Source organism: Corynebacterium gottingense (assembly GCF_003693265.1).
GTDB classification, from domain to species: Bacteria; Actinomycetota; Actinomycetes; order Mycobacteriales; family Mycobacteriaceae; genus Corynebacterium; species Corynebacterium gottingense.
The window spans coordinates 57,672-114,206 of sequence record NZ_RDRE01000005.1; the positions used below are offsets into that span (position 1 = coordinate 57,672).

At 68.4% G+C, this 56,535-nt stretch carries 53 protein-coding genes and 1 tRNA gene (1 of these 54 cut by a window edge); 17 read left to right on the forward strand and 37 right to left on the reverse strand.

Annotation, left to right across the window (positions count from 1 at the left end):
* Nucleotides 1–111 carry the 3' portion of a hypothetical protein gene (locus tag EAW56_RS04575; protein ID WP_147453252.1) on the forward strand. Its footprint begins 594 nt before the window's first position, so the window shows 111 of its 705 coding nt (coding positions 595–705); its start codon lies beyond the left edge, outside the window; it ends in the stop codon at nt 109–111.
* Nucleotides 112–285: 174 nt separating this feature from the next.
* Here EAW56_RS04575 and purB read toward each other — a convergent pair whose 3' ends face one another.
* Nucleotides 286–1,716 (reverse strand): adenylosuccinate lyase, encoded by a 1,431-nt coding sequence (gene purB / locus EAW56_RS04580; protein ID WP_122085332.1) that lies wholly within the window; start codon nt 1,714–1,716, stop codon nt 286–288.
* A gap of 22 nt (nt 1,717–1,738) precedes the next feature.
* Nucleotides 1,739–3,004: a phosphoribosylamine--glycine ligase gene (purD, locus tag EAW56_RS04585; RefSeq protein WP_122085334.1), complete on the reverse strand. Its 1,266-nt coding sequence runs from the start codon at nt 3,002–3,004 to the stop codon at nt 1,739–1,741.
* 31 nt (nt 3,005–3,035) lie between these two features.
* On the opposite strand from purD, the gene EAW56_RS04590 reads away from it, so the two are divergent.
* Nucleotides 3,036–3,437: an HIT family protein gene (locus EAW56_RS04590; protein WP_122085336.1), complete on the forward strand. Its 402-nt coding sequence runs from the start codon at nt 3,036–3,038 to the stop codon at nt 3,435–3,437.
* On the opposite strand, the gene EAW56_RS04595 is transcribed toward EAW56_RS04590, so the two are convergent.
* The 3 genes from EAW56_RS04595 to EAW56_RS04605 all read right to left on the reverse strand — a co-directional run bounded on the left by EAW56_RS04595 (nt 3,434) and on the right by EAW56_RS04605 (nt 5,928).
* On the reverse strand, nt 3,434–4,921 hold the full coding sequence (locus tag EAW56_RS04595) for a sensor histidine kinase (RefSeq protein WP_122085338.1): 1,488 nt from the start codon (nt 4,919–4,921) through the stop codon (nt 3,434–3,436). The genes EAW56_RS04590 and EAW56_RS04595 overlap by 4 nt on opposite strands.
* 18 nt (nt 4,922–4,939) lie before the next feature.
* Nucleotides 4,940–5,647 carry a response regulator transcription factor gene (locus EAW56_RS04600; protein ID WP_095278712.1) on the reverse strand — a complete coding sequence of 236 codons (708 nt, stop codon included), beginning with the start codon at nt 5,645–5,647 and terminating at the stop codon, nt 4,940–4,942.
* 205 nt (nt 5,648–5,852) lie between these two features.
* Nucleotides 5,853–5,928: transfer RNA gene (locus EAW56_RS04605), tRNA-Thr, on the reverse strand.
* A gap of 68 nt (nt 5,929–5,996) precedes the next feature.
* Between EAW56_RS04605 and thrE the strand changes: the two genes are divergently transcribed.
* The 5 genes from thrE to EAW56_RS04630 are packed head-to-tail and all read left to right on the forward strand — an operon-like array spanning nt 5,997 to nt 10,372.
* Entirely contained in the window at nt 5,997–7,475 is a 1,479-nt protein-coding gene (gene thrE / locus EAW56_RS04610; protein WP_341867410.1) for a threonine/serine exporter ThrE, read from the forward strand.
* A gap of 55 nt (nt 7,476–7,530) precedes the next feature.
* Nucleotides 7,531–7,908, forward strand: coding sequence for a hypothetical protein (locus tag EAW56_RS04615; RefSeq protein ID WP_095537902.1), 378 nt, complete (start codon nt 7,531–7,533; stop codon nt 7,906–7,908).
* A complete protein-coding gene (locus EAW56_RS04620; RefSeq protein ID WP_095537903.1) occupies nt 7,909–9,180 on the forward strand; it encodes an alpha,alpha-trehalose-phosphate synthase (UDP-forming) in 1,272 nt (423 codons plus the stop codon).
* Nucleotides 9,177–9,632: a hypothetical protein gene (locus EAW56_RS04625; protein WP_122085339.1), complete on the forward strand. Its 456-nt coding sequence runs from the start codon at nt 9,177–9,179 to the stop codon at nt 9,630–9,632. Before EAW56_RS04620 ends, EAW56_RS04625 begins: the two co-directional genes overlap by 4 nt.
* Nucleotides 9,629–10,372, forward strand: coding sequence for a trehalose-phosphatase (locus EAW56_RS04630; RefSeq protein WP_122085341.1), 744 nt, complete (start codon nt 9,629–9,631; stop codon nt 10,370–10,372). Before EAW56_RS04625 ends, EAW56_RS04630 begins: the two co-directional genes overlap by 4 nt.
* Here the strand turns inward: EAW56_RS04630 and EAW56_RS04635 are convergent.
* Nucleotides 10,317–11,333, reverse strand: coding sequence for a LacI family DNA-binding transcriptional regulator (locus EAW56_RS04635; protein WP_122085343.1), 1,017 nt, complete (start codon nt 11,331–11,333; stop codon nt 10,317–10,319). The genes EAW56_RS04630 and EAW56_RS04635 overlap by 56 nt on opposite strands.
* 83 nt (nt 11,334–11,416) lie before the next feature.
* Between EAW56_RS04635 and EAW56_RS04640 the strand changes: the two genes are divergently transcribed.
* The 3 genes from EAW56_RS04640 to EAW56_RS04650 are packed head-to-tail and all read left to right on the forward strand — an operon-like array spanning nt 11,417 to nt 13,753.
* Nucleotides 11,417–12,289 (forward strand): metal ABC transporter solute-binding protein, Zn/Mn family, encoded by an 873-nt coding sequence (locus EAW56_RS04640; protein ID WP_244213351.1) that lies wholly within the window; start codon nt 11,417–11,419, stop codon nt 12,287–12,289.
* The gene (locus EAW56_RS04645; protein WP_122085347.1) at nt 12,273–12,923 is read left to right on the forward strand and encodes a metal ABC transporter ATP-binding protein; all 651 of its coding nucleotides are present in this window, start codon (nt 12,273–12,275) and stop codon (nt 12,921–12,923) included. Before EAW56_RS04640 ends, EAW56_RS04645 begins: the two co-directional genes overlap by 17 nt.
* Entirely contained in the window at nt 12,923–13,753 is an 831-nt protein-coding gene (locus tag EAW56_RS04650; protein ID WP_122085349.1) for a metal ABC transporter permease, read from the forward strand. The genes EAW56_RS04645 and EAW56_RS04650 overlap by 1 nt, the downstream gene beginning before the upstream one ends.
* Before the next feature lie 14 nt (nt 13,754–13,767).
* Here the strand turns inward: EAW56_RS04650 and EAW56_RS04655 are convergent, their stop codons facing one another.
* The 6 genes from EAW56_RS04655 to EAW56_RS04680 all read right to left on the reverse strand — a co-directional run bounded on the left by EAW56_RS04655 (nt 13,768) and on the right by EAW56_RS04680 (nt 19,018).
* Nucleotides 13,768–14,700, reverse strand: a complete 933-nt coding sequence (locus EAW56_RS04655) for an Abi family protein (protein ID WP_244213352.1) — start codon at nt 14,698–14,700, stop codon at nt 13,768–13,770.
* 160 nt (nt 14,701–14,860) lie between these two features.
* Nucleotides 14,861–15,793 carry a 23S rRNA (guanosine(2251)-2'-O)-methyltransferase RlmB gene (rlmB, locus tag EAW56_RS04660; RefSeq protein WP_095536277.1) on the reverse strand — a complete coding sequence of 311 codons (933 nt, stop codon included), beginning with the start codon at nt 15,791–15,793 and terminating at the stop codon, nt 14,861–14,863.
* Between the two features lie 8 nt (nt 15,794–15,801).
* The gene (cysS, locus tag EAW56_RS04665; protein WP_095547786.1) at nt 15,802–17,196 is read right to left on the reverse strand and encodes a cysteine--tRNA ligase; all 1,395 of its coding nucleotides are present in this window, start codon (nt 17,194–17,196) and stop codon (nt 15,802–15,804) included.
* Between the two features lie 5 nt (nt 17,197–17,201).
* Nucleotides 17,202–17,687, reverse strand: a complete 486-nt coding sequence (gene ispF / locus EAW56_RS04670) for a 2-C-methyl-D-erythritol 2,4-cyclodiphosphate synthase (protein ID WP_122085351.1) — start codon at nt 17,685–17,687, stop codon at nt 17,202–17,204.
* A gap of 10 nt (nt 17,688–17,697) precedes the next feature.
* A complete protein-coding gene (ispD, locus tag EAW56_RS04675) occupies nt 17,698–18,429 on the reverse strand; it encodes a 2-C-methyl-D-erythritol 4-phosphate cytidylyltransferase (RefSeq protein ID WP_122085353.1) in 732 nt (243 codons plus the stop codon).
* A 4-nt stretch (nt 18,430–18,433) separates the two neighbouring features.
* Nucleotides 18,434–19,018 (reverse strand): CarD family transcriptional regulator, encoded by a 585-nt coding sequence (locus EAW56_RS04680; protein WP_095278725.1) that lies wholly within the window; start codon nt 19,016–19,018, stop codon nt 18,434–18,436.
* Nucleotides 19,019–19,236: 218 nt separating this feature from the next.
* Between EAW56_RS04680 and EAW56_RS04685 the strand changes: the two genes are divergently transcribed.
* Both EAW56_RS04685 and radA read left to right on the forward strand, forming a co-directional pair.
* The gene (locus EAW56_RS04685) at nt 19,237–19,779 is read left to right on the forward strand and encodes a hypothetical protein (protein WP_095536281.1); all 543 of its coding nucleotides are present in this window, start codon (nt 19,237–19,239) and stop codon (nt 19,777–19,779) included.
* Nucleotides 19,772–21,121, forward strand: a complete 1,350-nt coding sequence (gene radA, locus EAW56_RS04690) for a DNA repair protein RadA (RefSeq protein ID WP_122085355.1) — start codon at nt 19,772–19,774, stop codon at nt 21,119–21,121. The genes EAW56_RS04685 and radA overlap by 8 nt, the downstream gene beginning before the upstream one ends.
* Here radA and EAW56_RS04695 read toward each other — a convergent pair.
* Both EAW56_RS04695 and EAW56_RS04700 read right to left on the reverse strand, forming a co-directional pair.
* Entirely contained in the window at nt 21,114–21,857 is a 744-nt protein-coding gene (locus tag EAW56_RS04695) for a hypothetical protein (RefSeq protein WP_208636485.1), read from the reverse strand. The two genes, radA and EAW56_RS04695, sit on opposite strands and share 8 nt — an antisense overlap.
* Nucleotides 21,858–21,866: 9 nt before the next feature.
* On the reverse strand, nt 21,867–22,496 hold the full coding sequence (locus EAW56_RS04700; protein ID WP_095536284.1) for a carbonic anhydrase: 630 nt from the start codon (nt 22,494–22,496) through the stop codon (nt 21,867–21,869).
* Nucleotides 22,497–22,517: 21 nt separating this feature from the next.
* Between EAW56_RS04700 and EAW56_RS04705 the strand changes: the two genes are divergently transcribed.
* The 3 genes from EAW56_RS04705 to EAW56_RS04715 are packed head-to-tail and all read left to right on the forward strand — an operon-like array spanning nt 22,518 to nt 25,446.
* Entirely contained in the window at nt 22,518–23,357 is an 840-nt protein-coding gene (locus EAW56_RS04705) for an HhH-GPD family protein (RefSeq protein WP_244213353.1), read from the forward strand.
* Between the two features lie 15 nt (nt 23,358–23,372).
* Nucleotides 23,373–24,125, forward strand: a complete 753-nt coding sequence (gene zupT / locus EAW56_RS04710) for a zinc transporter ZupT (protein ID WP_095546711.1) — start codon at nt 23,373–23,375, stop codon at nt 24,123–24,125.
* 10 nt (nt 24,126–24,135) lie between these two features.
* Nucleotides 24,136–25,446: a lipase family protein gene (locus tag EAW56_RS04715; RefSeq protein WP_147453253.1), complete on the forward strand. Its 1,311-nt coding sequence runs from the start codon at nt 24,136–24,138 to the stop codon at nt 25,444–25,446.
* Nucleotides 25,447–25,452: 6 nt separating this feature from the next.
* Here EAW56_RS04715 and EAW56_RS04720 read toward each other — a convergent pair whose 3' ends face one another.
* Nucleotides 25,453–28,185, reverse strand: coding sequence for an ATP-dependent Clp protease ATP-binding subunit (locus tag EAW56_RS04720; protein ID WP_122085362.1), 2,733 nt, complete (start codon nt 28,183–28,185; stop codon nt 25,453–25,455).
* Nucleotides 28,186–28,388: 203 nt separating this feature from the next.
* Here EAW56_RS04720 and EAW56_RS04725 point away from each other — a divergent pair, with 203 nt between their 5' ends.
* The gene (locus EAW56_RS04725; RefSeq protein ID WP_122085364.1) at nt 28,389–29,417 is read left to right on the forward strand and encodes an HNH endonuclease signature motif containing protein; all 1,029 of its coding nucleotides are present in this window, start codon (nt 28,389–28,391) and stop codon (nt 29,415–29,417) included.
* Nucleotides 29,418–29,481: 64 nt separating this feature from the next.
* On the opposite strand, the gene ptsP is transcribed toward EAW56_RS04725, so the two are convergent.
* From ptsP to dacB, 20 genes are all read right to left on the reverse strand, one after another.
* A complete protein-coding gene (gene ptsP / locus EAW56_RS04730; RefSeq protein ID WP_122085366.1) occupies nt 29,482–31,167 on the reverse strand; it encodes a phosphoenolpyruvate--protein phosphotransferase in 1,686 nt (561 codons plus the stop codon).
* Between the two features lie 31 nt (nt 31,168–31,198).
* A complete protein-coding gene (locus EAW56_RS04735; RefSeq protein ID WP_122085367.1) occupies nt 31,199–32,029 on the reverse strand; it encodes a PRD domain-containing protein in 831 nt (276 codons plus the stop codon).
* A 64-nt stretch (nt 32,030–32,093) separates the two neighbouring features.
* Nucleotides 32,094–34,145, reverse strand: a complete 2,052-nt coding sequence (locus tag EAW56_RS04740; protein WP_122085368.1) for a glucose PTS transporter subunit IIA — start codon at nt 34,143–34,145, stop codon at nt 32,094–32,096.
* Between the two features lie 75 nt (nt 34,146–34,220).
* Nucleotides 34,221–35,387 (reverse strand): glycosyltransferase family 87 protein, encoded by a 1,167-nt coding sequence (locus EAW56_RS04745; protein WP_122085370.1) that lies wholly within the window; start codon nt 35,385–35,387, stop codon nt 34,221–34,223.
* The gene (lysS, locus tag EAW56_RS04750) at nt 35,388–36,929 is read right to left on the reverse strand and encodes a lysine--tRNA ligase (protein ID WP_122085372.1); all 1,542 of its coding nucleotides are present in this window, start codon (nt 36,927–36,929) and stop codon (nt 35,388–35,390) included.
* A 19-nt stretch (nt 36,930–36,948) separates the two neighbouring features.
* Nucleotides 36,949–38,370: a DHA2 family efflux MFS transporter permease subunit gene (locus EAW56_RS04755; RefSeq protein ID WP_244213354.1), complete on the reverse strand. Its 1,422-nt coding sequence runs from the start codon at nt 38,368–38,370 to the stop codon at nt 36,949–36,951.
* Nucleotides 38,371–38,492: 122 nt separating this feature from the next.
* Complete coding sequence (locus tag EAW56_RS04760; RefSeq protein ID WP_095554829.1) at nt 38,493–39,776, reverse strand: protein kinase family protein; 1,284 nt, start codon at nt 39,774–39,776, stop codon at nt 38,493–38,495.
* 20 nt (nt 39,777–39,796) lie between these two features.
* A complete protein-coding gene (locus tag EAW56_RS04765) occupies nt 39,797–40,588 on the reverse strand; it encodes a pantoate--beta-alanine ligase (protein ID WP_095546705.1) in 792 nt (263 codons plus the stop codon).
* Complete coding sequence (locus EAW56_RS04770) at nt 40,585–41,280, reverse strand: 6PGD fold domain-containing protein (protein WP_095554827.1); 696 nt, start codon at nt 41,278–41,280, stop codon at nt 40,585–40,587. Before EAW56_RS04770 ends, EAW56_RS04765 begins: the two co-directional genes overlap by 4 nt.
* Nucleotides 41,280–42,209 (reverse strand): DUF6779 domain-containing protein, encoded by a 930-nt coding sequence (locus tag EAW56_RS04780; RefSeq protein ID WP_122085376.1) that lies wholly within the window; start codon nt 42,207–42,209, stop codon nt 41,280–41,282. Before EAW56_RS04780 ends, EAW56_RS04770 begins: the two co-directional genes overlap by 1 nt.
* A 10-nt stretch (nt 42,210–42,219) precedes the next feature.
* Nucleotides 42,220–42,702 carry a DUF3180 domain-containing protein gene (locus tag EAW56_RS04785; protein ID WP_341867411.1) on the reverse strand — a complete coding sequence of 161 codons (483 nt, stop codon included), beginning with the start codon at nt 42,700–42,702 and terminating at the stop codon, nt 42,220–42,222.
* A 4-nt stretch (nt 42,703–42,706) separates the two neighbouring features.
* Nucleotides 42,707–43,180 carry a 2-amino-4-hydroxy-6-hydroxymethyldihydropteridine diphosphokinase gene (gene folK / locus EAW56_RS04790; protein WP_122085378.1) on the reverse strand — a complete coding sequence of 158 codons (474 nt, stop codon included), beginning with the start codon at nt 43,178–43,180 and terminating at the stop codon, nt 42,707–42,709.
* Between the two features lies 1 nt (nt 43,181).
* Nucleotides 43,182–43,556, reverse strand: coding sequence for a dihydroneopterin aldolase (gene folB / locus EAW56_RS04795; RefSeq protein WP_122085380.1), 375 nt, complete (start codon nt 43,554–43,556; stop codon nt 43,182–43,184).
* On the reverse strand, nt 43,535–44,407 hold the full coding sequence (folP, locus tag EAW56_RS04800; RefSeq protein WP_122085382.1) for a dihydropteroate synthase: 873 nt from the start codon (nt 44,405–44,407) through the stop codon (nt 43,535–43,537). Before folP ends, folB begins: the two co-directional genes overlap by 22 nt.
* Nucleotides 44,408–44,409: 2 nt before the next feature.
* The gene (gene folE / locus EAW56_RS04805; RefSeq protein ID WP_095275596.1) at nt 44,410–44,982 is read right to left on the reverse strand and encodes a GTP cyclohydrolase I FolE; all 573 of its coding nucleotides are present in this window, start codon (nt 44,980–44,982) and stop codon (nt 44,410–44,412) included.
* A complete protein-coding gene (ftsH, locus tag EAW56_RS04810; protein ID WP_122085384.1) occupies nt 44,972–47,428 on the reverse strand; it encodes an ATP-dependent zinc metalloprotease FtsH in 2,457 nt (818 codons plus the stop codon). The genes folE and ftsH overlap by 11 nt, the downstream gene beginning before the upstream one ends.
* Before the next feature lie 52 nt (nt 47,429–47,480).
* The gene (hpt, locus tag EAW56_RS04815) at nt 47,481–48,071 is read right to left on the reverse strand and encodes a hypoxanthine phosphoribosyltransferase (protein ID WP_122085455.1); all 591 of its coding nucleotides are present in this window, start codon (nt 48,069–48,071) and stop codon (nt 47,481–47,483) included.
* A gap of 90 nt (nt 48,072–48,161) precedes the next feature.
* Complete coding sequence (locus tag EAW56_RS04820; protein WP_122085386.1) at nt 48,162–48,410, reverse strand: hypothetical protein; 249 nt, start codon at nt 48,408–48,410, stop codon at nt 48,162–48,164.
* Between the two features lie 79 nt (nt 48,411–48,489).
* Entirely contained in the window at nt 48,490–49,401 is a 912-nt protein-coding gene (gene tilS / locus EAW56_RS04825) for a tRNA lysidine(34) synthetase TilS (protein ID WP_122085388.1), read from the reverse strand.
* Between the two features lie 2 nt (nt 49,402–49,403).
* Nucleotides 49,404–50,681, reverse strand: a complete 1,278-nt coding sequence (gene dacB / locus EAW56_RS04830; RefSeq protein ID WP_095536350.1) for a D-alanyl-D-alanine carboxypeptidase/D-alanyl-D-alanine endopeptidase — start codon at nt 50,679–50,681, stop codon at nt 49,404–49,406.
* Between the two features lie 64 nt (nt 50,682–50,745).
* On the opposite strand from dacB, the gene EAW56_RS04835 reads away from it, so the two are divergent.
* On the forward strand, nt 50,746–51,222 hold the full coding sequence (locus tag EAW56_RS04835) for an inorganic diphosphatase (RefSeq protein ID WP_122085389.1): 477 nt from the start codon (nt 50,746–50,748) through the stop codon (nt 51,220–51,222).
* A gap of 221 nt (nt 51,223–51,443) precedes the next feature.
* Here the strand turns inward: EAW56_RS04835 and EAW56_RS04840 are convergent, their stop codons facing one another.
* On the reverse strand, nt 51,444–53,642 hold the full coding sequence (locus EAW56_RS04840; protein ID WP_122085392.1) for a hypothetical protein: 2,199 nt from the start codon (nt 53,640–53,642) through the stop codon (nt 51,444–51,446).
* Between the two features lie 66 nt (nt 53,643–53,708).
* Nucleotides 53,709–56,471: a SpaA isopeptide-forming pilin-related protein gene (locus EAW56_RS04845; protein ID WP_147453254.1), complete on the reverse strand. Its 2,763-nt coding sequence runs from the start codon at nt 56,469–56,471 to the stop codon at nt 53,709–53,711.
* Between the last annotated feature and the right edge of the window lie 64 nt (nt 56,472–56,535).

The window sequence follows — 56,535 nt, forward strand, 5'->3', positions numbered from 1 at the left end:
GAAGGCCGCGCCTACACCACCGCGCTCGCGTCCTGGGAGCGCCGCGTGGACCCCGGCGTCCCCGCCACCGGCGTGCGCCTCGACGCCACCGGCGTCCGCTGGGCGGAGTAGACCCCGCCCCGGGTCGGCGGTCGGCGCTGCTCCTTCCAAACGGAGCTAGCTCCATCTACACGCGAACCACCAGCAAAACCCCAGGTCGCCGATCAACACCAACCCCAAACGGAGCTAGCTCCTTTTAGACGCAGACAGCACCGACTACGCCCGCCACCCCCCGGCCGCGGCGAGCTACAGGATCTCGCCCGGGCGGTAGTTGGCGGCGTCGGGGTACTTGTGCACGAGGGCGTCGATACGCGTGAGCACGCGGTCGACCTGCGACTCTGCCGCGCCGATAAACGCGTGCCGATCCGCGAGGGCCTCCTCAAGCTGGCCGAGGTCCAGCGGCAGGCGATCGTCGTCGGCAAGACGCTCGACCAGGTTCTGCTCGGCGCCGTTCTCGCGCATGTCCAGGGCCATGGCGACGGCGTTTTCCTTGATCACCTCGTGGGCGGTCTCGCGGCCCACCCCGGCGCGCACGGACGCCATGAGGATGCGGGTGGTGGCCAGGAACGGCAGGTAGCGGTCGAGCTCGCGGGTGATCATGGCGGGGAACGCGCCGAACTCGTCGAGGACGGTGAGGAAGGTCTCCAGCTGCCCGTCGATGGCAAAGAAGGCGTCCGGCAGCGCGACGCGGCGCACGACGGAGCAGAACACGTCGCCCTCGTTCCACTGCTGCCCAGCCAGGTCAGCGGCCATGGTGAGGTAGCCGCGCAGGATGACCTGGAAGCCGCCCACGCGCTCGCAGGAGCGCGCGTTCATCTTGTGCGGCATGGCGGAGGAGCCGACCTGGCCCTCCTTGAAGCCCTCGGTCACCGTCTCGTTGCCCGCCATGAGGCGGATCGTGGTGGCCAGCGAGGACGGGCCGGCGCCGAGCTGGACCAGCGCGGAGATCGCCTCGAAGTCCAGGGAGCGCGGGTAGACCTGGCCGACGGAGTCGAAGACCGTGTCAAAGCCCAGGTGGCCGGCCACCTTGGATTCCAGCTCGGCGAGCTTCGCCTCGTCTCCGCCCATGAGGTCGAGCATGTCCTGCGCCGTCCCCATCGGGCCCTTGATGCCGCGCAGCGGGTAGCCGTCAAGCAACGACTCGATGCGGTCGACCGCGACCAGGATCTCGTCGGCTGCGGACGCGAAGCGCTTGCCCAGCGTGGTCGCCTGCGCGGCCACGTTGTGGGAGCGGCCTGCCATCACCAGCGACTTGTACTCGGATGCCCGGTTGCCCACGGCCTTGAGCAGGGCGACGGACTTGCCGCGGACCAGTTCGAGCGCGCGCACGATCTGCAGCTGCTCGACGTTCTCGGTCAGGTCGCGGCTGGTCATGCCCTTGTGGATGTGCTCGTAACCGGCGAGCGCGTTGAACTCCTCGATGCGCGCCTTCACGTCGTGGCGCGTGACGCGCTCCCGCTCCGCGATGGAGCTCAGGTCGACGCGGTCGATGACGGACTCGTAGGCGTCGATAGCCTCTTGCGGGATCTCCACGCCGAGCTCACGCTGGGCGCGCATGACGGCGATCCACAGCTGCCGCTCGAGGATGATCTTGTGCTCGGCGCTCCACAGCCTCGCCATCTCCGGCGAGGCGTAGCGGTTGGACAGGACGTTGGGGTTTGCAGGCTTCTCAGTCACGCGCCAATTATCGCACAGGGGGCTAGTGCTTATCGACGCTCACCTCACCCGCCACCGCACGCCGCCCAATATCCTTCCTGTAGAAGGACCCGCGCATCTCGATCCCCCCGATGACGCGGTAGGCGTCCGCGATCGCGTCCTCCAGGCTCGCGCCGTGGCCGAGCACGTTGAGCACGCGCCCGCCCGCGGACACGTAGCCCTCATCCGTGCGCGCAGTGCCCGCGTGCAGCACCTTGTCCGGGTTGTCCAGCTCCGGCCCCGTGATCGCGTCGCCCTTGGCGGGGCTGGCCGGGTAGTTCTCGGCGGCGAGCACGACCGTGGCGGCGTAGCCGTCCTTCCACTGCAGCGGCGGCAGGTCCGCGAGCGTGCCGGTGGCCACGGCGTACAGCGGCTCGGCGAGCGGGGTCTCCAGCATGGACAGCACGGCCTGGGTCTCCGGGTCGCCGAAGCGGGCGTTGAACTCCACCACGGCCGGGCCCTCCGGCCCCCACGCAGCACCCACGTAGAGCAGGCCCTGGTAGGGGGTGCCGCGGTTGACCATCTCGCGCGCGACCGGCGCCGCGACCTCGTCCACGATGCGCTGCACGCCGTCCTCCGGCAGCCACGGCAGCGGGGTGTAGGCGCCCATGCCGCCGGTGTTCGGGCCCTCGTCGTTGTCGTAGGCGCGCTTGTGGTCCTGCGCGGGCAGCAGCGGGACCACGGTTTCGCCGTCGACGAGGCAGAACAGGGAAACCTCGGGGCCTTCGAGGAAGGACTCGAACAGGACCGGGTTGCCCGCCTCGAGCACCGCCTGCGCGTGGGCCGCGGCCTCGGCGCGGTCCGTGGTGACCACGACGCCCTTGCCGCCGGCCAAGCCGTCGTCCTTGACCACGTAGTTCGGGCCGAACTGCTCCAGAGCCTTTTCGACGCCCGCCGCGCCCTCCTCCGGCGCAACGCGCAGCGCGCGGGCCGTGCGCACGCCAGCGGCGGCCATGACGTCCTTGGCAAACGCCTTCGAGCCCTCCAACTGGGCCGCGGCCTTGGTGGGGCCGAAGACGGGGATGCCCTCCTCGCGCAGGGCGTCGGCGGCACCGGTGACCAGCGGGGCCTCCGGGCCGATCACCACGAGCTCCGCCTGCTCGTCGCGGGCGAGGGTGACGATGGCTTGGGGCGACGTGGCGTCGATAGGCAATTGCTTGGCCAGCGTCGACATACCCGCGTTGCCGGGTGCGACGACGAGCTCGTTGCCGGACAGACCTTTGAGCAGGGCGTGTTCGCGGCCGCCCGAACCGATAACAAGGATGCGCATGGCCTCAAACTTACAGGTACGGTTTGAGTGTATGAGCACAGTCTTTACAAAGATCATTGACGGCGAGATCCCCGGACGCTTCGTGTACAAGGACGAGGACGTCGCCGCCTTCCTCACCATCGAGCCGATCGCGTACGGCCACACCCTGGTCGTGCCGGTCAAAGAGGTGGACAAGTGGACCGACCTCGAGCCCAAACTGTGGGCCAAGATGAATGCGGTGGCGCAGCGCATCGGCGCCGCCATTGTCAGCGAGTTCGAGTGCGAGCGCGCCGGCTACCTCATCGCCGGGTTCGAGGTGCCGCACGCGCACATCCACGTCTTCCCCGCCAACGACATGTCGGGCTACAACCTGTCCACCGTCATGCGCGCCGACGAGACCGACCCGGCCAAGATGGACCAGGCAGCGGAGACGCTCCGCGCGGCGCTGAACTAGTCCTTTTCCGGCGTCTTGGCGTCCTTGGCTGGCTGCGCAGCCTTTGTCGCCTTCGTTGCCTTTGTCGCTGTCGCGCCATTGACCTCGCGCAGCAGCGGCAGCGAGATCTTGAACGTCGCGCCCTTGCCCGGCGCGGTGTCGACGGTGATGGTGCCCTCGTGCTGCTCGATGAGCGACTTGGTGATTGCCAGGCCCAGGCCGGAGCCGCCGCCGCCCGCGCGGTGGCGCGACGCGTCCGCGCGGTAGAAGCGGTCGAAGATGCGCGCCGCGTCCTCCTCCGCCATGCCGCGGCCGTTGTCCGCGACCTCGATGACGATGCGGTCCAGGTTCTCGCGCAGCGTGATGGTCACATCCACGTCGGAGCCGCCGTGCTTGAACGCGTTGTTGATCAGGTTCATGAGCACCTGGTGGAGGCGATCCGGGTCGCCGTTGACCATCGGCGGCCGGACGCACTGGTTGTCCACCTCGATGGAGCGCTCCGGGTAGGCGGCCCGGGCCGAGGTCGTCGCGGAATCCACGACCTTCTGCATGTCCACGGTTTTACGGTCCAGGCGGGTGCCCTCCGCGCGGGTGAGCGCGAGCAGGTCCTCCACCAGCAGCTGCATGCGGCCGGATTCTTCCTCGATCTTGTCAATGACCATGTCCGCGTCGGGGGCCATGCCCTTGCGGTAGAGCTCGGCGTAGCCGCGCAGGCTGGTCAGCGGAGTGCGCAGCTCGTGGGAGGCGTCGCCGACGAACCGTCGCATCTGTTCCTCTTTCGCCTGCGCCTCGTCCACCGATTCCTGCAGCTGGCTCACCATCGTGTTGACAGCGTAGGACAGCTTGCCCACCTCGGTGTCGCGCGACCAGGCGGGGACGCGGCGGTCCACATCGCCGTCCGCGATCGCCAGCGCCGTGTCTTCCACTTCGCGCAGCGGCGTCAGCGACCTTCTCACCAGCGTCTTCGCTGCGATGGCGATCGCCAGGATCGCAATCGCGCCAAGGCTCGTCTCGACCACCGCGAGCCAGCGCAGAATTCGGTTTTCTGACTCCAGCCGCTTCGCCACCAGCGTGATGGTGCCGTCATCGCTTTTCGACGCCACCGCCCTCCACTGCGTCAGCGACGCCGAACTATCCACGTTCTTCGACCCGATGGTGCGCGCCTGGTCCAGGACCGTCAGCTGCTCCCAGTCGGGCGGATTGCCCCGCGGGGTGTAGCGCGAGAACGGGTACGGGTAGCCGGGGAACCAGGTCGCCTGGGCAAACTCGCTGGGCACGCCGATCGACGGGATCCAGGTGCCCTGTCCCGCCCAGCTGTCCAGGCCCTCCTGCAGCTGGTCGTCCACGCGCTGCATGAGGATGCCGCGCATAAGGAAGAAGACCGTGGCAAAACTCAGCACGATGCCCAGGGTGGCCACCACGACCACCAGGGACACCAGCTGCTTTTGCAACGGCCGCGAGGCCTGGTTGTACGACCAGGCCGCGAGCGTCTGCTTCGCCTTCATGGACCGCTACGCCGCAGGTTACTGGCGCGGGGTGCGCAGCACGTAGCCGACGCCGCGCACGGTCTGGATCAGCGGCACGTCGCCGGTGTCAATCTTGCGGCGCAGGTAGGAGATGTAGGACTCGACGACGTTGCCGTCGCCGCCGAAGTCGTAGTGCCACACGTTGTCCAGGATCTTCGCCTTGGACAGCACGACCTCCGCGTTGAGCATGAGGTAGCGCAGCAGGTTGAACTCGGTCGGGGAGAGATCGATGATCTCGCCGGCCTTGGTCACCTCGTGGGTTTCGTCATTCAGCGTCAGGTCCGCGTAACGGATGGTGGTGTCGTGGTCGGCGTCATCGGTCACGTTGCCGCGGCGCAGGATGACGCGCAGACGGGTGATGACTTCCTCCAGGGAGAACGGCTTGGTCACGTAGTCGTCCGCGCCGATGGTCAGGCCGTGGATGCGGTCCTCCACCGCGTCCTTGGCGGTAAGGAAGAGCACCGGGCCGTCCAGGCCGTCCTGGCGCAGCTTGCCCAGCAGCTCGAAGCCGTCCATCCCCGGCATCATGACGTCCAAAATGTAGGCGTCCGGGCGGTACTCGCGCGCCATGGTCAGCGCCTCCTGCCCGGAGTTTGCGCTTTCTACCTCGAATCCCTGGAACTTCAGGGAGACGGTCAGCAGCTCGACGATATTGGGCTCGTCATCAACGACGAGCACCTTGATGCCCTTCGGGTTCTCAGCCATGAAATGCACTCCTTTGCATGAGTAATTAACCAGATAGCATTTAACTCCCCTCCACTGTACGTTTGCTGTACGTCGTCTTGGGGCTGTCGAGCAAAAGTGGGGGTATATCCAGAGAGCGAAGGTTTAGCCAAATCAAGGCCTTTAAACGCTGGCCGCACAGCGCGCGCAAGGACGGCCGCCCCTCCCCCCCTCGGCGGCAAAAAATTGGAGCTGGAGACGAGACTTGAACTCGCAACCTACGCATTACAAGTGCGTTGCGCTACCGATTGCGCCACTCCAGCAATGCCCATGAATCTTACACATCGACCGGTGAGTGCGCGAAACACGTCGGCGCGATAGTGTTTCGCGTGTGGCATCACTAGAGCAGTATTGGCAGCGGCTGCGTGGCTCGCGCGACCACGTGGCCACGATTGACGAGTCCCGCACCTCCCCGCCCCCGTCCGTCCTCGCGCCCGTCGATCTGACGGACCCCGCGCAGGTGGCCGCGGTCATGAACATCGCCGCGCGGATCGGCGAGATCCTCATCGCCAACGGCACGACGTCCTCGGACGCGATCGCCCAAATCCGCACGGTCACCTCGTCGTACGGCCTTCATTACTGCCATGTGGACATCACGGTGAACACCATCACCATGAACGCCAACGTGGGCGTCCAGCGCCGCACGCCGGTCAACGTGTTCCGCGTGGTCACGATGATGAGCGAGAACTACCACAAGCTGCAGGAAGCCGACCGCCTTATCCGCTCGATCCGCGCGGGTGCCACCCGGCCGGAGATGGCGGAGAAGATCCTCGACGACATCGACAACGAGCCCATCCCCTACCGCAACACCCGCAACCTGGCCGGCTGGGCGGTCATGGGCGCGTCCGTGTCCATCCTGCTCGGCGGCGATCTCCTCATGGCGCTCGTCGGCGGGCTCACCGCCTTCCTCATCATGGGCTTTAACAAGGTCCTGTCGCACAACTCGCTGCCGTACTTCTACCACTGCGTCATTGGTGGCTTTATCGCCACCATCCCGGCCGCCATCTTCTACGACTTCTCCACCTCGATCGGCCACACGATCGTGCCCAGCCAGGTCATCGCCACCGGCATCATCGTGCTCTTGGCCGGCCTGACGCTGGTGCAGTCGCTTTTCGACGGCATCACGGGCTCCCCCGTCACCGCGGCCTCCCGCTTCTTCCAGACCATGTTGTCGTCCGGCGGCATCGTCGCGGGCGTGGCCATCGGCCTGTACGTGGCGGAGCTGTTAGGAGTGCCCCTGCCGCCGCTGGAAACCATGTTAGGTAAGCCGTCGTTAAGCAGCGCCGGCTGGCGCATCATCGGCGGGGCGCTGGCCGCCGCCTCGTTTGCCGTGACCTGCTTTGCGGAGCGCCTGGCCATCATTGTTTCTGGGCTCACTGCCGCCGCGGGCTCCGCGATGTACTACATCTTCCTCATCCCCTTCGGCACCGATAAGTTCATCGCCACCGCGGCCTGCTCCATCGTGGTTGGCCTGGCCGGCGGTCTCATCTCCCGCCGCTACTTGGTCAACCCCGTGATCACCGCGGTGGCGGGCGTGACGCCGTTCCTCCCCGGCTCAGGCATCTACCGCGGCCTCTACGCGGTGCTCAACGAGCAGATTGTGGTGGGGATGAGCAACATCTTCAACGCCATCGCCGTGTGCATGGCGCTGGCCGGCGGCGTGATCTTCGGCGAGTGGGTGGCGCGCCGCATCCGCGCGCCGCAGCTGTACATCCCGTACCGGGCGTTCAAGCGGGCGGGGCGCGTGACGTTCCAGCAGATTCGGCGCGCGGAGCAAGCCGCCCTCCGCCCGAGGCGCCGGAAGCACTAGCTTTGGCGTAGAATCGCCGTTTGAGATTTGCGTTTCGTACAAGGAGGAACCTGTAGTGCCACCGAAGATCACCGACTCCCGCCCCTCTCCCGAGGCCATCAATGAGATGGAGGAGCAGACCGCTTCCGGCGCCCGGCGAATCGTGGCAACGTACGCCGAAGATTTCTTCGACGGAGTAACCCTGATGTCCATGCTCGGCGTGGAACCGAAGGGCTTCAACTACAAGAAATACGCCGAGGAGGTCCTGGGCGACCCGGAGGACGAGGAAGACTCCAAGTCCGCCAAGAAGGCGACGAAGAAGAAGTCGTCCAAGAAGGCCTCGAAGAAGAAAGCCTCGAAGAAGAAGGCGTCGAAGAAGAAGGCCACCAAGAAAAAGGCGACCAAGAAGAAGGCGTCGAAGAAGAAGTCCACAAAGAAAGCAAAGAAGTCCTAGGTGAACGACTTCGTCGTAGTAGCCAACCGCCTGCCCGTGGACCGGGTGGGCGACTCCTGGCAGGCCTCCCCGGGCGGCCTGGTCGCCGCGCTCGCGCCGGTGCTGCGCGCTCGCTCGGGCTGCTGGGTCGGCTGGCCCGGCGAGACGGACACCCACCTCGAGCCGTTCCACGCCGACGGCATCGACCTGGTCCCCGTGGCGCTGGACGCGCAGGACTACACCGACTTCTACGAGGGGTTTTCCAACTCCACCCTGTGGCCGCTCTACCACGACCTCATCGTTGCGCCGCAGTACAACGAGCAGTGGTGGGACCGCTACGTAGCGGTCAACGAGCGCTTTGCGGCCGCGGTCTCCGCTGTCGCCGCCGAGGGCGCCACCGTGTGGGTGCAGGACTACCAGCTGCAGCTCGTCCCCGGCCTGCTCAAGCGGGAGCGCCCGGACCTGCGCATCGGGTTCTTCCTCCACATCCCGTTCCCCTCCCCCGATCTGTTCCGCCAGCTGCCGTGGCGCGAGCCCATCCTGCGCTCGCTGTCGGCCTGCGACCTCATCGGCTTCCAGCGGGCCGCCGACGAGTCGAACTTCCGGGGGCTCCTTGAGCTTATCGACGCCACCGCGGTGCGCACCGGGACGTTCCCGATCAGTATTGATGCGTCGATAGTCGCCCCCGGCGACCCCGCGCCCGTCCGCGAGCTGGTGGGAAACCCGACGCTGCTCATGCTCGGCGTGGACCGGATGGACTACACCAAGGGGATCCTGCAGCGGCTCCTGGCGTTCGAGCAATTCCTGGAGCGCGGCGGCGAGGCAACCCTGATCCAGCTGGCCACGCCGTCGCGCGAGCGCATCGACCACTACCGGCGCACCCGCCGCGAGGTGGAGGAGGCCGTGGGCCGCATCAACGGGCGCTTCGGCCGCATCGGCCGGCCGGTGATCCACTACGTGCACCACGGCGTGCCCAAAGACCAGCTCGGCGCGTACTACGCCGCCGCCGACATGATGCTGGTCACCCCGTTCAAGGACGGGATGAACCTGGTGGCCAAGGAGTACGTGGCCTGCCACCCGGACGGCAGCGGCGCGCTCGTTCTGTCCGAGTTCGCCGGCGCCGCCGTGGAGCTCCACCAGGCGTACCTGTGCAACCCGTTCGACGTGTCCTCCATCGTCCGCGCGATGGAGGACGCCGCCCAGCCCGACCCGCAGCGGATGCGCGCGATGCACGACTGGGTGACTACCCACGACGTCGCCGCCTGGGCCGCATCCTTCCTGGAGGCACTATGAACCGCTTACTCGCACTCGGTCTGACCGCCGCGCTCGCCCTCCCGCTGGCGGCGTGCGGCGGCGAGCAGACCTGGCAGGTCGTCGCCGTGCACACCGATCCCGCGGAGCCCGGGGCGCTGCTTGCCGACGCCGCGGGGCTGGCCAACTTCACCATCACCGATTCCTCCCTCACCGGCACCACGGCGTGCGCGGACCTGGACGCGGCCATCACCACGGAGGACGACGCGGAGGACGACGCGTTCACCGTGGACAGCGTCGAGGTGGGCGACGCCGCCGACTGCGACGGCGGGGCGCGCCACGTCCACGAGCAGCTGACCAGCATTATCGTGCCCGGCGCGCGCTTCCGCGTGGATCACCTCACCGATTCCGAGATGGTGTTCACAGCGACGAGTGACGGCCCCGAGGGCGAGAGAGTGGTGGACCCGCCGAGCATCCGGCTGATGGCACTGTGAGAGCCGCCATCGAGCGGGCGGCGCTCGCGGAGTCGCTGCTGGTCTGCCTGGATTTCGACGGCACGCTCGCCGAGTTCAACGCGGACCCCTACGCGGTGGCCCCGCACCCGGCCGCGGTGGACGCCCTCCGCACCCTCGCCGCGCTGCCGCGCACGCAGGTTGCCATCCTCTCCGGCCGGCACCTCAACGGCCTGCGCCGGGTGCTGCCGGAGATTGCGGGCAACGTCGTCCTCGCCGGGTCCCATGGCGCGGAGCCCGGCCCGGAACTTTCCAGCGACGACGCCGCCTACCTCGACCGCATCGGGGCGGCGCTCGAGCGCATCGCCACCGCCCCCGCGTACGTGGAGGTCAAGCCGTACCAGCGCGTGCTGCACGTCGCGCCGATCGCGGGCACCCCTGACGCGGAGCGTATGCTCGCCGCCGCGCGCTCCCTGGACACGGGCGGGCGCCCCGTGACGCCGGGGCACAACGTGGTCGAGTTCTCCGCGGTGGAGATCACCAAGGGCACCTGGCTTTCCCAGCACAAGCGCGAGTTTGCCGCGACGCTCTTTGCCGGCGACGACACCACGGACGAGACCGCGCTGCGCGTCCTGGATCCCCGCCGCGACGTGGGCATTAAGGTCGGCGATCAACCGAGCGTGGCCGCGCACCGGGTCGCCGACGTGCCCGCGATGGCGCAAGTGCTCAGCGAGCTGGCTCGCGCACGGTCCGCCCGGGCAGGTACTGCGTCGGCAGAATGATGCGCTCCTGGCGCTGCGGCCGCCCGTTCATTGCGGCGCGCAGCAGCATCGCCGCCGTCTCCCCCTTGCGCTGCGTGGGCTGCGCGACGGTGGACAGGCCGTCCACGCCGATGCCGTCGAAGCCGGTCACGGACAGCTCCTCCGGCACGCGCCGCCGCCCGCGGCAGTACTCGAGCACCCCGAGCGCCATCGAGTCGGTGGTGCACAGGATCGCGGTGAGGTCCGGGTGGGCCTCGAGGAGCTCGCGCGCGCCGTCGGCGGCAGAATCCACGTCGTTGAGGTCGCGCGCGACCAACGGCACGTCCGCGATCCCCGCCGCCGCGAACACGTCCAGCGCCCCGCGCACCCGGGCGCGCTGCACGTGCAGGTCTGCCGCCTCCAGCTCCCCCGGCGTCACCGGCCCGTTCTTCGGCGCGCTGAACAGACGCTTGGTCAGGATCCCCACGCGCGTGTGCCCGGCGCGCACCAGGTCCTCGGCGGCCGGGGCGATCGCGGCGGCGTCGTCGATGCCCACATACGGCACGCCGGGGACGTCGACGGGCTGATCGCAGATGATGAGGGGGAGGTCGCGCGAGTGGGCGTCGATAAGCATCTGCGCCTGGGCCGGAACCGAGTAGATGATGTAGCCGTCCACGATGGCATCGTGCACGCTCACGCCGGTCGGGATGAGGGTGAGCGAGTAATCGCTCCGCTTAGCGACGCCCGCGAGGAAGTCCACCGACGCCCGGTCCTCAAAGGCGAACGAGAGCTGCTCGGTGAGCACGACCCCGATTGTGGCGGTGCGGCTGGTGCGCAGCGAGCGCGCGTGCGGGTTGGGGCCGGCGTATCCCTTCGCCTTGGCGTGGGCGAGGATGCGGCGGCGCAGCGCGGGCGAGAGCTGGTCGGGGTGGTTGTACGCGTTGGACACGGTGGTGCGCGAGACGCCGAGGTCGGCGGCGATGGAGGCGAGCGTCGCTGGCATACCGATATGCTACCTGCACCTTTTGCGCAATCTCAGGCCGCATTTCTTTGAAAAGCTTTTTCATTACTGGTTGGATGGCTGCCATGATGAAACGACTCGCCGCAACCGCGTTTGCGCTCACACTCACCCTCACCGCCTGCGGCACGCAGGGCTCCGAAAGCTCCGGGGACGCCACCACGGGCGCCTCCGACGAAGGCGCCGACGCAGCCGCCATGGTGGCCACCACCCAGGTGTGGGCCGACGTGGCCTCCGCCGTAACTGGTGACGAGGTGCCGGCGATCATCGACAACCCGTCGACCGACCCCCACGACTACGAGCCGACCGCCGCCGACCTGGCGGAGATCGCGCAGGCCAAGACCGTCGTGGCTAACGGCGGCGCCTACGACGCGGCCCTTTACAACGCCGCGAAGGGCAACCTCATCACCGCGCTCGAGCCGACCGAGGCGCACGACCACGATCACGAGCATGAGCACGGCGAGGAAGGCCACGACCACGCGCACGGCGAGGAGAACGAGCACATCTGGTACTCCACCGAGGCCATCCGCGACGTGGCGGAGCAGATCGGCGGCAACCCGATCGACGACAAGCTGTCCGGCATCGACGAGTCGCTCGCCGCGCTGCCCGAGGCGCACGTGATCCAGACCCACCCGATCGCCGACGCCATCGTGGAGGAGTCCGCGCTGGTCGACGCCACCCCCGAGTCCTACCGCCACGCCACGCTCAACCACTCCGAGCCGTCCGCGGCCGCCGTGGCCGAGGCGCTCGAGGCGATCAAGGACGCTGACATCCTGATCAACAACTCCCAGTCCCCCAAAGCCGTCTCCGAGCGCCTCGTCGCAGCGGCGAAGGAGGCCGGCGTGCCGGTCGTGGACATCACCGAGACCCCGCAGGACGGCAAGAACTTCTTCGACTACTTCCAGGAAGTCCTTGACCAGCTCAATGCTGCAGCTGCGTAGCGCCACCGTCGCGCCGCTGTGGCGCGACATCACGTGTGACCTCGCCGCCGGCGAATTCCTCGCCATCCTCGGCCCGAACGGCTCGGGCAAGTCGACGCTCCTGCGCGCCGCGCTCGGCACGCAGCGTCTCGACGCCGGCTCGATCACACTCGGCGGTCGCGTGGGCTACATCCCGCAGCAGCAGATGTTCCCCGCTCACCTCCCGGCGCGCGTGCGCGACCTCGTCTCGCTCGCCGGAGGCAACCCCGAGCAGTTGCTCGCCCACGTCGGGGCTTCTTCGCTTATCGACGCCCACGTCGGCCGCCTCTCCGGCGGCCAGCAACAACTCGTCCGCCAGGCCCAGGCCTTCGCGCAGGACCCCGAGATCATCCTCGCCGACGAGCCCTTCCTGTCCCTGGACGTGGCGCGCCAGCGCCAGACCCTCGCCCGCTTCCAGGAATCGGGCGCCGCGGTCGCCATGGTCACCCACTCCATCGACCCGGTCATCGACGTCGTCGACAAGGTCCTCTACATTGGCCCCAACGGCCACGTTGTGGGCACCGCCGACGAGGTCCTCCAATCCGACGTCCTCTCCGAGCTCTACGGCGCGCCCGTCCAAGTCGTCCGCGCCGGAGGAAAGACAGTGATCATCTGATGTGGGACACCACCATGTACCTGCTCTCGCAGGACTTCGTCATCACCGCCCTGGTGGCGTGCGCCTTCCTCGGCGTGCTCTCCGGGGTGCTCGCGCCCTTGATCGTGATGCGGCAGATGTCGTTTGCTGTGCACGCCACCTCCGAGCTCGCGCTCATGGGCGCCGCCGCGGCCCTGGTCCTCGGCCTCAACCTGTCGCTCGGGGCCGTGCTCGGCTCCATCGCCGCCGCCATCGCGCTCGCGCTGCTCGGCTTCAAGGGCGGCAACGACTCCGCCGTCGGCGTGGTCATGAGCTTTGGCATGGGCATCTCCGTGCTGTGCATCTACCTCTACCCAGGTAACTCCAGCATCGCGATGTCCCTGCTCACCGGCCAGGTGGTTGGGGTGGCGCAGACGAGCGTCTGGGCACTGGCCGTCACCACCGTCATCGTGGTGGCTGCGGTGGTGGCGCTGTGGCGCCCGCTGCTGTTCTCCTCGATCGACCCGGTCATGGCCGCCGCGACCGGCGTACGCGTGCGCACCATGGCCACCGTCTTTGCCATCCTGGTCGGGCTGGCTGCGGCGAACAGCGTGCAGATCGTCGGCGTCCTGCTCGTCATGGCGCTGCTCATCACGCCCGGCGCGAGCGCCGTCGCGGTCACCGCGAACCCGAAGCTGGCGGTCCTGCTCTCGGTCGTGTTCGCCGAGGTGTCCGCCGTCGGCGGCTTCATCCTCTCGCTCGCGCCAGGCCTGCCGGTCAGCGTGCTCGTCGCGTTCGTGTCCTTTGGCATTTACGTGGTCTGCCGAGGGATCGGAGCGGTGCAGGCGCGGCGGATTCAGGTTCGCAATTAGCACTTGTCGCGCTTTTACAAATCTGCGCAGTCCCATCCTTCGGGTATCCCGAGGCTGAATCGCTTGACCATGGGGTTATCCAGGAAGGAGTCCTCGAGAAGTGTTGCTACCTTGTCCGGCCACGTAGTCCCTGGACATACTGTTCGCAGGACATGAGACATCATCACTAAAGCACCAAAGATACGTTCGCTCTGTCCCGGCGGCAGTGCCGCGAATGCAGCATCAGTCCGGACGGCTGTAGTGGACGCTGGCGTAAAGGATTTGTTCCATAGCCGTCCGTGATGGGCGCATGTGTTCCTTATGACAGTCAGCTGCTCTAACCAGCTTGCCCAAGGATGACGCCGCAACACACTTCTCTGCTGATTGCGGCTCAGTTGATCATACTGGATTGCGATTCCCATTCGTTCTGCGATTTTGAACTGCTCCTCGGATTTGAGCCCACTGAACAGTTGTGACACGTCTCGAAAGTCCATCGACTCCGCCACAACCCATAAAGGAAACTTTTTCCCGTATTTCTCGGAATAGTGCTTGAGCGGTTCACTTCGGCCATACTCGCGGTTCACTCGCCTGTAGATGGTGGATAGCCACGCAACATGATGAAACGACGGGCGAAATCTATCAGCGTCGAGATAAGCGCGAGGATCGTTGAGGGGTTCGAGACATATTGTGTCTGTAACAAGAGCCCTCACCGCGATTTCGATGCGTTCCATCCCGTCGTGAACGAGCGTTCTCAATTTTCGATCAGCCTCATAGAGGTGCACTGCGTCGGAAAACTTGGTACCTGGCAAGAAATTGTCAGTGCGCGATTGCCCATCACCAGCAATTTCGCGAGCAGGGTACCAATACGCGCTCAACCGGTAGTATCCAACGAACTGCAACCACTGACTTGCAAGTTCCTCGTCCACCAACATGTTTCTGGCTTTGAGGATGGCAATTTGCTGCTCCACTGTGGCAGCCGGCTTCAATGATCTGGCGCTCAACGCTCCCCCAATACGTTGATAAAGATCCAGCCCACACTTAAGAATAACTCTTAAGGCGGGCTGAACGATTGGGCATAATGCTAGTGTTCTTACGGCCTCACGTCAACTGGAGGTTAAAGTGCGCCCCCTACTTCGCCGCGCGGCGCTGGCGGGCAAACTCGCTGAGCACTACCGACGCCGCGACCGAGGCGTTGAGCGATTCCACCCAGTCCGCGGTGGGGATGGACATGATCACGTCGCAGTTCTCGCGCACCAGGCGGGAGATCCCCTTGCCCTCGGAACCGACGACGATGACCACCGGGTCGCAGGCGCCGTCGAAGGTGTCCAGCGTGTGCTCGCCGCCGGCGTCCAGGCCGACGACCATGTAGCCGTTGTCCTTGAACTCCTTGATGGTGCGGGTGAGGTTGGTCGCCTTCGCCACCGGCAGGCGCGCCGCGGTGCCGGCGGAGGTGCGCCAGGCCACGCCCGTGACCTGGGCGGAGCGGCGCTCCGGGATGATCACGCCGTCGCCGCCGAACGCCGCCACGGAGCGGATCACCGCGCCAAGGTTGCGCGGGTCCGTGATGTTGTCCAGCACCACGAACATGCCGTTGCCCTGCACCTGGCCCATCAGGTCGAAGACGTCGGCGTACTTGTACGGCTGGATCTTCAGGCCGATGCCCTGGTGCATACCGTTGCCGGTCATCTCGTCCAGGGTGCGCTTCGGCACCTCGGCGACCGGGATCCCGCGCGACTGCGACAGTGCCACCGCCTCGCTCAGCCGGTTGTCGTGGCCAGTGCCCTGCGCCACGTAGAGCGCCTCGGCCGGCACCTTGGCGTGCAGGCACTCGATGACCGGGTTGCGCCCCACCACCATGTCCGCCACCTCGCGCTCGTGGCGCCCCTGGTTGCGGCGCTGCTGCGCCTGCTTGCGCTTGTGGGCCGCGTGGTAGACGCGGTCCTCCGCCTTCGGCGTCGCGCCCTTGCCGCGCAGGCCGCGGCGGCGCTGGCCGCCCGAGCCCTTCGTGGCGCCCTTCTTGCTCGTCTTCTGCTTATCCGGACGCTGGTACGGCTTTGCCATCTCGTCTCCTACTCCTTGATCTGCCAGGTGGGGCCGTCGGCGGTGTCGGTGACCTCGATGCCCGCGGCGGCGAGGCGGTCGCGCACCTCGTCTGCAACCGCCCAGTTCTTCGCGGCGCGCGCCTCCGTCCGACGCTGAAGCTCCGCCTGCACAAGCGTGTCCAGGGCCTCGAGCGTCCGGTCGGTGTCGCCGCCTGCGTTTCCGCCAGCATTGTCCCACGCCACCGGGTCAACGCCCAACACGGCGGCCATCGCGCGCACCTGCGCCGCCAGCGCGGACGCCTGCTCGGCGTCGCCGGACGCGAGCGCGCTGTTGCCAGCCCGGACCGTGTTGTGGATTTCGGCGAGTGCTTTGGGGACGGAGAAATCGTCGTTAAGCGCCTGCTCGAACGCGGCGGTCCAGGCCGACGGCTCGGGCGAGCCCGCGCGGTGCACGAAGTCCTCGATGCGGCGGTACCCGGCGGCCGCCTCCTGCAGGGCCTCTGGCGAGTACTCGAGCACGCTGCGGTAGTGCGCGCTGCCGAGGTAGTAGCGCAGCTCGACCGGGCGGACCGACTCGAGCATGTTGTCGATGGAGAGCACGTTGCCCAGCGACTTCGACATCTTCTCGCCGGCCATGGTCACCCAGTGGTTGTGCATCCAGAACTGTGCGAAGCCGTCGCCCGCGGCGTGGGACTGCGCCTGCTCGTTCTCGTGGTGCGGGAACTGCAGGTCAAGCCCGCCACCGTGGATGTCAAACTCGGCGCCCAGGTACCAGGTGGACATCGCCGAGCACTCCAGGTGCCAGCCCGGGCGGCCGTCGCCCCACGGGGTCGGCCAGCTCGGCTCGCCCGGCTTCGCCGCTTTCCACAGCGCGAAATCGAGCGGGCCGCGCTTACCGGCGCCCGTCTCGCTGCGCGCCATGTCCTCCGGCCGGTTTCCGGACAGCGAGCCGTAATCGGAGCCGTCGGCGGCGACCCAGGCGTCCACGTCGAAGTACACGGACCCGTCGGAGGCGTAGGCGAAGCCGCGGTCAATGAGCCGCTGCATGTACTCCACCATCTGCGTCACGTGGCCCGTGGCGCGCGGCTCCACCGACGGCGGCAAAACGCAAAGCGTGTTGTAGGCGCGGGTGAACTCGCGCTCGTAGGTGGACACCCACTCCCACCAGGGGCGGCCGTGTTCGGCGGCCTTGTTCAGGATCTTGTCATCAATATCGGTGACGTTGCGCGCGAACGCCACGTCCATGCCCTTCGCCGCAAACCAGCGCCGCACGATGTCAAAGGCCACACCGGAGCGCAAGTGCCCGATATGCGGCGCGGACTGCGGAGTCGCGCCACACAGGTAGATCGAGACGTGCCCTTCGCGGAGGGGCGTGAAGTCTTGCAGCGTGCGGGTTTTGGTATCGAAGATGCGTTGAGTCACGCCAGCTAGCTTAGTTCAACCAGCGCCGTCGCAATCGCCGCCCTCCCCTGGCCCGCGCCGGTAAAGCCCATGCGGTCTGTCGTCGTCGCCGACACGGATACGGGCGCGCCGAGCGCCTCACTCAGCACCCGCTCCGCCTGCTCGCGCACCGGGCCCATCTTCGGGCTCTGCCCGATGAGCTGGGCAGAAGCATTCACGACGCTCACCCCTTCCCGCCCCAGCAACTCGCGCAACTCCGTGAGCAGCTCGGTGCCCTTCACGCCGTCGTACTCCGGGCACCCCACGCCCACGAAGGAACCCAAGTCCCCCAGGCCCGCGGCCGAGAGCACCGCGTCCACGATCGCGTGCGCGACCACGTCGCCGTCGGAGTGCCCCTCGCAGCCGTCGACCCCCTCGTGCAGGATTCCCGCGATCCAGCACGGCTTGCCCTCCTGGATCTGGTGGGCGTCGAACGCGTTGCCCACGCGCAGCTTGGTCATCTGGTGTGTCATGCTCGCCACCTTACCGGGGCGACGGCGAGTCGCCCGGAATCTCAAAGACGGTGGGCTCGGCCTCGTCGGTGATGCTCGTGGCCAGGCGCAGATCGATCGGGGTGGTGATCTTGAACGCCATCGGGTCGCCCTGCACGGTGACGACGTCCACGCCGAACCATTCCATCAGCGAGGCGTCGTCAGTAGCCACGAAGGACTGGGTACCACCGAAGTAGGCCTCGTTGGCCGCGCGGAGTGCGCGCAGGTCGAAGCCCTGCGGTGTCTGGACCGCCCGCAGACGCGAGCGGTCCGGGGTGGCGACCACGGCGCCGGCGGCGTCGACCTCCTTGATCGTGTCCGCGACCGGGAGGACCGGAACGACCGCGTCCGCGCCGTCCAGCACGCGGCGCGCCACGCGCGCGATCATCCCCGGCGGGGTGAGGGCGCGGGCGGCGTCGTGGACGAGCACGCAGGCGTCGTCAAGCGGAATGGCCCGCAGCGCCGCGAAGATGGAGTCGGCGCGCTCTGCGCCGCCGTGGACAAAGCGCACCTCGTGGCCGCGCAGCGCGCGCCTGGCCACGTCCTCCATCGACGGGCTGACCACGACGTAGATCGCGTCGACGATCTCGGCGGTCTCCAGCGCGGTGACGGAGCGCTCGATCAGGCTGCGGCCGCGCAGCGGCACGTACGCTTTCGGCACCGCCGCCCCCAGGCGCGTGCCCTGACCCGCGGCCGCGACGACCGCGACGACCCGGCGCGACACGGCGCTACTTCTCGTCGTCGAAGGACAGGTCCCCGTAATCCAGGTCGTCCTCCTCGGCATCCTCCGGCTCCGGGGCGAAGGAGATGCCGGCCTTGACCTGCTCGTCGATGATCTTCTGGATGCCCTGCTCCAGCTCCGCGACCTTCTTCTCATCCACCGGCTCAGCCAGCGCGAGCTCGCCGACCAGGATGTGGCGCGCCTTGCCCAGCATGCGCTTTTCGCCCGCGGACAAGCCCTTGCCCTGGTCACGGCGCCAAAGATCGCGCACGACCTCCGCCACCTTATTAATGTCGCCCGAGGCGAGGCGCTCCTGGTTCGCCTTGTAGCGGCGGGACCAGTTGCCGGCCTCCTCCACGTCCTCCTCGCGCAGGACGGAGAAGACCTTCTGCAGGCCTTCCTCGTTGACCACATCGCGCACACCGACCAGCTCGGTGTTCTTCACAGGCACGCGGACCTCCAGGTCGGATTGGAGGATTTGCAGCACGAGGTAATCCAGCTTCTCCCCGCCGATCTCGCGCTGTTCAATATCGGCGATCTTCGCCGCGCCGTGGTGCGGGTAGACCACAACTTCTCCGACCTTGAATTCCATGGCAGCTCCTTCAGACATCGTTGACCAACCCTACCACCGTAGCTTTCGGGTGCCTTGCTTCGCGGAGGGGGCGGGGAGCGTAGTCAAGCAAGCGCCCGTGAAAGGATCCGAAAGTTTACCCCCGGATGCCCCAGCTCCCCTGGGGCAGCCCGGGAAACTGGGAAAACTAGGACAGCTGGGACTAAGGTAAGGCGGAGAAATCTACGCGCACTATTACGATGGAGGACACCCACGTGAAGTCCCTGAAGCCGGTTGCCGCTCTGGTGGCCGCGTCCGCATTGGCACTGTCCGGCTGCTCCGCCGGTCAGATCACCCAGACCTCCGACCAGGTCGCCGCCGTCGACGGCGCTACCGCCTTCACCGACAACCGGGAGGTTTCCGTCCAGGACGCCACCGTCATCCTGCAGGAAAACGGCCAGGCCGCGGTGAAGTTCACCGCCACCAACCAGGACACCGCGATGAAGGACCACACACTGCGGTCCGTGAAGGTCAACGGCACGCCGGCGAACGTCCAGGGCGCGGAGCCGATCGGGTACAACTGCGTGCTCGTCGCTGACGCCGCCGAGAGCCTGGCCAACGTGCCGCAGTCCGAGGACGCGTGCATCCAGTACGTGCCCACCACCGTGGCCAACGACGACTTCGCGTACGGCGGCACCGTGCCGGTCGAGTTCGACTTTGACAGCGGCTCCGTGACCGTGGACGCGACCGTGTCCGCGCCGCTGCTGGAGTCCGGCCAGGTGGAGCGCGAGGCAGATCGCTAAAAAACCGCGCAGCATCCACACCTGCACCGAGTGTGGATACACTGCACCGAAGTGGCTCGGGCGCTGCCCCGAGTGCGGGTCGTGGGGGACCCTGCAGGAACAAACACCCGTCGCCACCAGCTCCGCGCTGACGCCCACGTCTTCAGCGGAGCCCATCACGCTTATCGACGCCACGTCGACCCACACCATCGCCTCCGGCATCACCGAGCTCGACCGGGTGCTGGGCAGCGGCGTCGTTCCCGGCTCCGTGGTCCTCATGGCCGGCGAGCCGGGCGTGGGCAAGTCCACGCTCCTGCTGGAGGTCGCGTCGCGCTGGGCCGCCCAGGGGCGCAACACGCTGTACGTCACCGCCGAGGAATCGGCCGGCCAGGTGCGGGGGCGCGCCGAGCGCACCGGGGCCCTGCACGACAGCCTCTACCTGGCGGCGGAATCCAACCTAGACGTGGTGTTCGGGCACGTCGAGCAGGTGAAGCCGTCGCTGCTCATCGTCGACTCCGTGCAAACCATGCAGGCCAGCGGCGTCGAAGGCGTCGCGGGCGGGGTGGCGCAATCGCGCGCGGTGACGGCCGCGCTGACCAGCCTGGCAAAGCGGACCAACCTGCCCGTCCTGCTGGTGGGGCACGTGACTAAGGACGGCAACGTCGCCGGCCCGCGCGTGCTGGAGCACCTGGTGGACGTGGTACTGAACTTTGAGGGCGACCGGCACTCCACGCTGCGCATGCTGCGCGGCATCAAGAACCGGTTCGGGGCAACCGATGAGGTCGGCTGCTTCGAGCAGACCGCCGACGGCATCCGGGAGGTGCCAGACCCGTCCGGCTTGTTCCTCTCGCACCGGGGGAAGACGCCAGACGGGTCCGCGGTGACGGTGGCGATGGACGGCGTGCGCCCCATGCTCGCCGAGGTCCAAGCGCTGACCGTCGACCCCGTGAATAAGAACCCGCGGCGCGTCGTTACCGGCCTGGACTTCAACCGGGTGCCCATGGTGCTCGCGGTCCTGCAGGCGCGCTGCGGCCAGCGCACCAACGACAAGGACGCCTACGTGGCCACCGTCGGCGGGGTGCGCATCACCGAGACCGCCACCGACCTGGCCGTGGCACTGGCCACCTGGTCGAGCCTGCACGAGACTCCCCTGCCGCCGAAGATGGTGGTGATCGGCGAGGTCGGGCTCGCCGGCGAGCTGCGCCGCGTCCCCAGCCTGCAGCGGCGCCTGCAGGAGGCGGCGCGGCTGGGCTACGAGCGTGCTATCGTGCCCGCCGGCGGCGACGCGGACGCGCCCGGCATGGACATCACGCGGGTGTCCACACTCGGCGCGGCGATCGCCGCCGTCTCCCCCGCTAAGTGATGTTAAACGGCGCCGGGTCGGAGGCGTTGTCGCCGATCACGGCGTGCAGGAAGTAGGACCCGGCCGGCACCGGCTGGCGGTTCTCGCACGCCTCCGGCGCGGACCCGGTGGCGGACCAGCGCGCCTCGAACCCGCGGGTCGCGCCCGGAGCGAACGTCTGCATCCCGCCGACGACGGGCTCGTAGCAGTCCGTGTCCGCCCAGACGCGCTCGTTGGTGCCCATCGCGTACACCTCGAAGCGCAGCTTCGCCTCGTCGAGGTTGATGTTGCAGTCCACGTCGGTGGGGTTGCGCACCTCCATGTACAGCACCGGCTCCGTACCCGCCGGGTAGGACGGCTGGTTCGTCGTCGCCGTAATCTGGAGGTCCTTCAGCGAGCACTCGCCCGGGTTCGCGGGCGCGGCAGCGACGCTCGGCTCGGAAGACGCTGTCTCGCTGGCAAAGCTGGCAGCGCTCGTGCCGGATTCTTCACCGGCGACGGTCTCGGTCGGCTCCGCCTTCGGCTTCTCCTCGCTGGGGCTCGGGCTGGCGGTCGCCTCGACCGAGCTGCTCGCCGTGTCGGCACCATCGCCGCCGGAGCGCGCCACCGCGGACAGGCCCCACACGATCAGCCCGACGAGGACCAGGAGCGCCACGAGGACGACCACGCGGCGTCGCATGTAGATCTCGGGCGGAAGCGGACGCTTCGGCGGGCGCTGGGCTGGTCGGCGCTGGTCGGTGGGGCGCTGGTAAGTCATGCCTTTACCTTAGCCACCGAAGTTCTCGTACACGGTCTCGACGCGGCCGTCCTCCAGGCGGTAGCGCGCGCCGACCAGGCCCACGGTGCCGTCGTCAATGCCCTTGCGCAGCGACGGGATCCGGTCGAGGAGGTGCGTTGCGGTGACGCGCGCGTGGGTGCGCTCGATTTCCGACGAATCCACGGGGCCGTCCGCCTGCGCCGTCAGCACGGAGGGAGCGATCTTTTCCACGAACACGCGGGTCAGGCCCGTGGGCAGCTTCGCACTGTTCACGCCCTGGATCGCGGCGCCGACCGCGCCGCAACGCTCGTGCGACAGGAACAGGACCAGCGAGACGCCGAGGTCCTGCACCGCGAAGTCGACGGAGCCGGCGACGGAGGAGTCGATGCAGCCGCCTGCGTTGCGGATGACAAAGACGTCGCCGAAGCCGGCGTCGAGCAGCAGCTCGACCGGCACGCGCGAGTCGGAGCAGGCGATGACGGCCGCGACCGGGTTCTGGCCCGCGGTGAGCGACTGGCGGCGGGCCGTGTCGCGGTTCGGCGCCAGCGTCTCGTCGGTGGCGAAGCGCTCGTTGCCCTCCTTGAGCGCGGCCCAGACGTCGGTCGGAGTGGATGGGGTGGCTGTCGTTTGTTCAGTCATGTGCCTATTCTGTCACTCATCGTGGATGAATCGAAGCAATATGAACATTTAATCGCCTGGTACGAGGCCAACGCGCGCGACCTGCCGTGGCGCGCCCCCGACACCACCGCCTGGGGCGTGCTGCTTTCCGAGGTCATGAGCCACCAAACCCAGGTCGACCGCGTCGCCCCGATTTGGCAGGAGTGGATCGCGCGCTGGCCCACCCCGGACGCCTTCGCGCAGGCGGGGGCGGACGAGGTGCTGCGCGCCTGGGGCAACCTGGGGTACCCGCGGCGGGCGCTGCGGTTGCTGGAGTGCGCGCGGGTGATCGTCGATAAGCATGGCGGCGACGTGCCGGCGGACGTGGACGCGCTGCTCGCGCTGCCCGGCATCGGCGACTACACCGCGGGCGCCGTGGCCAACTTCGCGTACGGGCGCGACGTGCCGGTGGTGGACACCAACGTGCGGCGCGTGCACGCGCGGGCGGTGCGCGGCGAGGCGACCGCGAAGCCGTCGAAGCGCGAGCTCACCGAGATCCCGCACGGGCCGCGGCTGTCGGTCGCGCTCATGGAGCTCGGGGCGCTCGTGTGCACCGCCCGCGACCCGCGCTGCGGCGAATGCCCGGTCGTCGACTGCGCGTGGCTCGCCGCCGGGAAGCCGCCGGCCGCGGAGAAGCCGCGCTCGCAGAAGTTCGCGGGCACCGACCGGCAGGTGCGCGGCAAAATCATGCGCCTGCTGCGCGAATCGACCGAGCCCGTGGAGCAGTCGCTTATCGACGCCACGTGGCACCACCCCGCACAAACCCACCGCGCCCTCTTCTCGCTGCTCGACGACGGGCTCGCGGTGCAGGACGAGGACGGTCGCTTCCGCCTGCCGCGGTAGCGCTATATTCGAGCCATGTTCGCAACCGCCTTCGCCATCTCGATGCTCGCCGGCCTGTCCACGGGCCTCGGCGGCGTCATCGTCGCGCTGAAAGGAAACATCGGCGACCGCTTCCTCGCAGGCTCGCTTGGGTTCTCTGCGGGCGTCATGGTCTACATCTCGCTCGTGGAGCTGCTGCCGGAGGCGATGGACTCGCTGCGCAGCGGCTGGACCGCGATCGCGGCGTTCTTCGCGGGCGTGGCCCTCATCGCCGTCATCGACCGGCTCGTGCCCGACGACATCAACCCGCACGAGCCGGAGACGTCGGGCGCGACCGGCGCGCTGCGCCGCGCGGGCGTGCTTACCGCCATCGCCATCGCGCTGCACAACTTCCCCGAGGGCTTCGCCACCTTCATGGCCGCCTACACCGACCCCGTTCTCGCCGTCCCGATCGCCATCGCCATCGCGCTGCACAACATCCCGGAGGGCGTCGCCGTTGCCGTGCCCCTGTCGCGCGGCACCGGCAATCGGTGGCGCGCCGCCGGCTGGGCCACCCTGTCCGGCCTGGCGGAGCCGCTCGGCGCGCTCGTCGGCTTCGCTCTCATCGCCCCGTTCATGGGCCCGCAGACGATGGGGCTGTCGTACGCCGCCGTGGCGGGGATCATGGTGTTTATTAGCATCGACAAGCTGATGCCCAGCGCGATCCAGACCGGCCACCACCACACGTCCGTCTACTGGATGATGGGCGGAATGGGGTTAATGGCTGCCAGCCTGCTCATGTTGGCCTAGCATCAGCCTGGTGAAGACCACTACATTCATCGTTCCGGCCGCGGCGGTGGCGCTGGTGTGCGCGGGGAGTCCGGTGGCGGGGGCGTCGATAAGCGAACCGCCCGGAACACTCCTGAGCACCGCCGACGTGCCGGCCAGCGACGGCCAGCGCATCCGCTACACCACCCAGAACGAGGCCGGCGAGACCGTCGAAGTCTCCGGCGCGCTCTACGACACGCCCAACGCGCGCGGCCTCATCGCCGTCGCCCCCGGCACGCGCGGCATGGCGGACCACTGCGCGCCGTCGGCGGGCGAGGCGATGCTCTCGTCCATCAAGGACGGCTCGATCGGCATCAACTACGAGGCGCCGATCGTGGGCACGCTCATCGACGCCGGCTACCGCGTCGTGGTCACCGACTACATCGGCCTCGGCACCCCCGGCACCCACACGTACCTCAACCGGATCGAGCAGGGCCACGCGCTTATCGACGCCGCCCGCGCCACCGCCCACGACGACGAAGCCATCGCGTTTTGGGGCTACTCCCAGGGCGGGGGCGCCTCCGCCGCGGCCGCCGAGCTTGTCGCCGACTACGCGCCCGAGCTCGACGTGCGCGCCACCTTCGCCGGCGCACCGCCCGCCGACCCGTTGGCCGTGATGGAGCAGGGCAGCACCGGGATGCTCGAAACCGTCGTGGGCTACTCCACGATCAGCTACGCGTCGACCTACCCCGACTTCCGCGAGGCGCTCGAGGAGCACCTCACCGACGAGGGCCGCCGCTGGTTCGCCGCGCTGGAGAAGTCCTGCATCACCGACCCGCCGATCCCCCACGGCGACCTGTTCGTAGGCGGCGAGACCCTCACCGAGCTCGTGCTCACCGACGACCGCTTCATCCGCACCCTCAACCACAACAAACTCGGCACCGTCCCCGTCAGCGCGCCGATCATGGTGATGACCAACCCGGATGACGACCTCGTGCCCGAGCAGCAAGCCACGCAGCTGGCGCGCGACTACGAGGCGCTCGGCTCCGACGTGGAGTACCGCCTCCTGTCGGTCCCCGGCACGAAGACGGCACCGCTGTCCTCCGGCAGCTCGCTCGCACCTTTCGACGACGCCGACGCCCTCACCCGCTTGAGCTCCTACCCCATCTCCAACATGCCGGTCGCGGGCCACGCCGCCCCGATCGTGCTCAACGCCGGCGACGCCCTGGCGTGGCTCGCCGACTACATGCCGCCGAAAAAAATCGACGCCACCCGCGTTGCGGTGACGTCGATTTTGGCGGTGCTCGCGGTCCTTGCGGGCGTCGGCTCCGTGCTGGCGCCGAGCCTGCGCGGACTGGCTTAGACCGGCTTAGACCGGCTCGGGGCCGCGGCCGTCGGAGCTGCCGTCGGTTCCTTCGGTGCCGTCAGTGCCGTCAGTGCCGTCAGTGCCGTGCTCGCCCGACTCATCGGGGAAGCGCGACGCCTCAGACTCCGGCTGCTCGCGGGACGGGTCGATCTCGCGGACCTCATCGGCGGGCTCGCCCTCGGCAGTCTCGGCGCCGTCGAAGGTCTCCGCCGGCAGCGGGCGCGGGCGCGGCGTGAAGGTGAAATTCGCGTTCTTCTCGTCCCCCTCGACATCGCCGTCGACGTCGACGGTGATGATCTCGCCGGCGCCGATCTCGCCGAACAGGATCTTCTCGGACAGCACGTCCTCGACCTCGCGCTGAATGGTGCGGCGCAGCGGACGGGCGCCCAGGACGGGGTCGAAACCGCGCTTGGCCAGGAGGTTCTTCGCGGCGTCGGTAAGCTCGATGCCCATATCTTGCGCCGCGAGGTTGAGGTCGACGCGGCTGATGAGCAGGTCGACCATCTGCACGATCTCCTCCTGCGACAGCTGGCGGAAGACCACGATCTCGTCGATGCGGTTGAGGAACTCGGGGCGGAAGTGCTTCTTCAGCTCGTCGTTGACCTTGTGCTTCATGCGGTCGTACTGCGCGTCGGCGTCGGTGGCGGTGTTGCCGGTGAAGCCGAGGCCGACCGGCTTCGAAATGTCGCCGGTACCAAGGTTGGATGTGAAGATGAGCACGGTGTTCTTGAAGTCCACGACGCGGCCCTGGCCGTCGGTGACGTGGCCCTCCTCGAGCACCTGCAGGAGCGTGTTGTAGATCTCCTTGTGTGCCTTCTCGATCTCGTCGAACAGCACGACGCTAAACGGCTTGCGACGCACCTTCTCCGTGAGCTGGCCGCCCTCCTCGTAACCGACGTATCCCGGAGGCGCACCGAACAGGCGCGAGGCGGTGAAGCGGTCGTGGAACTCGCCCATATCCACCTGGATCAGCGAGTCGTCGTCGCCGAAGAGGAACTCGGCCAGCGCCTTCGACAGCTCAGTCTTACCCACACCGGACGGGCCGGCGAAGATGAACGAACCGGACGGGCGCTTCGGGTCCTTCAGGCCCGCGCGGGTGCGGCGGATGGAGCGCGAGACGGCCTTGACCGCCTCGTCCTGGCCGATGATGCGCTTGTGCAGCTCGGCCTCCATGTGCAGCAGGCGCGAGGACTCAGACTCGGTGAGCTTGAACACGGGGATGCCGGTCCAGTGCGCGAGCACGTCCGCGATCTGGTCCTCGCCCACCTCGGCGATGTCCTCGAGGTCGTCGGAGCGCCACTTCTTTTCCTTCTCCGCGCGCTCCTCGCCCAGCTTGCGCTCGGTGTCGCGCAGGCCGGCAGCCTTCTCAAAGTCCTGGGCGTCGATCGCCGCTTCCTTCTGCTTGCGGACCTCCGCGATGCGGTCGTCCACCTCGCGCAGCTCCTCGGGCGCGGTCATGCGCTTGATGCGCATGCGTGCGCCGGCCTCGTCAAGCAGGTCGACGGCCTTATCCGGCAGGAAGCGGTCGTTGATGTAGCGATCCGACAGGTTCGCGGCGGCCTTGAGCGCGTCGTCGGTGTAGGACACGCGGTGGTGCGCCTCGTAGCGGTCGCGCAGGCCCTTGAGGATCTTCACGGTGTCCTCGAGGCTCGGCTCGTCCACCTGCACGGGCTGGAAACGACGCTCGAGCGCCGCGTCCTTCTCAATGTGCTTGCGGTATTCGTCGAGCGTGGTCGCGCCGATGGTCTGCAGCTCGCCACGGGCCAGCTTCGGCTTGAGCAGCGACGCCGCATCGATCGCGCCCTCGGCGGCACCGGCGCCGACGAGCGTGTGGATCTCGTCGATGAACAGGATGATGTCGCCGCGCTGGTTGATCTCCTTGAGCACCTTCTTCAGGCGCTCCTCGAAGTCACCGCGGTAGCGCGAACCCGCCACCAGCGAGCCGAGGTCGAGCGAGTAGACCTGCTTGTCCTTCAGCGTCTCCGGGACCTTGCCGTTAGCAATGTCCAGCGCCAGACCCTCCACCACGGCCGTCTTACCCACGCCGGGCTCGCCGATGAGCACCGGGTTGTTCTTGGTGCGGCGGGAGAGCACCTGCATGATGCGCTCGATCTCCTTGTCGCGGCCAACGACCGGGTCCAGCTTGCCTTCCTTGGCGGCCGCGGTGAGGTTGCGGCCGAACTGGTCCAGCACCAGCGAGTTGGAGCGCTCGCCCTGCTGGTTGCCGCCGCGCGGGCCGGGGCCGGATGCGACCGGGCCGGGGCCCGCCTGCGGCACCTCGGGGTTCTGGTTGTCGCCCTCGTAGCCGGAGAGCAGCTGGATGACGGTTTGGCGCACCGTCGGCAAGTCTGCCCCAAGCTTGGTCAAGACCTGCGCGGCGACGCCATCGCCCTCGCGGATCAAGCCGAGCAGCAGGAACTCGGTGCCGATGTACTTGTGGCCCATCTGGAGGCCCTCGCGCAGCGACAGCTCGAGTACCTTCTTGGCGCGCGGCGTAAACGGGATGTGCCCGGAGACGGGCTGCGAGCCATGGCCGATAATCTCGATGACCTCGCGGCGCACGTCGTCGAGATTGATGCCCATTTGCTCGAGCGCCTTCGCGGCGACGCCCTCGCCTTCCTTAATCAGGCCGAGCAGGATGTGCTCCGTGCCCATGTAATTGTGGTTGAGCTCGCGCGCTTCTTCCTGCGCCAGCACGATCACGCGCCGTGCTCGGTCCGTAAACCTCTCGAACATGGTGTGCCCCTTCTTGTCGTGAGTTTTCACCTACTCTAACGCGCCACAGCCCCAATCCATCCCGTGTTCGCCACTGGCGAACACGCAAACCCCCAACCCTATTTAGACGCACCAAACCGGCCCGCGGTTCCCTCCCGGGCCGAAAATGGGTGAATCCTCACAACCCATTGTTTCCCCAGCTCAGGGCCGGTAACGTGGCTGCCATGAACGCACTGGCAGACCTCGTATCCATCGACCGCCGCGGCATGCAACTTGTCGCGGCGGCCGCTGGCATGACCCTCGAGGACCTCACCGGACTCGGCCTGCCACGCGACCGCGCCCGCCAACTCCACACCGCCGCAACCGTACTGTGCGGCACAACCAGCCACACCGCCTACCAACGCCGCGCCCACACCGGCGCCGCAACCAACCAGCACCGCCTGGACACCCTCGCCTACATCGCCCGCAGCGCCCGCACCATCACCGACACCACCGCCCGCTGGACCTACATCGACACCCTGTGCAACACCCCCGGCGATTTAACCCACATCACCCGCGTTGCCAACGAACTGAAAGCCGAACTCCAGCCCGCACCCCCGCGCCCCGAAAAAGTTCGCGTGACCCACCACGGCGACGGCATGGCCACCCTGCGCATCACCGGGCCCGCCCTGGCCATCCAAGGCGTCTACGACGCGGCAAACAACAACATCACCGGCTGGCTGGCAAACGACTGCCCCAAAGCGGACTACCTCGTACGCGTTACCGCCAACCTGGACCTCGGCGACTACCAGCGCATCATCGCCGGCACGGGTGACGACGTTGAGGTCCACTTCGCCAACGGGGTGATCACCACCGGGGAAGAATTCGTGCGCATGCAACTCGATGAGCTTGGCAGCATCATCCTCATCGGCACAATGGACGGGCCAGTCAACGCCTACAACGCGCGTTTTGCCTCGGCGAAACACCGCGAGATCATGCTTGCCGACGCCACCACGTGCACCTGGAAAGACTGCACCGTACCAGCCACACGCTGCCAGGCGCACCACATGAGCGAACACCGCCACGGCGGCGATACCACGCCCGCGAACCTTGGTTGGTTGTGCCAGTACCACAACTCGCAGGCCGCGACCGGCGCCCGGGGCCACACCGAACGGCGGGACGGACAGATCTATTACGTCTCGCCATACGGAAACGCCACCCCCACCGGCACCGACCACACCGCCCGCGCGCCCAGCCGCAAACCGCCGGACTGACCCCCCAACGCAAAAGCCCGCGCGCCAGCAACTCTGGCGCGCGGGCAAGCATGCCCGGAAGGCGTTACAGCAGGTCGCGGAGCACCGGATCCGCGATCTTCAGCACGTTCTCGCGCGCTTCCTTCGCGGTCGGGGCGTCGACAGCGTAGTTGGCCATCTGGCGGCAGGTGTCCATGTCGTGCAGGCGCAGCGCGGCGCGCACCGCGTTCACCTTCGTCGGGGCCATGGACAGCGAGGTGATGCCCAGGCCGACAAGCACGAGCGCCATCAGCGGGTCGCCGCCGGCCTCGCCGCACACGCCGACCGTCTTGCCGGTGGCGTAGCCGCCCATGCCGGTCGCCTTGATCATGTTCAGCACCGGCGGCTGCCACGGACTGAGCAGCTCCGCAAGCTCACCCTGCATGCGGTCGGCGGCCATCGTGTACTGGGACAGGTCGTTGGTGCCGATGGAGGCGAAGTCTGCAATGCTCAGCACGTGCCCGGCGCGGATCGCCGCCGCCGGGGTCTCCACCATGATGCCCACCTTGGGCAGCCCGTAACCGCGGGCCTTGTCGCAGAACCACTGGGTCTCCTCCACCGTGGCGACCATCGGCGCCATGACCCACAGCTCGGCCTCCGGCACATTGGCGTGGGCATTGGCCAGCGCCTGCAGCTGGTCGTTGAGCAGGTCCTCGCGGACCATGGACAGGCGCAGCCCGCGGCGGCCCAGCGCCGGGTTCTCTTCCTCGCCGAGGTCGGCAAAGCTCAGCGGCTTGTCCGCGCCCGCGTCCAGGGTGCGCACGACCACGCGGCGCTTGCCAAAGGCACGCAGCACCCGGGTGTAGGTCTCGGTCTGCTCGTCCACGGTCGGCGCTGAGTCGCGGTCCAGGAACAGGAACTCGGTGCGGAACAGGCCGGAGCCTTCCAGGTCGAACTTGGAGGCCTTCTCCGCGTCCTCCGCGGTACCGATGTTGGCCAGCAGCTTCACCTTGTAGCCGTCGCGGGTCGCGCCCTCGCCGGACGAGCCGGCCAGCGCCTCCGCGCGGCGGCGGGAGCGCTCCTCCAGCTCGTTCACGTCGGAGTCGGAGGGGGCGACGATGACTTCGCCGACGCCGCCGTCGATGGCGAGCGGGGTGGCGTCGTCAATCGCCCCAAGGATGCCCTTGACCTGCACGGTCGCCGGGATGCCCAGCTGCGCGGCCAGGATCGCGGTGTGCGAGGTCGCGCCGCCACCCTCGGTGACGATGCCCAGCACGCGCTCCGGGTCGAGCGTCGCAGTCTCGGCGGGCGCGAGGTCGTGGGCGACGAGGATCGACGGCTCGGCGAAGTCCGGCACGCCCGGCTCCGGCAGGCCGCGCACGCGCGCGGTGGCACGGTCGCGGATGTCGTACAGGTCGGTCACGCGCTCCGCCATGTAGCCGCCGAGCTTGCGCAGCTTCCCGGCATAGACCTCGACGGCGTCGTGGATCGCGTGCGTAACGCCGGTGCCCTTCTTCAGCTCCTTCTCGATGCCGCGGATCAGCCCACGGTCCGTCGCCAGCGTCGCGGTCGCCTCCAGCACCTGCTTCGACGTCGCGGAGTTCGCATGCTCGGCGCGCTGCTTCAGGGACTCCGCCACCTCCTGCAGCGCCGCCTTGACGCGCTCGCTGTCGCCCTCGACGGCGGCCGGCTCGTTGTCGTCCACGCCGACGGCGGGCCTCACAACTGCAAGCGGGCCGGATGCGGTGCCGGCGGACACTCCGATTCCGTAGAGAACAGTGCGGTTGGTCATGGTCATTCCTTTCGCTAGTCCGCCCCCGACACTACTCGTCCGCCTGCGCCTCCTGCAGCCTGGCGACGTGAAGCCCCAGGTACGCGACTTCGTCGTCAGTCAGCTCGCGCCCGAACCGCAGCTCAACCACCTGCGCGACCTTCCGCGCTACCTCCATCTCGGCGGGGTACGCGCGCAGCAGCTCGCGCGTCAGCGGCGAATTCCCGTGGTCCAGCTGCGCCCCGCGCTCCAGCCGCACGAAGAGGTACCTCGCATGCGTGATGAAGCGGGCAGTGCTTATCGACGCCACGTCCACCCCCTCACCCCATTCAGCCCCAATCACGTCCAGCATCTGCTGGATCACGCCCGTCATGCGGTACGTGTGCGCCAAGTCGCCGGTGTTGAACCCCGCGTTGACCAGGTGGAGGGTGAGCGCCGTCGCCTCCTCGGGCGGGAGCGGCGCGTCGAGCCGCCGGTTGATTGCGGCGAGCAGCCGCTCCCCCTGCGCCGCCTCCTCAGGGTAGAGGTGCGTGACCTCAGCGCGCAGCGGGTACTCCACGGTGGTGCCCGCCTCCGCGCGCTCGGCGGCGCCGCCGATGTGGTCCGCGATGGCGGTCACCAGGGTCAGCCGTGGATTCACACCGATCTCTTCGAGGGCGGCCGCGGCATCGTCGACCGCCCGGGCCGGTAGCCCTGCGATCATTTCGCCTGCGTCGTTGGGGTCGCGGCCGTCGATAGGCACGAAGATGCGCTGTACCTTGGCCTCGTCGAGCGCGTCGCCCTGCTTGATCTTGAAGCCCACGCCACGGCCGGTGACCACGACCGGCTCGTCGCCGCGGCGGGCGAGCACGACGTTGTTGTTAAACACGCGCAGGACTTGCATGCCCTAAGCGTAACGCGCCCGCCGCGGGATCTTCCGCTGCGGGCGCGCTGTGGCTGAGTGGGCCTTACTTGGTCACGCCGAGGACGGGCTGCCCCTCGGCGACGGTGTTGGCGGCCAGGTCATCAACACCGGTGAGCGTCTTGGAGTTGACCACCGTGGTGATCACGGTCGGGTCGACGCCGGCGGCCTTGATGGACGCGAAGTCCACCTCCGCCAGCGGCTCGCCGGCCTTGATCTGCTGCTTCTTCTCAGCGACCGGGGTGAAGCCCTCGCCGCCGAGCTTGACGGTGTCGATGCCAATGTGCACCAGGATCTCCACGCCGTCGGCGGTCTTGATGCCGTAGGCGTGGCCCGTCTTGGCCACGGAAATGACCTTGCCGGACACCGGGGCGGCGACGGTGACCTTGTCGGCCTGCGGCTCGATGCCGACTGCGTGGCCGAGCGCGCCGGAGGCGAAGGCGGCGTCGCCGAGCTTGTCCATCGGGACGACCGCGCCGGCGATCGGCGCGAGCACCTCCTTGGTCGCCACGGCGGGCTCAGCGGACTCAGCGGCAGCAGCGGGTGCTGCGGCGGTTGCGGGAGCCGGGTCGACGGCGTCGGCGGCTTCGGTCTCCACGCCGTCACGTGCAGCGGCGGCGCGGGCGAGCGCCTCCGCCTTCTCCTCCGGGGTGCGGTAGTCGGTGATGAGGATGACGAAGAAAGCCGTAAAGAACGCGACGGCAATCGCGACGAGGTAGACCCACATCGGGTCGAACACGAACACGGTCGGGATGGAGGTGAACACGAACGCGTTGGTCTTCACGCCGCCGAACGGGGTGCCCAGGATGGCGATGGTCAGGCCACCGGCGAAGCAGCCGACGAGCATACGCGGGTAGATCTTCTTGAAGCGCAGGTGGATGCCGTAGAGCGACGGCTCGGAGATGCCGCCGAGCAGGCCAGCGGCCAGGGCGGAGCCGGCGGTCTGGCGCATGAGGGGGTCGCGGTCGCGAAGCGAGATAGCCAGCACCGCGGCGGTGGCGCCGAAGCAGGCGAAGTTCCACGCACCCATCGGACCCTGGATGAAGTCGTAGCCGAGGGTGTCAATGTTCACCAGCATCAGGGCGTTGAGCGGCCAGTGCAGGCCGAGCGGCACGAGGAACGGGTACAGCATCGGGATGAGCAGCGCGAAGACGAACGGGGCGTTGCCGTTCATCCAGGCCAGGCCGGTGCCAATCCAGGCGCCGAGCAGGTAGCCGAAGGGGCCGATGAGGAAGGCGGTGACCGGGATCATCACCAGCAGGGTGAGGAACGGCACGAAGACCATGTGCACCGCGGACGGGATGATCTTCTGGAAACCCTTGTACAGCACCGCGGCGACCGCGGCCATGATGAGCGGCACGAAGACGTTGCCTTCGTAGCCGTTGTGAATCATCGGTAGGCCGAAGACGTCGATCACATCGGTCGGCTCGCCGAACAGTTCGACCACGCGCGCTTCGGGGTGCTCGGCAAGCGTCATGTAGTTCGGGGTGAACAGCGCCAGCATGATCGCGGCGGGCACCCACGGGTCAATGTTGAGCTTCTTGCCGGCGTTGTAGGCCACCGCCACGGGCAGGAAGTAGAAGACCGAGCTCCACATCGCGTCGACGAACTGCCAGCCCGGCGTCTTCACCTCCGCGCGGAAGTCCACGAGGTGGAACGCGTCGAGCACCGCCGCAAACGCGATGATCAGCGACGCACCAAGCAACACGCCCAGAATCGGACGGAACGAGTCCGACAGGTACTCAAAGAACGTATCCAGCCACGGCAGCCGGCCCTTGGCCTTGTCGCGCTGCTGCTTCTTCAGGTCGTCGTTGGACACGGCGCCGCGCCCCGCCATCTCCGGCAGGTTATTGATGTCGTTGTACACATTCGCCACGTCACCGCCGATGATGACCTGGTAGCGGCTCCCGCCCTGCGGCACAGCACCCATCACCTTGGGGTTGGCTTCGAGGCGTTCCTTGTCGGCCTTGGTGGCGTCGACAAGCTCGAGGCGCAACCGCGTCGCGCAGTGCGTCATGCTCACAATGTTGTCCGGCCCGCCGATACCGGCGAGGATGTCGGCAGCCTGCTCCTGGCGGCCGACCTTCGTGGATGCCATCGGTATGCTCCTTTTCGCTTCAGGCAAACAAAAAGACCTGGGACGCCAAAACGCCCCAGGTCTTGCCCCGCGAACTCACGCGGGTAACAACCCTGTTGTTGGCCTCAATCTTAGGCCCGCCGCGACCGCAATAGCAAAGGGCAAGGCACTCCATCCGAGGGTAGAGAGCAAACTGGGCACCCCGGGCAGCGCGATCACGCCCAACGTGCACACGAGCGCCACGCCGGCCGCCCAGCTGCGCACCGGCGAGCGCAGGTCCACCGCCGTCATGGCCAGCGGGATCAGCCACACCGCGTAGTAGCCCTGCAGCAGGCCGCCGACCAGGAACACGCCGCAGAACAGCACGCCGATCGTGCAAAACGCCCACACCACGCCAAGCTCGCGCCGCTGCGGGAACAGCACCGCCACCGCGCCGAACACGCCGATGAGCACGACGATGCTCACCGCGACCGTGCCCGCGCCGCTAAGCCCGAGCGCGCCGATCGCGCCGTTGTCGTACTGCCGCGTCTCCGCCAGGTAGGGCACAAGCCGCTCGGTGTACCAGCCCGGCTCCGCGGTGGTGGCCCAGCCGATGCCAAACAGCGCCGCGTAGACCGCGCCCGCGCCGACGAGCACCCACCACTGCCCCAGCAGGAACGGCACGGCGATGAGCACGATGAACTGCGGTTTGATCGTCACCGCGTACGCGAGCAGGAGCGTTGCGACGATCCGTGAGCCCGGATAGTCGCGCAGGCACGCGTGCACGAACGCCACCATGACCAGCAGCAGGAACCCGTTGATATTTGTGAGGTAGATCGTGGATTCCACCGGCTCCGGCACGTTGAACGCGATGCCGATCGCCGCGAGCGTGAGCGGGCGCGCCATGTCCGGCGCGACCATCTTGGCGGTCCACCAGAGGGCAATGCTTATCGACGCCACACTCGCCCCCACCATCGCCCACCGGGCCACATCGAACGAGCCGAACACCGCCAGCGGCGCCAGGACAACGTTCGCCCCCGGCCCGTACAGGTAGTGGGGGTCGGACGTGGAGTAGTCCTCGTTGTAGACCGGGACGCCGTGCGTGTAGCGCTGGACGGCGTCCCAGATGGGGACGAAGTCGAGGCCGTCGCGAAGCAGCGGCAGGATGATCGCGGCGCGCAGCAGGCCGATGATCGCGGCGGACCAGAGCAGCCACGCCGGCACGCGCCGCGGCAGCAGCGCCGTGTGCGCGCCGTGCGCGGGAACGCCCGCGCCTGCGGCCACCTACGCCTCCGGCTTGACCATCGGGAACAGCACGGTCTCGCGGATGCCCAGGCCGGTCAGGGCCATGAGCAGGCGGTCCACGCCCATGCCGCAGCCGGCTGTCGGCGGCATGCCTTGCTCCATGGCGGCGAGGAAGTCCTCATCAAGCACCATGGCCTCGTCGTCTCCGTTGGCGGCCAGGCGGGCCTGGTCCTCGAAGCGAGCGCGCTGGATCACAGGGTCGACAAGCTCGGAGTAGCCAGTGGCCAGCTCGAAGCCGCGCACGTAGAGGTCCCACTTCTCGGTCACGCCGGGCTTGTCGCGGTGGTCGCGCGTCAGCGGCGAGGTCTCGACCGGAAAGTTGGTCACAAACGTCGGTTCGTAGAGCTGGTCGCCGCACAGCTCCTCCCAGATCTCCTCGACCAGCTTGCCGTGGCCCCAGCCGGCACCGTCCGGCACCTTGAGGCCGATGGTGTCGGCGATAGCGGTGAGCTCCTCCACGCTCGACTCGATGGTCACCTCGGGCTGGCCCGGGAACTTGCGGGCGAGGGCCTCGTTCAGGCTCGGGTACATCTCCAGGACTTTCCACTCGCCGGAGAAGTCGTACTCGGTGCCGTCGGCAAGCGTGACCTGCTCGGAGCCGAAGACCTCGCGGGCGCAGAACTGCACCAGGCCCTTCATCATTTCGGCGCCGTCGTGGTAGGTGCCCCACGCCTGGTAGGTCTCCAGCATGGTGAACTCCGGCGAGTGCGACTTGTCCACGCCCTCGTTGCGGAAGTTCCGGTTGATCTCAAAGACGCGGTCGATGCCGCCGACGACCGCGCGCTTGAGGTACAACTCTGGCGCGATGCGCAAGTACAGGTCGATGTCCAGCGCGTTCGAGTGGGTCACAAACGGGCGGGCAGCGGCGCCGCCGTGCAGCGTCTGCAGCATCGGCGTCTCAATCTCCACGAAGTCCTCGCCCGTGAGGTACTTGCGCACCGCGGCGATGGTGCGGATGCGCGTCATCGCGTTCGTGCGGGCGTCCTCGCGCATAATCAGGTCGGTGTAGCGCTGGCGGACGCGCTGCTCCTCGTTCATGTCCGCAAACGCGACGGGCAGCGGACGCAGCGCCTTCGACGCCATCTGCCAGGACTGCGCCTGGACGGAGAGCTCGCCGCGTCGAGAAGCGATGACCCGGCCCTTCACGGACACGATGTCGCCGAGATCAGTGTCCGACTTCCACGCGGCCAGCGCGTCCTCGCCGACCTCCGCGAGCGAGAGCATGACCTGCAGCTGCGTGCCGTTGCCCTCCTGCAGGGTGGCGAAGCAGAGCTTGCCCGTGTTGCGCTGGAACATGATGCGGCCCGCGACGGCCACCACGTCCTGGGTCTCCTGCCCCGGCTCCAGCTTGGTCGCGCCGTCGCCCTCCCCCTCGGGCACGGCCTGGTACTTCGCCCGCAGGTCCTGCAGGGAGGTGGTCCGCTCGACGCTGACTGGGTAGGCGTCCTGGCCGGCGTCGAGAAGCTTCTGCCTCTTGTCCCGGCGGATCTGCTGCTGCTCTGAAAGTTCTGGCGTATTCACGTTCAGCCATCGTAGTCGGTCAGCGAGGCTCACTCGACTCCACGGTCACGGTACCGCGCCGCCCGCCCACAAGACTCACCGCGGCCAGGGCGATTATCGACGCCACCACCCCCGCCACGAACGCCGACGCAGACCCCTCCGCCTGCGTCGCGCCCGCCGCCACGCGCAGCGACATCACGCCGATGAGCACCGCGGTGCCGGCCGCGCCGCCGAGCTGCTGCAGCGTGTTGAGGATCGCGGAGCCGTGCGAGTACAGCGCGTTCGGCAGGGCGGACAGCGACGCGGTGACCAGCGGCGTCATCACCATCGCCATCGCCACGTTCACCGCGATCAGCGAGACCACGATCACCCACGCCGGAGTGTCCTCACCGAGCAGCAGCCACAGCGCGGCCTGCGAGGCCCCCATGAGGATCGCGCCGGGGACGGCCAGCGGGCGGGTCCCCACGGCGTCGTAGATCCGCCCCGCGATCGGCGAGGCGATCCCCTGCGCCACGCCGCCCGGCAGCAGGAGCAGGCCGGTGAGCAGCGTGGACAGCCCGAGCGCGCCCTGCATGTAGATGGGCAGCAAGTTCACGGTGCCCAGGAACGCGCCGAAGATGAAGACGACGGCGATGATGGAGCAGGTGAAGTCGCGGTAGCGGAACGCCCCGAAGTCCAGCAGCGCGCGGTGGCGGGCGGCGAGGCGACGCTGGCGGCGCACGAACACGACGGTGAACACGATGCCCACCACCAGCGCGATCGCCGGAGCGACGGATTCGCCGGTGAGGAGCTGCGTGAACGTCGATAAGCCGTAGACCAGGCCGCCGAACGCCAGCACCGACAGCCCGACCGAGGGCAGGTCGAGCGGCGTCGAGCGGGTCTCGCCGACATTGCGCATGAAGAAGAACGCGCAGACGACGAGCAGCACGGGCACCGGCACCATCACCCAGAAGATGTGGTGCCACGTGTACGCGTTCAGCACCGCGCCGGCCAGCGCCGGGCCGAGCGCCGGGGCGACCGAGATCACCACGGCATTGAGCCCCATCACCGTGCCGCGGCGCTGCGGCGAAATCACGTTGAGCGTGACCGTGAACAGCAGCGGGATCATCACCGCCGTGCCCGCGGCCTGGACGAAGCGGGCGAGGATCAGGACGACGAAGGCAGGCGAGAGCGCCGCGAGCACGCTGCCGCCGATGAACAGGCCCATCGCGGCGAAGTACAGGGTGCGGGTGGAAAGCCGCTCGATGAGGAAGCCGGTGGTGGGGATCACCACGGCCATCGTGAGCATGAAGCCGGTGAGCAGCCACTGCGCCACGTCCGCGCTGACCGCGAACTCCTGCATGATCGCCGGCAGGGCCACCGAGACCGTCGTCTCGTTGAAGATCATCATCATCGCCGAGAACACGAGGATGCCAAGCAGGACCGCCGGGTTGGGTGTGGCGGAAGCGGTACGGGCGGTCACGCGCGGAGTCACCTTTCTGTTGGGAAAAAAGAAGGAGCACGCGGGCAGCTCGCTGATCCGCGCTCCCCTGTGCTCCAGGCAATGCTGAGCCCGCCTACTGTATGCCACGGCGGGCGGTGGCGCTACTCGCACATCGGCAGCGCGAGTCGCTTCTCCTCGGCCTCGTGGCCGTTGATGACCACCATGAACTGCTCCTTGTTCTCCGGCACCATCACGAAGGCCGGCGGGTAGGCGTCCGGGACCTCGTAGGAATCGATCATGCACTCGCCGCTGCCCAGGATGACGGCCTCGTCGCGGCCCGGCACGACCTCGTCGCGCGCGTCCTGCGACACGTACTTGGACACGGACACGCCCAGGTCCTGGTTGGCGCAGCGGATCTTGCCCTCCTGGCCCTGCTCCGGGGTGGCGGACTCGCACTGCAGGTCCTCCCAGCCCTTCTGGCCCGAGCTGCCGGACACCAGCTGCGGGTACGCCTCGGCGATCTCCGCGTCGGCGCCCTCCCACTGCGCGCCGCGGCTGTTGTCCCACCACCACCAGAACGCGCCGAGCGCGATGAGCAGGAGCACGAGCACCGCGATGATCCAGGGCCACGGGTTCATCTTGCTCTTCACCACGGCCGGGCGCTTGTACTCGCCGGTGGGGCCGTAGGCGTACGGCTCCGGGGGCTTGCGGTAGCCGTCCTGCGGGCGCGGCGCCACGGAGGTCAGCGGGCCCTGGTCCTCGACCGCGGAGGCGGCGCCGCCCGCCAGGGCGAGGAGGTAGCCGGCGCAGGAGCCGGACTCGCGGGCCAGCTCGGCGTCCACGGGGGTGCCGGTGAGCTCGGCGACGAGGTCGCGGAAATCGGCGCGGTTACGCTCGGCGGACCCGGTGGCGTCACTAAGCGAGGGCGCGGGGCCCACGAGCGCCATCTTCACGGGCGTGGACGACCAGGCGGGCTGGACCAGCAGGTGGTCCGGTGTAATCGAGCGGGCGACAAAGTCGGCGTGGCCCTCGCGGTTGTAGGCGTCGATGGCCTCGGCGACCGGCTGGAGCAGGTCGCGGGCCTCAGTCTTGGTGAAGGCGGAGCCGACGGCCTGCTTCTCGCCCAGCAGCTGGCGTAGGGGTGTGCCGGTCGGGGCCTCGCGCAGCACGAACAGGTGCCCGCCGTCGGTCAAACCGGCGCCGCGCGGCTGGAACACGCCCGGGTGCGACGCCTCCGCGAGCGCGGTGTTGAGCGCGCCGACCACATCGGCTGCGTCGGGCCCCGGCGTGGCGGCAAACAGCTCGACCTCCACGGCCTGGCCGCTCTCGTTGGACGCGGTGTACAGGGTGGAATCGGCGGTGCGGCCCGTTTCCAGGACCTGCTCCTGGTCGAAGGTGAAGCCGAAGCGCTGGTTCAGCAGTGCAGCGATGTTGGACACAGACATGTCCAAGAGTGTAGCGCCCGCTATGCCTCGATGTTTTTAAACCCGACGCCCAGCGGCACGCCGACGTTATCAATCAGGTGCACGCCGCCCAGATCGACGGCGGCGAGGAGGCGGGCGTCGCCGGTCGGTGGGGCGGGGCGCATGGCAAGGTCGCGCAGCTCAAGGTAGGCGGGCTCGACCCCGGCGGCGGCGAGCACCCCGCGGGCGGTCTCCAGGACCGCGTCCGCTCCGCGCTCCGCCGCGTGCGCGCCCGCCGTCAACGCCGCGGCCAGCGCGAGCGCCGCGTCGCGGTGCTCCTCCGGCACGTCGCCGTTGCGCAGGCTCACCGCCAGCCCGTCCGGCATACGCACCGTGGGCACACTGTGGATCTTCACCTCCATGCGCAGCGCCGTGACCGCCAACTGCGTCGCCACGAGCAGCTCGAAGTCCTTCTCCCCCAGCACCAGGTCCGTGGCGTGGGTGGCGTTGAGCGTGGCGAGCAGCCGCGCCACGTCGCGCCCGACCGCCTCGGCGTCTTCCAGGTGCGCCATCCCGGTGTCCACGCTGGCGGCGCAGCCCAGTTCTCCGTGGAAGACCACGTCAACCTTTTCCTCGGCGAAGACCTCGGGGACCTCGTCGCCCGAGAAGGTGACAAACACGTACGAGCCCAGCAGCGACTTCGCCGCCCGGATCAGCTCGATGTGCCCGGCGTGCACCGCGCGGCCGAGCGGCACGACCACGATCGACTTGCCCACCTTCCGGAACGCGCGCCCGTAGGTGGCCAGCAGCGCCTCGTCGCGCACGACGGTCGCTGCTCCCGGTGTAAACGTCATTGGTTTCTCCCTTCGTATTTGTCCATTGCCCACACTTGCATGGCGGCGTCGCGGGCCTGTTCCGCACCCCTGCGCTGCATGTCCACGAACGCGCGGCGCACGCCTGGATCATCGATCGCGCCCAGCAGCAGGTCCGCCGTGGCCGGGTCGAGGCCCGGCCCCTCGCCCGCGGGCTCGTCCCCGAGCGCCGGGAGGTTGGGAATGGCGGAGGTGAGGAGTTGGTGGGCGTCGATAAGCAAGGTGCGCTGCGCGGCGCGGAGTTCCTGCGCGGCGGCGATGCGCGGGCGCGCCGAATCTGCGATGGGTACGGCGGTGCCGCCGGATTCCGCGACGAGCATGGAGACGACGCCTTCGCCGAGCTCGTCGGCCGCGGACGTGAGCCACGTGCGGTCGTGGAGGCGGTAGGCGCACATGACGATCGCGTGCGCCGTTTCCACGTCATCGAGCAGCTGCGCGTCGCCGAGCAGCGCCGTGTGCAGGAACATTTGGCGCGGCCGCGCGTACGGGGCGAGGCGGGCGGCGATGCTGCGGACTTCGGCGGGGCTGGCGACGTCGATGAGCACGAGGTCCACGTGCGCGATGAGCCCGGGGTCCGCGAGGTCGAGCGGGCGGACGGTGTGCCCGGCGCGCTCGAGGTCGTCGGCGAGCCCGCACGCGTTGCCGATCGCGTCGGCCAAGAGTGTCGGCGCCACTAGCGCTTGTTGCGTTCCAGCAGCTCAGAAACGGACAGCGAGCCCTCGCGGCCGGCATCGCGGCGGCGTCGGCCTCCGCGGCGCTCATCGCTTTCACGCTTCTCGACGCCCTGCTCATGCCGCCCGACGTACTCCTCCGGCTCCGGCTGCGGTTGGGGTTGAGGCTTGGGCTCCGGCTCCGGCTTGGGTGCGGCGGTTTCGGTCTTGGTCCGCTCGCTGATCAGCGCCGACAGCGGGTTCTGCTGCTCGCGCTGCGGCTGCTGCCCGATGTTGCCGCGCACAGCGTCGCTGCTCGGCGCGCCGCTGGGGCGACCGCGGCGGTGGGAGCCGTTCGCGCGCTCCGGCGCCGGGGTGCGCACCACGGAGATCTTCGCGGTGTCAAAGCTCGACGGCCCCTTGGTCTCGTGCTTGTGGGGCTCGGACTTGGGCGCCTCAACGGGCTCAGCCGGCTCGCTCGGCGCAGTCGGCACAGCCGCTGCCTCCGCTTCCGCCGGGCGCTCGAGTTCCTGGATGCGCCGCGCCGCCGCACGCACCGCGGCCGGCTCGTACTCGAAGACCTGCCCGCTCATCTCCTCCAGCTGGGAGCGCAGCGCCTTGATCTCCGCTTGCAGCTCGCGGAGCAGCTCGGCGTCCACCGGGCTCGCACCCGCGCCGCTCGCGGCCGCCGGCTGGCGCTCCAGGCGCGCCAGCTCCTCCTTGTGGTTCGCCTCGCTCTGCTTGAGCGCGCGGGTCGCTTCGTCGCGGTCGCGGCGCATGCGGAAGATCACAATCAGCCCGGCCGCGGCGGCCCACAGTGCGAGGATGAGCGAGATTTTCAGCGCGTTTGCCGAGTTGGTAAACAGCATCACCACCGTGCCCACGATCGCGAGCGCGAACGGCACGATGACCCAGAGGTTTCCGCGGTCACTAGAAGAGGGTTGGGCAGTCATGATTAGTACCTTAGCTAACGCCCTCGCCCGACGAGGGTGGCGACACCTCGCACGCCTTCTCCAGCAGCACCCCCGCCACCGCGAGCAGCAGGCCGCCGACCACGCCGCCGATGAGCCCCGGCAGGTCCTCCCCCGCCGCGGCGAGCGTGCCCAGCCGCGGCACCACGTACACCAGCGGCCCGAGGTACGCCCCGCCGCACACCGCGCCGGCCCACGCGCACGCCTTGCCAAACAGCATAAAATTCGCGGCCATCATCGGGTTGAGTTGCGAGCGGTCCAGCCCGACCCGCCCGTCGGAGCGCCGCCGCTTCACCACCACCACGAGCACCGCGCACACCAGCGCCAGCACCCAGAGGCTCGACGGCACAGCAGCGCCTATCGACGCCACCGCCCCGTACCACCGGCGCATCAGAATCAATGTGGCCGCCGCGCAGAACCCCGTCGTCCCGATCAGCGCCGCGTAGGACGTGCGGCGCATGCCCTCGCTGCTCATCCTCTTAGCCCTCCAGTCTGCGCACGCCGTCGCGCTCCGCCGGGTCCAGGCGGGCGAGCAGGTCGGCGACGCGCTCGCCGCCCAGGGTAGCGTCCGGGTCGATCTCCAGCCAGGGCGCGAGGACGAACGCGCGCAGGTGCGCCCGCGGGTGCGGCACCGTCAGCTCCGGGTCGTTGGAGGTGTAGCCGGCGATGTCCACGATGTCCACGTCCAGGGTGCGCGGCCCCCAGCGCTCGACGCGGACGCGGTTGGCGGCCTCCTCGAGCGCCTGGCATTCGCGGAGGAGTTGGGTGGGGGTGAGGGGGGCGTCGATAAGCATGCTCTGGTTGAGAAAGCCCGGCTGGTCCGTCTTGCCCCAGGGGGCGGTGGCGTAGAGGGAGCTGGCGGCGACGAGCGAGTCGGCGAAGTGGCGCACGACCGAGGCGAGGTGCGCGCGCGAGTCCTCCATGTTGGAGCCTGCGGAAATGACGGCGCGCATGCTACCTCCTGTGCTTGCGGTTGCGGCGGCAGACGACGGCGACGTCGTCGAAGACGAGCGGGATCGGCGCGTGCGGCTTGTGCACGGTGACCTCGATGGCGTGCAGGGCGTCAAAGCGGTCCATGGCGGTGTCGGCGATCTCGGTGGCGACGGTCTCGATGAGCTGGCGCGGGGTGCCCGCGGCGACGTCGTAGGCGAGCTGCGCGAGCTCCGCGTAGTTGACGGTCTTGGTTAGGTCATCGCCCGCCGCGGCCTCGGCGAAGTCCACCCAGCAGGTGATGTCCACGGTGAAAGCCTGGCCAAACTCGGTCTCGTGCGGGAGCACGCCGTGGTGCGCGAAGCACTGCAGGCCCTTCAGTTCGATGCGGTCGGCCATGAGTGCGCACCTCCCTCGCGCCACTTGGCGGCCACGTCGACGGCGTCGCGCGAGACCGCGACCTCGTGCACGCGCACGCACCACGCGCCGTAGTGCGCGGACAGCGCGGTGACGGCGGCGGTGGCGGGGTCGGCGTCGACGGGGCCGTGCTCCAGGCCGCGCTCCTTGCGCACCCCGGTGAGGAAGCGCTTGCGGCTCGCGCCGACCAGGATGGGAAACTCGCCGGCGATGAATTCCGGCAGCGCATTGAGCAGCGCCCAGTTGTCCGCGGCCGTCTTGGCAAAGCCAAGGCCGGGGTCGAGCGTGATCTGGTCATGCGCCACGCCGGCGGCCAGCGCGTTGTCCACCAGCTCGCCCAGCACCTGGTGGACGTCGCGCACCACGTCCCCGCCGTGGTCGGCGGCGCCGGAGGCGTTGACGAAGGCGTCGGCGCGCCAGTGCATCAGGCACACCGGCAGCTGGGTCTGGGCCATGACGCGGTACATGTCGGCGTCGGCGAGGCCGCCGGAGACGTCGTTGATGAGGTCCACGCCGGCGTCGGCAGCCGCGAGCGCCGTCGACGCGCGCATCGTGTCCACCGAGGTGCGGATCCCGTCCGCGTGCAGCGCCGCGATGACGGGGCGGACGCGCTCGGCCTCCACCTCCGCAGGCACGCGGGTGGCGCCGGGTCGGGTGGATTCGGCGCCGACGTCGATAATGTCCGCTCCGAGCCGCACGAGTTCGTGTGCGTGGGCGATCGCGTCGTCGGCGGCAAGCCAGCGGCCGCCGTCGGAGAACGAGTCCTCGGTGACGTTAACAATGCCCATCACCGTCGTGCGGCCGGGCGCAGTGAGATCGGCCACGCTGACCATGGCTAGCTCCTTATCAGGCTCATGACCTCGGCGCGCGAGGCCGCGTTGGACTGGAAGCCGCCGCGCACCGCGGAGGTGGTGGTCACGGCGCCGGGCTTGCGGATCCCCCGCATGGCCATGCACAGGTGCTCGCATTCGACCACCACGATGACTGCGGAAGCACCAAGCTTATCGACGATCGCGTCAGCCACCTGCCCCGTCAACCGCTCCTGCACCTGCGGCCGCTTGGCGTACATGTCCGTGAGGCGGGCGAGCTTGGACAGGCCCGTGACCTTGCCGTCCTTGCCCGGGATGTAGCCCACGTGCGCCTTGCCGTAGAAGGGCACGAGGTGGTGCTCGCAAGTGGAGTAGATCGGGATGTCGCGCACGAGGACCAGCTCCTGGTGGTTCTCCGCGAACGTCTTCTCCAGGACCTCGGTGGGGTCGGTGTGGAGGCCGGCGAAGACCTCCTCGTAGGCGCGGGCGACGCGCGCTGGCGTCTCCTTGAGGCCCTCGCGGTCCGGGTCTTCGCCCACGGCGATGAGCAGTTCGCGCACCGCGGCTTCGGCGCGCTGCTGGTCAAACTTATTGGTCATTGTTGGGTCGGTCCTCTGGGTCGGTGCGGTGGTTGTCGCTGTTGCTGTCGCGGTCCTCTTTCCGGTGCCGCGGCAGCTGGCGGGTCGTGTCCTCGGACGCGGGGCGGTAGGCGGTGCTGCCGCCGCGGCCGTCCGCATCATCGTTGTAGTACGACTCGTCGGGGCGCTCGTTGTCGGGGAGGCGGAAGCCGATCTCGGCGGTCTCGTTGTCCGGCTGCTCCGGCTGGTCCGGGGTCGGCGCGTAGTTGCGCATCCCCGGGTGCTGGCCCTGCTGGCCCTGCTGGCCATCCCCCGGGTAGGTCCAGCCCGGAGGCGGCGTCGGGCCGCCGTAGTTCGGGCGGCTGCCGCCGGTCGGCGGGGTCCACTGCGACGATCCGTTGCCGTCCTTACCCGGCTTGCCCGGGTGCCAGTGGTTGCCGCCCTGCTGGCCCTGCTGACGCTGCTGGCGCTCCCGCTGACGGCGCTCACGCGTCGCCTTCGACGCCTCCAGGATGGAGAAGCGCTTCGGCGGCTCCTCGCCGCGCTCCTTCGCCAGCTCCACCGGCGTCTTGACCGGCTCGCGGCCGATCTGCTGGTGGAAGCGGGCGTCGTGGGCGGGCAGCTCGGGGCGTACCGGCTCGATGTCAGTAAACAGCTGCTCTAGGTCCGGGCGGCGCAGAGTCTCCTTCTCCAAGAGTGCGGAGGCTAGCGCGTCCAGCTGGTCGCGGTACTTTTCGAGGGTGCGGTAGGCCACCTGGTGGGCTTCGTCGAGAAGCGCCTGCATTTCCTCGTCGATCTTGGCGGCGACGGCCGGCGAATACTCCAGCGAGCCTCCGCCGCCCTTGCCGGAGAACGGATCGCCCTGCTCCTGGCCGTACTTCACGGCGCCGAGCGAGGAGGTCATGCCGTACTCCGTGACCATCGCGCGGGCGATCTTCGTGGCCTGCTCGATGTCGTTGGACGCACCGGTGGTGGGCGCGCCGAAGACGAGCTCCTCGGCGGAGCGGCCGCCCATGGCGAAGACCATGCGGGCGAACAGCTCGTTGCGGTTGTACATGCCCTTGTCGTCCTCGTCCGCGGTCATGGCGAAGCCGCCCGTGCGGCCGCGGGCCAGGATGGTGACCTTGTAGACGCGCTCGATGTCTTTGAGCGCCCACGCGGACAGGGTGTGGCCGCCCTCGTGGTAGGCGGTGACCTTCTTCTCCTGCTCGGAGATGATCTTGGTGGAGCGGCGCGGGCCGCCGATCACGCGGTCCGTCGCCTCCTCGAGCGCGTCGGTGGTGATGACGTTGCCGCCGACGCGGGCGGTGAGCAGGGCGGCCTCGTTGAGCACGTTGGCCAGGTCCGCGCCGGACATGCCGGCGGTGCGCTTGGCCAGCGCGTCGAGGGAGACGTCCTTGGCCAACGGCTTGCCCTTGGCGTGGACCTTGAGGATCTGGGCGCGGCCGGCCAGGTCCGGGTTGGTCACCGGGATCTGGCGGTCGAAGCGGCCCGGGCGCAACAGGGCGGGGTCCAAGATGTCGGGGCGGTTGGTCGCCGCGATGAGGATGACGCCCTCGCGGTCGCCGAAGCCGTCCATCTCCACCAGCAGCTGGTTGAGGGTCTGCTCGCGCTCGTCGTGGCCGCCGCCCATGCCGGAGCCGCGCTGGCGGCCGACGGCGTCGATCTCGTCGACGAAGATGATGCAGGGGCTGTTCTCCCGGGCCTGCTTGAACAGGTCGCGCACGCGGGAAGCGCCCACGCCAACGAACATTTCCACGAAGTCGGAGCCGGAGATGGAGTAGAACGGCACGCCGGCCTCGCCAGCCACGGCGCGGGCCAGCAGGGTTTTACCGGTGCCGGGAGGGCCGTAGAGGAGCACGCCGCGCGGGATCTTCGCGCCCAGCTTTTCGTAGACGCCCGGGTCCATGAGGAAGTCGACGACCTCCTGCAGCTCATCGACGGCCTCGTCGGCGCCCGCGACGTCCGCGAAGGTGTTGGTCGGGTTGTCCTTGGTCAGCTGCTTCGCCTTCGAGCCGCCGATGCCGAACATGCCGCCGCCGGACTGCATGCGGTACATCATGTAGGAGATCAGGCCGAAGACCAGGATCATCGGCAGCATGAAGCCCAGCATGGACAGGAGGAAGGACTCCTGCGTCACGTTCGTCTTGTACTTGTCGGCCCCGGACTCGCGCACGGCGTCGAAAATCTCCTGCGTGGTGCGCGCCGGGTACTGGGCGGAGATGGCCTCGACGCCCTCGTGCTCGTCCACCGTGATCGGCTCGCGCAGCTCTATGCGGACGCGCTGCTCGCGGTCGTCGATCTGCACCTCCTGCGCGTTGGAGTTGTGCAGCTGCTCGACGGCAACGGACGTGTCGACCGTTTGGTAATTGCGCGTGTCGTCTCCAAACAGCGTGAGGACGTACAGCGCGATGAGCGCGATGGCGGCGAAAATGCCCCACCGCAACACGTTTTTATTTTTAGTCATACAGTTTTTTGGGTCTTACTTGTCGTCGCAGTTAGTTGTCGCCAGGCGGGGCCTACTGGCCCTCGGAGTACACGCGCGGGTGCAGCGTGCCCACGTACGGGAGGTCGCGGTAGCGCTCCGCGTAGTCGAGCCCGTAGCCGATGACGAACTCGTTGGGGATGTCAAAGCCGACGTCGAGCAGGTCGATCTTGGCGGTCTGCACCTCGGGCTTGCGCAGCAGCGTGATGACCTCGAGGCTCTTCGGGCCGCGGCCGCTCAGGTTCTTCAGCAGCCAGGACAGGGTCAGGCCGGAATCGATGATGTCCTCCACCACGAGCACGTCGCGGTCGGCGATCTCCTTGTCCAGGTCCTTGAGAATGCGCACCACGCCAGAGCTGGTGGTGGAGTTGCCGTAGGAGGAGACGGCCATGAACTCCATCTCGGCCGGGATGGAAAGCTTGCGGGCAAAGTCGGTGAGGAAGAAGACCGCGCCCTTGAGCACGCACACCAGGATGAGGTCCTGCTCGGCGTCCTTGTACTTCTTCGAGACCATGTCCGCCAGCTCCTGGATGCGGGCCTGCAGGTCGTCCTCAGTCAGCAGGATGGCCTCAACGTCGTCGCCGTAGCGGTTCGCGGGGACGTTGAAATCCTTCTTGGTGTACAGCTCGGTCATGGTTGGGCCCTTCCATCTCCTGTTGGCTTACAACTCCTTCATACTGCCACCTCTTCCCCGCCTGCGACAACAACGGGAGGACTACTTGCAGCGGTCTTCCGGCGGTCGGGTACCCAGCCCGTATTGCAGGAACGGCGCGAGCAGCGCACCGATCAGCGCGGCGACCGGGTTGGCAAAGAAGAGAGCGGGGTCTGAGGAGAGGGTGGACGAGCCAGTGAACATGCCGCAGGAGGAGCCCGGGATCGCGGGGTGTTCTGCCGCGGGAGCTGCGGAAGCGGCGAGAGCGATCGCGGTCATTCCGGCGACCAGGGAAGTGCGGAGGGGACGCATGGTGAGCTGCCTTTTAGTCGGGGGAAGCGAATTTACGAACACGAGTCGTGTTGAGTATCGCGCAACCCCTCAAGCGGCGTTACTCGCGCCGCTCGAGGGTGAGTTCGCCGCCCACCCGGCGCACGCGCACTCCCCCGGCCATGTCCACGCCGACCTGACCGTTCCAATGCGTGATGAGCCGCTCGATGGCGGCGAGTTGCCCGCGGTTGGGGCGCACGTCTGCGCTGACAAGCCACGCGTGGATCCGGGAGCGGCGCACGGCGCTGGGCAGGGCGGCGAGTTCGTCGCAGGAGGTGGTCGCGGGGGCGTCGAGAAGCGATTGCGCGGCCGCGATCCGGTCGGCGGTCTGCGCCAGCGGCGGCACGGCGTCGCCACCAAGGAGCTCGGTGAGCGCGGGGATGATGCGCGTGCGCAGCGCTACTCGGCGAAACGCAGGGTCCCCATTCATCGGATCCTCCCACGGGGTCACGCCGAGCTCGGCGCACGCGCCGACCGTATCCGCGCGGCGGATGGGCAGGAAGGGGCGCACGAGGCGCCCGGCGCGCGGTGCCATGCCGGACGGGTTGCCGCGTAGCGCGCCGAGCAACAGCGTTTCGGCCTGGTCGTCGGCGGTGTGTGCCACCCACACCTCGCCACCGCGGGCGAAGAGCGCGGCGTAGCGGGCCTCGCGCGCCGCGGCCTCCAGGTTCCCGCCGCGCGGCACCGCCACCTCCACGACCTCGGCCGGGACGCCGAAGCCTCGCGCCTGCTCGGCGGCACGCTTTGCGACGCCCCCGCTGCCCTCCTGCAGCCCGTGGTCCACCACCACGGCACGCGCCGGGATGCCTTCAGCGGCCGCGGCGGCGACGAGCGCGAGCGAATCGGGCCCGCCGGACAGGCCGATGACCACGGGCGCTGCGGCAGCGTCTGCGGCAAAGTCTGCGGCGCGGACGGCGCGCCGACAGGCCAGGAAGTGGGGCGAGGTGCGGGGCCAGAACGGCTGCGCGGCCATGGCTAGAAGTTGCGGAGGACGGAGGCGAGCTGGTCCATCCCCTGGCGCGCTTCCAGGATGGACGAGTCGTTGGAGATGAACGCGAAGGTGTAGACGTTGCCGTTCACGCTGGTGACGGTGCCCGCGAGCGCGGAAGTCTCATCGAGCGTGCCGGTCTTCGCGCGCACCCAGCCGCGGCCGGCCAGGTCGCCGTAGCGGGAGGCGAGGGTGCCCTCGCCCGCGGCGACGGGCAAGGTGCCCAGTAGGTCGCGGATCGGTGCTTCGGTGGCTGAGGAGAGTAGGACGCCATCAAGCAGCGCGGGCGGGATGCGGTTCGCGTCCGAAAGCCCGCAGTTGTCCAGGAGGGTGGTGCCGCTGACGTCGAAGCCCTGCTCCGCGAGCGTGTCCAGGGCAGCCTGCGGCGCGTCGGTCGTGCCCCGCGCCAGCGCGAGCTCGCGCCCGATCGCCTCGGCGTAAACATTGTCGGAGTTGCGCATCATCACCCGCATCCGCTCGAGCAGGGTCGGCGACTCCACCGACGCCACGACCTCCGCGTCCGCGGGCGCCGGGCCATCGGCGACGGCGACGTTCGCCGCCCCCAGCCGGTTCGCCAGCGCCTGCGCCACGTCCAGGGCCGGGGTGTGGGTGCGCGGGACGTCGCCCTCCGTCGCCCCGCCGAGCCGGCCGCCGGAGAGCATCGCGGGCTGCATCGGCGCCACGAAGCCGGCGTCCACGTTCTCCGGGTCCCAGCTTTCGGGGTATTCCTCCATGCCGTCCCAGGAGGACGTGTCGATGGTGACGGTGTCGACGGCGCCTCCGACGTTGCTGACCTGGGCGGCGAGCGCATCCAGGGCTTCGTCGTCGAGCCAGACGTCGCCACCGGCCAGGATGGTCACCTCGCCCGGGTTCGCGCCGCGCACCACCGCGGTGGACAGCGTATCCTCCGGGCCCAGCTGGTAGAGCGCGGCCGCGGCGGTGAGGACCTTGGTCACGGACGCCGGCCGCAGCGGCTCGTCCGCGTGCTGGTCAAAGACGACCTCGCCGGTGGCGGCGTTGGAGATCCGGGCGTGGAAGGTCCCAAGGTCCGGGTTTGCGGCGGGGGACGAGAGGGCGTCGATAAGCAACTGCTCATCAACCGGCGCACCCTCCGCGGGCGTGAGGAGACCGGGCGGGGCTTGCAGCGCGTAGGCCGGCGCGTGCTCAAGCGATGCGAGATCGCGCTGTGCCGCGACGCCGAACCCCGCGACGGTGCCGACAGCTCCGAGCGCGAGCGCGCCCACTACCCAAGTCCATACTTTCACGGGCACTAACCCTAGCCCACGTATGATGGTGAGCCGAACCATCACTCGAAGCAAAGGAGCAACAATGGCTACCGAGATCATCATCGAAATCCCGAAGGGCTCGCGCAACAAGTACGAGGTCGACCACGAGACCGGCCGCGTCCACCTCGACCGTTACCTGTTCACCCCGATGGCGTACCCCGCCGATTACGGCTACATCGAGCACACGCTTGCCGACGATGGCGACCCCCTCGACGCACTCGTCATCACCCCGGAGCCCGTGTTCCCCGGCGTTGTTGTCGCCGCGCGCCCGATCGGCGTGTTCAAGATGACCGACGAGGCCGGCGGCGACGACAAGCTGCTCTGCGTCATCGACGACGTCCGCTACGAGGGTTACCAGGACATTTCCGACGTCTCCGACTTCCTCAAGAACGAAATCGAGCACTTCTTCGTGCACTACAAGGACCTGGAGCCGAACAAGGAAGTCACCGGCTCCGGCTGGGGCGACAAGGCTGAGGCGGAGAAGATCCTGCAGGCAGCCGTCGAGGCGTACAAGAAGTAGCGCGTTTTGCTTTGCTGGCCCGGGCTTGCCGTTTCTTGGCGGCCCGGGCCTTTGCTGTTTTTGCGGGGGCGGGTGGCTCCGTTCGCGCGGTGAGGCGACAGGATGGTAACCAGAGGATGGGAACGTCAGGATGGTGATCAACCGAGTAACAGCCGCGAGTTTGCGAGACGTTACTCGACTAATCACCATCCTCTGGTTACCATCCTGGTTTTTCGACGCGCTTAGAAATTCGGCGCCGGAACCCCCGGAATCAGGCCGCCGGCCCACGCCCACCCGGCGCCGAGGATGCCGATGAGCCCCAGCACCAGCGGGATCACGATCGCGGCAATGGTCCCACCGCTCGACCCCTCACGCTCGCTCGACGCACTGCCGGACGCATCTTGGGCGTCGGCCGGCTCCGTCGGCGTGGTGGTCACCGTCGGCTGCGTCGTCGCGGTGCTGCCCTCGGTCGGCTCGGGGGTGGCGCTGGTCGGGGTTGCGACGCTGATGGTTTCGCTGGTCGTGCTGGTCGGACTGGTCGTGCTGGTCGGGCGCTCCGGGAGCGCCGGCCACGGCCAGCGAGTTTCCGTCGGCGCGGACTCCGCCACGTCGACCGGGCCAACGGTAGGCGCCGTTTCCTTCGCAGTCGCAGGCGCCTGAGTGCTTGTCGACGCCCACACATCCGTCACCTCCGCCGTGGACTCCCGCGGAGTCGACGCCACCGGCTTCGCAACAGTGGTCGTTGAGACTCGCTCAGTGGTTGCCTTGGGCGTTGCCACTGTCGTCATCGGGGCAGGCGTGGTCGCCTTGCTCGTCGTAGTCTCGGCGGTCGACGTCGTGGACTGCGGCTTCGAGGCCACAGGCTTCGCGGTAGTGGTCGTCGGCGCAACCGTCGTGGACGCCTCCGCCGATGTCGTCGGCGTCTCCTGCGTCGTCATTGCAGGCTTAGTGAACGTCTTCGGCGTATCCGCAGTCGTCTTCGGAGCGGGCTTCGCGGTAGTAGTCGCCTTGCTCGTCGGAGACTCGGCGGCCGACGTCGTCGACTGCGGCTTCGAGGCCACAGGCTTCGCAGTAGTAGTCGTCGGCGCAACCGCCGTGGACGCCTCCGCCGATGTCATCGACGTCTCCTGCGTCGTCATTGCAGGCCTAGTGAACGTCTTCGGCGTATCCGCAGTTGTCTTCGGAGCAGGCTTCGCGGTAGTAGTCGCCTTGCTCGTCGGAGACTCGGCGGCCGACGTCGTCGACTGCGGCTTCGAGGCCACAGGTTTAGCCGTAGTAGTCGTCGGGGCGGCCGGGGTAGATTCCTCCGCAGGCTTCGGCTGCTCAGAAGTAGCTTCAGACGTTGGCTCGCTGCTCGCCTTCAGCTCCGCCTCCAGCGCATCGCGATTGTCGGCAGCCTCAAAGAACGCGGCGAGGTACCGGTCGGCGTGCTGCTCCAGCTCTGCGGCGCGTGCAGCATCGCCTGCGTCCTCCGCTGCCTTGGCGTCTGCAAGTGCCTGCTGGTACTTCTCCGAGTAGTCTTCGACGGCCTGCTCAGCGTCTGCCATGGTGGCGGGCTTGGGAACGTAGATAGGCGGCAGCTCCGTTGGTGTCCGCTCCGTCGTGGTGGCAACCGGCGACGGCACTGAGGTCTCCGTGGTCTCCGGCGCGGCAGTTTCCGACGGCTCGGGCGCCACGGTTGGTTCCGGTTCCTCCGTGGTCTCCGGCGCGGAGGTCTCCGGCACGAAGGTCTCCGAGGGTTCCGGCTCGACGGAAGGCTCGGGCTCCGCCGAAGTCTCCTCCGCCGGCTCCGGCGCCTCGCTCGTCATCGGCTGCCCGCCCAGCTCGCGCAGCTGCGGGTGCGTCTGCAGCAGGATCTGCACGTCGAGCTTCTGCGGCAGCAGGGCGAGCTCGCCTCTGTTTGTGCCGTTCTTCATCAGCGCCCCGCTGCAGGAGTGCGCGAGCCCCATGGCGTGGCCCATCTCGTGGGCGATCGTCATCACCATGCTGGCGTGGTGGACGTTTGCCGGGTTGGCGTACAGCGACTCATTCAGCGTGACGCGGGGGTTGTTCCCAGGCGTGCCTTGCTGGCGGCCCGCGGTAATCCCAGGCAAGGACCCGAGCTCCAGCGTCACGGCTTCGGGGTCCCGGTGGTCCACGTACTCCACACGCAGCAGACCGCCGGTGGCTTTGATCCACGCGTCCATGGCCTCCTTCAGGTGCTCGCCGTAGGCGGTGGTGTTGTAGACCTTGAGCGTGTTGCCGTGGATGTTGCTTTGGTTCGAGCCGAAGAAGTAACGCTCCACGTCCGGGAGCTCCTTCCCCTGGTTCGCCAGCGCAGTATCAGTCTTGCACTGCGCGTCGAGCGGATCGACCTCTCCGCTGTACGCGTGCGCGGAGGGGGCGTTGACAATCAACAAGGAGGCGCCGAGCGCGGCGGCGAGATACTTTCGGGAAGACACGTGGGGACGACCTTTTTAAGAGATGACTAACGGCGTTCTTAGAAAGAGTACAGTTTCGCCCACCAATTAGCCAGTTCGCCGTCCGCGCCGCCACAGCCCGCAGAAACCAGCGCTGAGCATTATCGACGCCACGCCCACCCACACCATGAGCCCCGCACCACCAGTCTTTGGCAGGTTCCCTTGGCGCACGTTGGCGAGGGAGACACTCACGGTATTGGCGGCGCCGATGAGCTGCACGTTCTCCCCTGACGCGCCCGTCCACAGCCCCACCATCGGCGATTCCTGAGAAAACGCGCCGTCGGGGCCGCGGAACTCAATCACGTCCGTCTCCCCCTCGCGCACGACGCGCAGCACAATCGGCTCGGCGAGCAGTGAGTACCCGGCGGGCGCCTTCGTCTCCACAAGCTGGTACTCCCGGCCGCGCTCGAGGGCGGCTCCGGTGGTGAGGAAGCCGTCGGGGGTTGGGGTGAGGGGAATGGGGGACGACGGGGCGTCGATAAGCGGACGAAGCTCAAGGCCGGCCTCCAGGGCCACGGTGCGATCCTGGTGATCCACCTTGCGCACGCGCAGCTGCATGGGGCACGGCGCGGTGGCGACGTTGTCGGCCGGGGTGAGCTCACCGCCCGTATTGCGCGCGGTGACGGTGTTGGGGGTGCAGGTGGCGGTGGCGCGGGCGAACGCGAGGACGCGCGCCGTCTCGCCTGGGCGGAGCGCGCCGACGGTGATAGTGAGCGTGCCGTCAGCGGTGCCGCTTTTCGACGTCAACGGGTCACCGGCAGCGCGCTTGCCGTCGATGAGCGCCGCGGGCAGGGCGCTGGCCGTGGCTGGGTCGAACCCGGGCGGGAGCGTGTCGGTAAGCGTGGCGCCGGGGACGTCGGTGGTGCCGACGTTTTTCAAGTCGATGGCCCAGAATCTGTAGTCGGCGGGGTCGGCGCCGGTGGCGCGGACGGCGTCGCGAGCGGCGCGCAGCTGCCTCGCGACGGCAGGGTCACCGGACAGGGCGTTTCGCTTGGTCACGGTGAGGTCGCTGGGCGTGCCGGGAGTGAGCATGTAGTCCAGCTGGATCGGGCCGGCCGGCCCGCGCAGGTACTGGTCCGCCACAGGCAAGCTGGGGTCCTTGCGGAAGTCCATGGCCACCGCAACCGTTGAGCCTTTCGGCACGTAAAGTCGCTGCGGCAGCGTGAACTTCACGCCGCCCGCACCGTCAGTCTGGCCTTGCGCCGGGATGGGTGCGATCCCGCACGATCGGTCCTCTCCGGCCTTGCACGTGTAGAGGACCTTGCCGTCCGGGCCAGTGATGGTAAGCGTCTCGCCGCCGTCCAGCGAGTAGCCGTTTTGCGCCTTTACCGCCGCGGCGACCTCGCCTTCCAGCACGCCGTCTTCCTGCGTGGTGCGGGTGACGCGGGCGCGCGCAATGCCGTCCGCGCCGGACGGGGTGACGGTGGTGCGCCGCTTCTCGGGGTCTCCGGCATCGCCCCACGCGTAATCGCCCGCGCTCTCCTGCGTGACCGGGTGCGAGGCGTAGACCTCAAGCGCGTAGTTGCTCGCCGGCGGGATGCCGGTCATCTTTTCAAAGGACACGGCAAGCTGGTTGCCGCTCCAGATGTCCACCTTCTTGTACAGGGTGTCGGTCTCGGGGTCGAACAGCTGGATGTCGTACCCACGCGTCACGCCGCCCTCCACGATCGGCGTCACCTTCGCCGATTCCAGCGAGTACCAGCTGCCCGTATTCTTCAGCAGCGCGATCTTGCCCACCGGGAACGTCACGCTCGGCGAGGTGGTCATCACCCGAATCCTCGTCACCGCAAGCGTGGGGCTACTGCCCGCGGGGATCACAGTGTCCGGCCGCGACCCGCTCGCGGTGGTGCGCATGAAGCGCTTCACCCCGCCGAAGCCCATCGGCTCCTTGTCGCCGTCGTCCCTCGCGGGAAGCCCGGCCGTGCCAGTCGTGGTCGCGGTGGTCGCCAGCTTCTGCTCCACCGACCACGCCTGGCCCGCTGGCAGCCCCATCGTGCTGGTAGCTGCGTACGGCGTCGCCGCCCTCGCGCCGGGCGCGACCGTCTCTTCGCCTTCCGCAAACCCCATGAACTCGCGCTTCGCAGGGATCTCGTCGCTTTCCGCGACCCGGTACTCCCCCGCTTCGCCGGCGCGCACGCGCATGGTCACGTCCACCGGCGGAATCGTGTGCAGTGCGTTGAGGTCAAATCCAAGGAAGGCGCCGTACGCTGTGTTCGCCCACCCGAAGTCGCGGGCGTCGAGATCGCGCCCGTCCGCGGTCACGGAAAGCACCTCTGCTACTTCGCCGTCGCGCGTGAGCGCGAACACGTTTTCCGTCGACGCCGCGCCGCCCCACTGCCACAGTTCACCCCAAGGGTCGTGCACGCGTACGGTGTCAACGTTGCCGTCGCGCTCGACCGTGATGGGCGCATTGCTTATCGACGCCCCGTTGTCCCCCACCGTCCCTAGGCCCCCAATCCCCGGCGCCGCCGGTGCCGGGGCGCTATCTTGACTGGTCGGTGCTGAGGATCCCTCGGTGGCGACAGGGTTTGCGGGCTTCGGCGCATCCGCGCCTTTGCCCGACTGGGTGGAAGTTACGGAAGCATCTATCGGGGTGGTGCCGGTGGCATTCCACGCACCATCACCCGTGTCTTCCGTCGAGTCAGCGGTCTGCGCCGTGACGTTCGCGCTTTCCTGGGCGGTCGCATAGGGGTCCGCGACCGTGGCTGGGGTCGCCCCAAGCAGCAGCACACCAGTTGCGACCACCACAGATGGGGCCCGCAAGAGACGACGACGCGCCCAGGTTCCTACGTGCTGGTTGCGGATGCGCATCGTTCACCCCTTTTTTGTGTGGTGCGTGCTTGAACGCGCAAAATCTCCGTGGCGAACCCCAGCG

Excerpts from the sequence above, each read along its gene's own strand:
- purD (WP_122085334.1), bottom strand. The coding sequence starts at position 3,004 with ATGCGCATCCTTGTTATCGGTTCGGGCGGCCGCGAACACGCCCTGCTC.
- EAW56_RS04590 (WP_122085336.1), top strand. The coding sequence starts at position 3,036 with ATGAGCACAGTCTTTACAAAGATCATTGACGGCGAGATCCCCGGACGC.
- EAW56_RS04595 (WP_122085338.1), bottom strand. The coding sequence starts at position 4,921 with ATGAAGGCGAAGCAGACGCTCGCGGCCTGGTCGTACAACCAGGCCTCG.
- EAW56_RS04600 (WP_095278712.1), bottom strand. The coding sequence starts at position 5,647 with ATGGCTGAGAACCCGAAGGGCATCAAGGTGCTCGTCGTTGATGACGAG.
- EAW56_RS04625 (WP_122085339.1), top strand. The coding sequence starts at position 9,177 with ATGAACCGCTTACTCGCACTCGGTCTGACCGCCGCGCTCGCCCTCCCG.
- EAW56_RS04635 (WP_122085343.1), bottom strand. The coding sequence starts at position 11,333 with ATGCCAGCGACGCTCGCCTCCATCGCCGCCGACCTCGGCGTCTCGCGC.
- EAW56_RS04640 (WP_244213351.1), top strand. The coding sequence starts at position 11,417 with ATGATGAAACGACTCGCCGCAACCGCGTTTGCGCTCACACTCACCCTC.
- EAW56_RS04645 (WP_122085347.1), top strand. The coding sequence starts at position 12,273 with ATGCTGCAGCTGCGTAGCGCCACCGTCGCGCCGCTGTGGCGCGACATC.
- EAW56_RS04650 (WP_122085349.1), top strand. The coding sequence starts at position 12,923 with ATGTGGGACACCACCATGTACCTGCTCTCGCAGGACTTCGTCATCACC.
- rlmB (WP_095536277.1), bottom strand. The coding sequence starts at position 15,793 with ATGGCAAAGCCGTACCAGCGTCCGGATAAGCAGAAGACGAGCAAGAAG.
- ispF (WP_122085351.1), bottom strand. The coding sequence starts at position 17,687 with ATGACACACCAGATGACCAAGCTGCGCGTGGGCAACGCGTTCGACGCC.
- EAW56_RS04680 (WP_095278725.1), bottom strand. The coding sequence starts at position 19,018 with ATGGAATTCAAGGTCGGAGAAGTTGTGGTCTACCCGCACCACGGCGCG.
- EAW56_RS04685 (WP_095536281.1), top strand. The coding sequence starts at position 19,237 with ATGGAGGACACCCACGTGAAGTCCCTGAAGCCGGTTGCCGCTCTGGTG.
- EAW56_RS04695 (WP_208636485.1), bottom strand. The coding sequence starts at position 21,857 with ATGACTTACCAGCGCCCCACCGACCAGCGCCGACCAGCCCAGCGCCCG.
- EAW56_RS04700 (WP_095536284.1), bottom strand. The coding sequence starts at position 22,496 with ATGACTGAACAAACGACAGCCACCCCATCCACTCCGACCGACGTCTGG.
- zupT (WP_095546711.1), top strand. The coding sequence starts at position 23,373 with ATGTTCGCAACCGCCTTCGCCATCTCGATGCTCGCCGGCCTGTCCACG.
- EAW56_RS04720 (WP_122085362.1), bottom strand. The coding sequence starts at position 28,185 with ATGTTCGAGAGGTTTACGGACCGAGCACGGCGCGTGATCGTGCTGGCG.
- EAW56_RS04725 (WP_122085364.1), top strand. The coding sequence starts at position 28,389 with ATGAACGCACTGGCAGACCTCGTATCCATCGACCGCCGCGGCATGCAA.
- ptsP (WP_122085366.1), bottom strand. The coding sequence starts at position 31,167 with ATGACCAACCGCACTGTTCTCTACGGAATCGGAGTGTCCGCCGGCACC.
- EAW56_RS04735 (WP_122085367.1), bottom strand. The coding sequence starts at position 32,029 with ATGCAAGTCCTGCGCGTGTTTAACAACAACGTCGTGCTCGCCCGCCGC.
- EAW56_RS04740 (WP_122085368.1), bottom strand. The coding sequence starts at position 34,145 with ATGGCATCCACGAAGGTCGGCCGCCAGGAGCAGGCTGCCGACATCCTC.
- EAW56_RS04760 (WP_095554829.1), bottom strand. The coding sequence starts at position 39,776 with ATGTCTGTGTCCAACATCGCTGCACTGCTGAACCAGCGCTTCGGCTTC.
- EAW56_RS04765 (WP_095546705.1), bottom strand. The coding sequence starts at position 40,588 with ATGACGTTTACACCGGGAGCAGCGACCGTCGTGCGCGACGAGGCGCTG.
- EAW56_RS04780 (WP_122085376.1), bottom strand. The coding sequence starts at position 42,209 with ATGACTGCCCAACCCTCTTCTAGTGACCGCGGAAACCTCTGGGTCATC.
- EAW56_RS04785 (WP_341867411.1), bottom strand. The coding sequence starts at position 42,702 with ATGAGCAGCGAGGGCATGCGCCGCACGTCCTACGCGGCGCTGATCGGG.
- folK (WP_122085378.1), bottom strand. The coding sequence starts at position 43,180 with ATGCGCGCCGTCATTTCCGCAGGCTCCAACATGGAGGACTCGCGCGCG.
- folB (WP_122085380.1), bottom strand. The coding sequence starts at position 43,556 with ATGGCCGACCGCATCGAACTGAAGGGCCTGCAGTGCTTCGCGCACCAC.
- folP (WP_122085382.1), bottom strand. The coding sequence starts at position 44,407 with ATGGTCAGCGTGGCCGATCTCACTGCGCCCGGCCGCACGACGGTGATG.
- folE (WP_095275596.1), bottom strand. The coding sequence starts at position 44,982 with ATGACCAATAAGTTTGACCAGCAGCGCGCCGAAGCCGCGGTGCGCGAA.
- ftsH (WP_122085384.1), bottom strand. The coding sequence starts at position 47,428 with ATGACTAAAAATAAAAACGTGTTGCGGTGGGGCATTTTCGCCGCCATC.
- EAW56_RS04820 (WP_122085386.1), bottom strand. The coding sequence starts at position 48,410 with ATGCGTCCCCTCCGCACTTCCCTGGTCGCCGGAATGACCGCGATCGCT.
- tilS (WP_122085388.1), bottom strand. The coding sequence starts at position 49,401 with ATGGCCGCGCAGCCGTTCTGGCCCCGCACCTCGCCCCACTTCCTGGCC.
- EAW56_RS04835 (WP_122085389.1), top strand. The coding sequence starts at position 50,746 with ATGGCTACCGAGATCATCATCGAAATCCCGAAGGGCTCGCGCAACAAG.
- EAW56_RS04845 (WP_147453254.1), bottom strand. The coding sequence starts at position 56,471 with ATGCGCATCCGCAACCAGCACGTAGGAACCTGGGCGCGTCGTCGTCTC.